Source organism: Mesorhizobium sp. CNPSo 4661 (genome assembly GCF_057784215.1).
Genome location: NZ_JBWGIO010000014.1, coordinates 1 through 54962 on the forward strand (window position 1 = coordinate 1; position 54962 = coordinate 54962).

The 54962-nt window shown below is 61.6% G+C and carries 56 protein-coding genes and 3 pseudogenes (1 of these 59 running past the window's edge); 21 read left to right on the plus strand and 38 right to left on the minus strand.

Annotated features, from left to right (window positions below; all coding sequences use genetic code 11):
• The 3 genes and pseudogenes from AC0YKC_RS21340 to AC0YKC_RS21350 all read right to left on the minus strand — a co-directional run.
• A pseudogene (locus AC0YKC_RS21340) lies at positions 1-148 on the minus strand (5-aminolevulinate synthase); the annotation flags it as partial.
• 463 nt (positions 149-611) lie between these two features.
• Positions 612-1223, minus strand: a complete 612-nt coding sequence (gene fixJ, locus AC0YKC_RS21345; RefSeq protein WP_320297234.1) for a response regulator FixJ — start codon at positions 1221-1223, stop codon at positions 612-614.
• Positions 1213-2700 carry a PAS domain S-box protein gene (locus AC0YKC_RS21350; RefSeq protein WP_488512598.1) on the minus strand — a complete coding sequence of 496 codons (1488 nt, stop codon included), beginning with the start codon at positions 2698-2700 and terminating at the stop codon, positions 1213-1215. The genes fixJ and AC0YKC_RS21350 overlap by 11 nt, the downstream gene beginning before the upstream one ends.
• A 266-nt stretch (positions 2701-2966) precedes the next feature.
• On the opposite strand from AC0YKC_RS21350, the gene AC0YKC_RS21355 reads away from it, so the two are divergent.
• A complete protein-coding gene (locus AC0YKC_RS21355; protein WP_488512446.1) occupies positions 2967-3776 on the plus strand; it encodes a universal stress protein in 810 nt (269 codons plus the stop codon).
• Positions 3777-3786: 10 nt separating this feature from the next.
• Complete coding sequence (gene mgtA / locus AC0YKC_RS21360; protein WP_488512447.1) at positions 3787-6462, plus strand: magnesium-translocating P-type ATPase; 2676 nt, start codon at positions 3787-3789, stop codon at positions 6460-6462.
• Positions 6463-6503: 41 nt separating this feature from the next.
• Here mgtA and AC0YKC_RS21365 read toward each other — a convergent pair whose 3' ends face one another.
• Both AC0YKC_RS21365 and AC0YKC_RS21370 read right to left on the minus strand, forming a co-directional pair.
• Positions 6504-6971: a DUF2231 domain-containing protein gene (locus AC0YKC_RS21365; RefSeq protein ID WP_488512448.1), complete on the minus strand. Its 468-nt coding sequence runs from the start codon at positions 6969-6971 to the stop codon at positions 6504-6506.
• A 48-nt stretch (positions 6972-7019) separates the two neighbouring features.
• Positions 7020-7283, minus strand: a complete 264-nt coding sequence (locus AC0YKC_RS21370) for a hypothetical protein (RefSeq protein ID WP_320297230.1) — start codon at positions 7281-7283, stop codon at positions 7020-7022.
• A 281-nt stretch (positions 7284-7564) separates the two neighbouring features.
• On the opposite strand from AC0YKC_RS21370, the gene AC0YKC_RS21375 reads away from it, so the two are divergent.
• From AC0YKC_RS21375 to AC0YKC_RS21385, 3 genes are read left to right on the plus strand one after another with little or no spacing between them, the layout of a single operon-like run.
• Positions 7565-7738: a PepSY domain-containing protein gene (locus tag AC0YKC_RS21375; RefSeq protein ID WP_347349924.1), complete on the plus strand. Its 174-nt coding sequence runs from the start codon at positions 7565-7567 to the stop codon at positions 7736-7738.
• The gene (locus AC0YKC_RS21380; RefSeq protein ID WP_320297228.1) at positions 7735-8400 is read left to right on the plus strand and encodes a response regulator transcription factor; all 666 of its coding nucleotides are present in this window, start codon (positions 7735-7737) and stop codon (positions 8398-8400) included. Before AC0YKC_RS21375 ends, AC0YKC_RS21380 begins: the two co-directional genes overlap by 4 nt.
• Positions 8400-9740 carry an ATP-binding protein gene (locus AC0YKC_RS21385; RefSeq protein ID WP_488512449.1) on the plus strand — a complete coding sequence of 447 codons (1341 nt, stop codon included), beginning with the start codon at positions 8400-8402 and terminating at the stop codon, positions 9738-9740. The genes AC0YKC_RS21380 and AC0YKC_RS21385 overlap by 1 nt, the downstream gene beginning before the upstream one ends.
• 4 nt (positions 9741-9744) lie before the next feature.
• On the opposite strand, the gene AC0YKC_RS21390 is transcribed toward AC0YKC_RS21385, so the two are convergent.
• Genes AC0YKC_RS21390 through AC0YKC_RS21400 form a run of 3 tightly spaced genes read right to left on the minus strand, consistent with a single transcriptional unit; the run spans position 9745 to position 12780 of the window.
• Positions 9745-11256 carry an RnfABCDGE type electron transport complex subunit D gene (locus AC0YKC_RS21390; RefSeq protein ID WP_488512450.1) on the minus strand — a complete coding sequence of 504 codons (1512 nt, stop codon included), beginning with the start codon at positions 11254-11256 and terminating at the stop codon, positions 9745-9747.
• On the minus strand, positions 11253-11966 hold the full coding sequence (locus tag AC0YKC_RS21395) for an FAD:protein FMN transferase (RefSeq protein WP_488512451.1): 714 nt from the start codon (positions 11964-11966) through the stop codon (positions 11253-11255). Before AC0YKC_RS21395 ends, AC0YKC_RS21390 begins: the two co-directional genes overlap by 4 nt.
• A gap of 31 nt (positions 11967-11997) precedes the next feature.
• Entirely contained in the window at positions 11998-12780 is a 783-nt protein-coding gene (locus tag AC0YKC_RS21400) for an FMN-binding protein (RefSeq protein WP_488512452.1), read from the minus strand.
• 262 nt (positions 12781-13042) lie between these two features.
• On the opposite strand from AC0YKC_RS21400, the gene AC0YKC_RS21405 reads away from it, so the two are divergent.
• The 5 genes and pseudogenes from AC0YKC_RS21405 (at position 13043) to AC0YKC_RS21425 (ending at position 15016) form a co-directional block, all read left to right on the plus strand.
• On the plus strand, positions 13043-13738 hold the full coding sequence (locus tag AC0YKC_RS21405) for a VIT1/CCC1 transporter family protein (protein ID WP_434725749.1): 696 nt from the start codon (positions 13043-13045) through the stop codon (positions 13736-13738).
• 126 nt (positions 13739-13864) lie between these two features.
• Positions 13865-14125 carry a DUF6455 family protein gene (locus AC0YKC_RS21410; protein WP_488512453.1) on the plus strand — a complete coding sequence of 87 codons (261 nt, stop codon included), beginning with the start codon at positions 13865-13867 and terminating at the stop codon, positions 14123-14125.
• 68 nt (positions 14126-14193) lie between these two features.
• A pseudogene (locus tag AC0YKC_RS21415) lies at positions 14194-14447 on the plus strand (cytochrome c maturation protein CcmE domain-containing protein); the annotation flags it as partial.
• A gap of 18 nt (positions 14448-14465) precedes the next feature.
• A complete protein-coding gene (locus AC0YKC_RS21420; RefSeq protein WP_488512454.1) occupies positions 14466-14639 on the plus strand; it encodes a hypothetical protein in 174 nt (57 codons plus the stop codon).
• A complete protein-coding gene (locus AC0YKC_RS21425) occupies positions 14639-15016 on the plus strand; it encodes a hypothetical protein (protein ID WP_488512455.1) in 378 nt (125 codons plus the stop codon). The genes AC0YKC_RS21420 and AC0YKC_RS21425 overlap by 1 nt, the downstream gene beginning before the upstream one ends.
• Before the next feature lie 116 nt (positions 15017-15132).
• Here AC0YKC_RS21425 and AC0YKC_RS21430 read toward each other — a convergent pair whose 3' ends face one another.
• From AC0YKC_RS21430 to AC0YKC_RS21475, 10 genes are all read right to left on the minus strand, one after another.
• Complete coding sequence (locus AC0YKC_RS21430; RefSeq protein WP_488512457.1) at positions 15133-15933, minus strand: CBS domain-containing protein; 801 nt, start codon at positions 15931-15933, stop codon at positions 15133-15135.
• Entirely contained in the window at positions 15899-16069 is a 171-nt protein-coding gene (ccoS, locus tag AC0YKC_RS21435) for a cbb3-type cytochrome oxidase assembly protein CcoS (RefSeq protein ID WP_320297221.1), read from the minus strand. Before ccoS ends, AC0YKC_RS21430 begins: the two co-directional genes overlap by 35 nt.
• Positions 16066-18351 carry a cation-translocating P-type ATPase gene (locus AC0YKC_RS21440; RefSeq protein WP_488512458.1) on the minus strand — a complete coding sequence of 762 codons (2286 nt, stop codon included), beginning with the start codon at positions 18349-18351 and terminating at the stop codon, positions 16066-16068. The genes ccoS and AC0YKC_RS21440 overlap by 4 nt, the downstream gene beginning before the upstream one ends.
• Positions 18348-18863 carry a FixH family protein gene (locus AC0YKC_RS21445; protein WP_488512459.1) on the minus strand — a complete coding sequence of 172 codons (516 nt, stop codon included), beginning with the start codon at positions 18861-18863 and terminating at the stop codon, positions 18348-18350. Before AC0YKC_RS21445 ends, AC0YKC_RS21440 begins: the two co-directional genes overlap by 4 nt.
• The gene (gene ccoG / locus AC0YKC_RS21450; RefSeq protein WP_434723552.1) at positions 18860-20419 is read right to left on the minus strand and encodes a cytochrome c oxidase accessory protein CcoG; all 1560 of its coding nucleotides are present in this window, start codon (positions 20417-20419) and stop codon (positions 18860-18862) included. Before ccoG ends, AC0YKC_RS21445 begins: the two co-directional genes overlap by 4 nt.
• Positions 20420-20592: 173 nt before the next feature.
• A complete protein-coding gene (ccoP, locus tag AC0YKC_RS21455) occupies positions 20593-21456 on the minus strand; it encodes a cytochrome-c oxidase, cbb3-type subunit III (RefSeq protein ID WP_434723551.1) in 864 nt (287 codons plus the stop codon).
• Positions 21457-21458: 2 nt separating this feature from the next.
• Positions 21459-21608: a cbb3-type cytochrome c oxidase subunit 3 gene (locus tag AC0YKC_RS21460; protein WP_278206792.1), complete on the minus strand. Its 150-nt coding sequence runs from the start codon at positions 21606-21608 to the stop codon at positions 21459-21461.
• Between the two features lie 14 nt (positions 21609-21622).
• Positions 21623-22354, minus strand: coding sequence for a cytochrome-c oxidase, cbb3-type subunit II (gene ccoO, locus AC0YKC_RS21465; RefSeq protein WP_320297216.1), 732 nt, complete (start codon positions 22352-22354; stop codon positions 21623-21625).
• A 10-nt stretch (positions 22355-22364) separates the two neighbouring features.
• Positions 22365-23975, minus strand: a complete 1611-nt coding sequence (gene ccoN / locus AC0YKC_RS21470; RefSeq protein WP_434723550.1) for a cytochrome-c oxidase, cbb3-type subunit I — start codon at positions 23973-23975, stop codon at positions 22365-22367.
• Positions 23976-24227: 252 nt separating this feature from the next.
• On the minus strand, positions 24228-24941 hold the full coding sequence (locus AC0YKC_RS21475) for a Crp/Fnr family transcriptional regulator (protein ID WP_488512599.1): 714 nt from the start codon (positions 24939-24941) through the stop codon (positions 24228-24230).
• Positions 24942-25048: 107 nt separating this feature from the next.
• On the opposite strand from AC0YKC_RS21475, the gene hemN reads away from it, so the two are divergent.
• A complete protein-coding gene (gene hemN, locus AC0YKC_RS21480; protein WP_488512460.1) occupies positions 25049-26428 on the plus strand; it encodes an oxygen-independent coproporphyrinogen III oxidase in 1380 nt (459 codons plus the stop codon).
• Positions 26429-26447: 19 nt separating this feature from the next.
• Here the strand turns inward: hemN and AC0YKC_RS21485 are convergent, their stop codons facing one another.
• From AC0YKC_RS21485 to AC0YKC_RS21510, 6 genes are all read right to left on the minus strand, one after another.
• Positions 26448-26879, minus strand: a complete 432-nt coding sequence (locus tag AC0YKC_RS21485; RefSeq protein ID WP_488512461.1) for a potassium channel family protein — start codon at positions 26877-26879, stop codon at positions 26448-26450.
• Positions 26880-27075: 196 nt separating this feature from the next.
• Positions 27076-27522, minus strand: a complete 447-nt coding sequence (locus tag AC0YKC_RS21490; RefSeq protein ID WP_488512462.1) for a group III truncated hemoglobin — start codon at positions 27520-27522, stop codon at positions 27076-27078.
• Positions 27523-27543: 21 nt separating this feature from the next.
• Positions 27544-28410, minus strand: coding sequence for an SUMF1/EgtB/PvdO family nonheme iron enzyme (locus AC0YKC_RS21495; protein WP_488512463.1), 867 nt, complete (start codon positions 28408-28410; stop codon positions 27544-27546).
• A 68-nt stretch (positions 28411-28478) separates the two neighbouring features.
• Positions 28479-29582 (minus strand): copper-containing nitrite reductase, encoded by a 1104-nt coding sequence (nirK, locus tag AC0YKC_RS21500; protein WP_488512464.1) that lies wholly within the window; start codon positions 29580-29582, stop codon positions 28479-28481.
• 251 nt (positions 29583-29833) lie between these two features.
• Positions 29834-30280: a pseudoazurin gene (locus AC0YKC_RS21505; RefSeq protein ID WP_320297209.1), complete on the minus strand. Its 447-nt coding sequence runs from the start codon at positions 30278-30280 to the stop codon at positions 29834-29836.
• A gap of 33 nt (positions 30281-30313) precedes the next feature.
• Positions 30314-30484 carry a hypothetical protein gene (locus AC0YKC_RS21510; RefSeq protein WP_320297251.1) on the minus strand — a complete coding sequence of 57 codons (171 nt, stop codon included), beginning with the start codon at positions 30482-30484 and terminating at the stop codon, positions 30314-30316.
• A gap of 205 nt (positions 30485-30689) precedes the next feature.
• Here AC0YKC_RS21510 and AC0YKC_RS21515 point away from each other — a divergent pair, with 205 nt between their 5' ends.
• A complete protein-coding gene (locus AC0YKC_RS21515; protein WP_488512465.1) occupies positions 30690-31394 on the plus strand; it encodes a Crp/Fnr family transcriptional regulator in 705 nt (234 codons plus the stop codon).
• Here the strand turns inward: AC0YKC_RS21515 and AC0YKC_RS21520 are convergent.
• Entirely contained in the window at positions 31391-31591 is a 201-nt protein-coding gene (locus tag AC0YKC_RS21520) for a DUF1858 domain-containing protein (protein WP_488512466.1), read from the minus strand. The two genes, AC0YKC_RS21515 and AC0YKC_RS21520, sit on opposite strands and share 4 nt — an antisense overlap.
• Positions 31592-31896: 305 nt before the next feature.
• Here AC0YKC_RS21520 and AC0YKC_RS21525 point away from each other — a divergent pair, with 305 nt between their 5' ends.
• Entirely contained in the window at positions 31897-34278 is a 2382-nt protein-coding gene (locus AC0YKC_RS21525) for a phosphoketolase family protein (protein ID WP_488512467.1), read from the plus strand.
• A gap of 62 nt (positions 34279-34340) precedes the next feature.
• Positions 34341-35519 carry an acetate/propionate family kinase gene (locus AC0YKC_RS21530; protein ID WP_488512468.1) on the plus strand — a complete coding sequence of 393 codons (1179 nt, stop codon included), beginning with the start codon at positions 34341-34343 and terminating at the stop codon, positions 35517-35519.
• Positions 35520-35675: 156 nt separating this feature from the next.
• Here AC0YKC_RS21530 and AC0YKC_RS21535 read toward each other — a convergent pair whose 3' ends face one another.
• Together AC0YKC_RS21535 and AC0YKC_RS21540 are read right to left on the minus strand one after the other, a co-directional pair.
• Complete coding sequence (locus AC0YKC_RS21535; RefSeq protein WP_430699277.1) at positions 35676-36191, minus strand: GNAT family N-acetyltransferase; 516 nt, start codon at positions 36189-36191, stop codon at positions 35676-35678.
• Positions 36192-36237: 46 nt separating this feature from the next.
• Positions 36238-36879 carry a helix-turn-helix domain-containing protein gene (locus AC0YKC_RS21540; RefSeq protein WP_488512469.1) on the minus strand — a complete coding sequence of 214 codons (642 nt, stop codon included), beginning with the start codon at positions 36877-36879 and terminating at the stop codon, positions 36238-36240.
• A gap of 489 nt (positions 36880-37368) precedes the next feature.
• Here AC0YKC_RS21540 and AC0YKC_RS21545 point away from each other — a divergent pair, with 489 nt between their 5' ends.
• The gene (locus AC0YKC_RS21545; protein ID WP_488512470.1) at positions 37369-38352 is read left to right on the plus strand and encodes a zinc-dependent alcohol dehydrogenase family protein; all 984 of its coding nucleotides are present in this window, start codon (positions 37369-37371) and stop codon (positions 38350-38352) included.
• Positions 38353-38469: 117 nt separating this feature from the next.
• A complete protein-coding gene (locus tag AC0YKC_RS21550; RefSeq protein ID WP_488512472.1) occupies positions 38470-38958 on the plus strand; it encodes a plastocyanin/azurin family copper-binding protein in 489 nt (162 codons plus the stop codon).
• Positions 38959-39042: 84 nt separating this feature from the next.
• On the opposite strand, the gene AC0YKC_RS21555 is transcribed toward AC0YKC_RS21550, so the two are convergent.
• The 5 genes from AC0YKC_RS21555 to AC0YKC_RS21575 form a co-directional block, all read right to left on the minus strand.
• Positions 39043-39633, minus strand: a complete 591-nt coding sequence (locus AC0YKC_RS21555; protein WP_488512600.1) for an NAD(P)H-dependent oxidoreductase — start codon at positions 39631-39633, stop codon at positions 39043-39045.
• Positions 39634-39661: 28 nt separating this feature from the next.
• Positions 39662-40048: a hypothetical protein gene (locus AC0YKC_RS21560; RefSeq protein WP_320297199.1), complete on the minus strand. Its 387-nt coding sequence runs from the start codon at positions 40046-40048 to the stop codon at positions 39662-39664.
• An 85-nt stretch (positions 40049-40133) separates the two neighbouring features.
• Positions 40134-40580, minus strand: coding sequence for a thioredoxin TrxC (trxC, locus tag AC0YKC_RS21565; RefSeq protein WP_320297198.1), 447 nt, complete (start codon positions 40578-40580; stop codon positions 40134-40136).
• Between the two features lie 15 nt (positions 40581-40595).
• Positions 40596-42455 (minus strand): heavy metal translocating P-type ATPase, encoded by a 1860-nt coding sequence (locus AC0YKC_RS21570; protein WP_434723536.1) that lies wholly within the window; start codon positions 42453-42455, stop codon positions 40596-40598.
• 8 nt (positions 42456-42463) lie between these two features.
• Complete coding sequence (locus AC0YKC_RS21575) at positions 42464-42850, minus strand: DUF302 domain-containing protein (RefSeq protein ID WP_320297196.1); 387 nt, start codon at positions 42848-42850, stop codon at positions 42464-42466.
• Between the two features lie 149 nt (positions 42851-42999).
• On the opposite strand from AC0YKC_RS21575, the pseudogene AC0YKC_RS21580 reads away from it, so the two are divergent.
• Positions 43000-45713 (plus strand): annotated as a pseudogene (locus AC0YKC_RS21580) (bifunctional acetate--CoA ligase family protein/GNAT family N-acetyltransferase).
• Here the strand turns inward: AC0YKC_RS21580 and AC0YKC_RS21585 are convergent.
• Together AC0YKC_RS21585 and AC0YKC_RS21590 are read right to left on the minus strand one after the other, a co-directional pair.
• Positions 45694-47253: a bifunctional aminoglycoside phosphotransferase/ATP-binding protein gene (locus AC0YKC_RS21585; RefSeq protein WP_488512473.1), complete on the minus strand. Its 1560-nt coding sequence runs from the start codon at positions 47251-47253 to the stop codon at positions 45694-45696. The pseudogene AC0YKC_RS21580 and the gene AC0YKC_RS21585 overlap by 20 nt on opposite strands.
• A 44-nt stretch (positions 47254-47297) precedes the next feature.
• A complete protein-coding gene (locus tag AC0YKC_RS21590) occupies positions 47298-47678 on the minus strand; it encodes a c-type cytochrome (RefSeq protein ID WP_320297246.1) in 381 nt (126 codons plus the stop codon).
• 185 nt (positions 47679-47863) lie between these two features.
• On the opposite strand from AC0YKC_RS21590, the gene AC0YKC_RS21595 reads away from it, so the two are divergent.
• Positions 47864-48700 (plus strand): universal stress protein, encoded by an 837-nt coding sequence (locus AC0YKC_RS21595; RefSeq protein WP_434723532.1) that lies wholly within the window; start codon positions 47864-47866, stop codon positions 48698-48700.
• A gap of 234 nt (positions 48701-48934) precedes the next feature.
• Here AC0YKC_RS21595 and AC0YKC_RS21600 read toward each other — a convergent pair whose 3' ends face one another.
• The 4 genes from AC0YKC_RS21600 to AC0YKC_RS21615 are packed head-to-tail and all read right to left on the minus strand — an operon-like array spanning position 48935 to position 51058.
• Positions 48935-49108: a hypothetical protein gene (locus AC0YKC_RS21600; protein WP_320297193.1), complete on the minus strand. Its 174-nt coding sequence runs from the start codon at positions 49106-49108 to the stop codon at positions 48935-48937.
• Positions 49109-49139: 31 nt separating this feature from the next.
• Complete coding sequence (locus AC0YKC_RS21605) at positions 49140-50267, minus strand: WD40 repeat domain-containing protein (protein WP_488512474.1); 1128 nt, start codon at positions 50265-50267, stop codon at positions 49140-49142.
• A gap of 12 nt (positions 50268-50279) precedes the next feature.
• On the minus strand, positions 50280-50603 hold the full coding sequence (locus AC0YKC_RS21610; RefSeq protein ID WP_488512475.1) for a hypothetical protein: 324 nt from the start codon (positions 50601-50603) through the stop codon (positions 50280-50282).
• Positions 50603-51058 (minus strand): hypothetical protein, encoded by a 456-nt coding sequence (locus AC0YKC_RS21615; protein WP_488512476.1) that lies wholly within the window; start codon positions 51056-51058, stop codon positions 50603-50605. The genes AC0YKC_RS21610 and AC0YKC_RS21615 overlap by 1 nt, the downstream gene beginning before the upstream one ends.
• A 580-nt stretch (positions 51059-51638) precedes the next feature.
• Between AC0YKC_RS21615 and AC0YKC_RS21620 the strand changes: the two genes are divergently transcribed.
• The 3 genes from AC0YKC_RS21620 to AC0YKC_RS21630 all read left to right on the plus strand — a co-directional run.
• Positions 51639-53312: an aromatic/alkene/methane monooxygenase hydroxylase/oxygenase subunit alpha gene (locus AC0YKC_RS21620; protein WP_320297189.1), complete on the plus strand. Its 1674-nt coding sequence runs from the start codon at positions 51639-51641 to the stop codon at positions 53310-53312.
• Positions 53313-53412: 100 nt separating this feature from the next.
• Positions 53413-54471 (plus strand): NADH:ubiquinone reductase (Na(+)-transporting) subunit F, encoded by a 1059-nt coding sequence (locus tag AC0YKC_RS21625; RefSeq protein WP_320297188.1) that lies wholly within the window; start codon positions 53413-53415, stop codon positions 54469-54471.
• Positions 54472-54523: 52 nt separating this feature from the next.
• Positions 54524-54962: the beginning of an aromatic/alkene monooxygenase hydroxylase subunit beta gene (locus AC0YKC_RS21630; RefSeq protein ID WP_488512477.1), read on the plus strand. It continues 620 nt past the right edge of the window; only the first 439 of its 1059 coding nucleotides appear in the window; the start codon lies at positions 54524-54526; the stop codon falls past the right edge of the window.

A 54962-nucleotide genomic window follows, 5' to 3' on the forward strand; every position in this document is an offset into this window, starting at 1 on the left:
AGACGGTGATTTCCTGGGCGCGGCCGTTGGAACGCCAGATGGCGCGCGGGAACTTGCCAACGATGCGCTCGAGGTCGGCGAAAACGCGGTAGCGACGCTCGGCGTGGAGCTGGTCGATCGCATCCTCGAAGAACCGCTGGTAATTCATGGTGAGCTCCTTGTGCCGGACACCCGCCACCGGTCGCGGCAGGTCTCGTCCCTCGAACGTCACCATACTCGGCTTGCAGGGCTCAGCTTTGAGCCACATCAATTTGCGCCTCGAACTCAGAACGAGCTGTGTTCGCCGCGAATATCCCTGCGAAAACTGATTCAAGTCAAAGCGTTCGTCGGCGTCTCGATCCACGATGACCGGATGTGGAATCCAATAGCAAGCGCCCCCTTTGGCCGAAGCCTCGAACTAGCCGTTCTGGATGAGGATGGCCTGCACGCGCTTGTTTTTCCTTGCGAAAGGGGTCGGGAAGGGTGGGTGGACGTCGCTACGCACGTTCGTGTCGACATCAGGCCGACCCACTGGCGAGACTGGAATCCAAGAGAGCGGCGGGCGAGCTTGCTGCGAGACCTGTCCTGACGGTTGCCTCAAAGCGCAACATCAACCACCAGTGCGACCTGCCTTAATGCTTGGGCTCGGCTATCAACGCCATGCGCACAAGGTGCGAGAGGCTGCCGGCACCCATCTTGCTCATGACATTGGCACGATGGATTTCAACCGTGCGCGGGCTGATCCCGAGATCGTAGGCAATCGTCTTGTTCGGTAATCCGGAAACAAGCCCGTCGAGCACCTGGCGCTCGCGCTCCGACAGAGTGGCAAGGTTCTTCCGGATCTCAGTTGATTGCGGGTGTGCCGCGACAGGCTGGCTGCGGTTGTCCAGGGCCGAACGCAGCGCATCGATGAGAACCTGATCGTCGAAGGGCTTTTCGATGAAGTCGGCGGCGCCCTCCTTCATCGCCTGGACGGCCAGCGCGACATCGGCGTGCCCCGTCATCACAATCACCGGCACGTTCAAACCGCGGGACTTCAGTTGCCGCAGGAACTCGATGCCGTCTATACCAGGCATGCGCACGTCGGTGACGATGCAGCCCTCGACCTCCTTCGGCTCTGTCGCCAGAAATGCGGTTGCCGACTCGTGGAGTCGCACGGCAAAGTCGGCTGTCGCGAGAAGAAAGCCCAGGGATTTGCGGACGTCGACATCGTCGTCGACAACATGCACGACATCACTGGCCACTGACGACCTCTTCCTTTTCCACCGCGCGCAAAGTGAAGCGGAAGGCGGTTCCGCCGCCTGGCATCGACTCTGCCCAGATATGACCACCGTGCGACTCGACGATAGTGCGACAAATAGACAGCCCCACGCCCATCCCCTGCTTTTTCGTGGTGACGAAGGGCTGGAAAAGCTGGGCCGAAACCTCCGGCGCCAGCCCCGGCCCGGTGTCGACCACGCCAACCTCCGCCATCCCGTCATGCCGAGCGGTGGTAGAGACGCGCAGTTCCCGGCGCGACGCGCCCTGCATGGCCTCCACGGCGTTTCTCATAAGGTTCAGCAAAACCTGCTCGATCTGGATTCGATCGGTCAGGACGAGTTCGGCCGCCGGATCGAGATCGTAAGTGACGCGGACATTGGCCTCCCTTGCGCCAACCAGAGCGAGCGATGAAGCGTCTTCGATAAGCGTTGGCAGGCGTTCGACCTGGCGCTCGCTTTCGCCCCTGGCGACGAAATCCCTGAGACGACGAATGACGTCGCCGGCACGCAAGGCCTGCTCTGCAGCCTTTTCGACAGCCTCTCGCAACATTGCGGCGTTCTCGTCGTTGCTCTTCTCGAGCAGACGGCGGCTGCCTTTGAGGTAGTTGGTGATGGCCGTCAGCGGCTGATTGATTTCATGCGCCAATGTCGAGGCCATTTCGCCGAGCGCCGTGAACCTTGCCATATGAAGCAGTTCCTGCTGTTGTTCCTGCATCCTCGCTTCCGTTCTATGGCGCTCGGTCAGGTCGCGACAGAAGCCCGTAAAGAAACGGCCCGTTCCCGGATGCATTTCGCCGACGGCTAGTTCCATCGGAAAGGTCGACCCGTCCTTGCGCAACCCAGTTACCGTACGGCCGAGTCCGATAATGCGGCGTTCTCCCGTCGTGAGGTAACGCTGCAGGTATGTGTCGTGCTCTTCCCGATATGGTGAGGGCATCAGCATCCTGACGTTTTGACCAATGACCTCGCCGGCCTTGTAGCCAAACAATGTCTCGGCCGCCGTACTGAAGGATTGGATGTTCGCGCTTTCGTCGATGACGATCATTGCATCCGGCACGGTCGCCAGGATCGAGCGCAAGTGGTCCTCACGCAATTGCAGCGAAGCATTGGCGAACGACAGGTCACTGACGTCGGTGCCTTGAACGAAGATAGCAGTGATCCTGCCATTCTCGGCTCTGATGGGTTGATAGACGAAGTCCAGTATGCGTTCTTCCGCGAGGCCAGTTTCAGCGTTGTGCAGGATGATTTTGGCGTTGCGGCCAACATAAGGCTCGCCGGTGTCGCTCACGCGATCGAGCAATTCGAAGTACCCCTGACCCTCAAGTTCCGGCAGGGCTTCCCGAACTGGCTTGCCGATAACCTGCCGGTGACCGATCAGGCGCTGGTAAGCGGCATTGGTCAATTGAAAAACATGGTCCGGCTCGCTGAGCAACGTCATGAAGCCCGGAGCCTGATCGAACATCAGCGCAAGAAGCTCATGCTCCGGCTGATTGTCGTGCTCCAGCGGTTTGCCGTCCGGCGGAGCGGGTTTGGCAGCGGTCTCGGGCGAAGCTTGCCTCTTGTTGCTCACGAAGCAGTCTCCGGATCGAGGAACAGCATCAGCCGCTGATCTAGCACTGATCCGCCGGCCCGCCAAACGATCGCGTGACGATTTGATCGGTATCAAGGCATTGCATCCCCGCAGAGTGCAAATGACGGGACATTACGCGTCTCCAGCGAGGTGCCCGCATGTCCTACAGAACGATCGTCGTCAACTTGGCCGTCGACACGAAACCCGCGCCAATTGTGAAGCTTGCGGCCGAACTGGCGAAGCGTTTCGATGCCCACCTCATCGGCCTGGCGGCTGCGGACGTCCCGCCTTTGGTGGCCACGGGTGAAGGCCTGGTCTACGAAGGCGAGGTCATGCAGATCCAGCGCACCGAGATCGAGAAGCGCCTTGCCCAATTGCGCGACATTTTCGAGGAGCTTGTTCCCTCCTCGATCAGCAACGAATGGACGCAACATATTTGCGGTCCGACCCGCGCCCTGGGCGTGGCGGCGCGTTCGGCCGATCTTATCGTGACTGCGAACGGCGGCGAGGATGTCTTCCGCGCCGTCGATATCGGTGGCCTCGTGCTCGGCGTCGGCCGCCCGGTGCTTATCGCCGCTGAGAATGCCGAACACCTCCTTGGAAAGACCGTGCTGGTCGCCTGGAAGGACGGTAGGGAAGCGCGAAGAGCCTTGTCGGACTCCTTGCCATTCCTGGCCACGGCCAATGAAGTGGTTGTCGCCAGCATGGAACCTCACTCGAGCGAGGATGTTCGAAACAGCCTGGCCGACGTCGCGGTATTTTTGGAGCAGCATGGCATCACCGCACGAACCGAGGTGATCGCAGGGGACGCGGACGGTGATAGGCTGGTCGCATTTGCACGCTCGATCCATGCCGATCTGATCGTTTCCGGCGCCTACGGGCACAGCCGATTGAGGGAATGGGCCTTCGGTGGCGTCACGCGCTCGCTGATCGGCCAAAGCGGCATTACTCGCCTGCTGTCGAATTGATGTGCCGGCGATGGCGACCCGTTCGGCAGAGGACAAGGACCGGCCGTCAGCCGGGGCAACCGGACAGCAATTGATCGATCGCTGGAGAGCTGGCGCTGTCGAGCACGCCTACTGGTCGTTCGGGACAGATCAGTTGGTCGAGCAGTTGGAGACCTCTACCTCTGGTCTTTTGAGCGTCGATGCAGCGACCCGGCTTGCCAAATTCGGGCGAAACGCGCTGACCCAGCGCTCAAGCGGATCTGCATTCACTGTCTTCGTTCGCCAGTTTCGCAGCCCACTGGTCCTTATCCTTGTCTTTGCCGCCGTGGTTTCGGTGTTCGTCGGCGAGGGTCACGAGGCTGCGATCATCGGCGCTATCGTGCTTGCCAGCTGTATTCTCAGCTTCACGCAGGAATATGGCGCTTCCCGCGCCATGGAGGTGCTGCAGCAGCGTATCTCCCGCAAGGCCACCGTGCTTCGGGATGGCTTCGAGCGAAGTGTGGATGTCGAGACTATCGTTCCCGGCGACGTCGTCTGCCTGTCAGCCGGCAATCTCATCCCCGTTGACGGTGTGATCCTGGAGTCGCGGGATTTCAATGTCAGCGAATCTGTTCTTACCGGCGAAACCTTTCCCGTTGTGAAGTCCGCTGGCCAGTCGGCGCCCGATGCCGGCATTGCGCAGCGGACAAATGCGGTCTTCACCGGCACATCGGTCCGCAGTGGAACGGCAAAGGTGCTTGCCGTTGCCACTGGAACCCAGACTGAGTTCGCATCGATCGCCGAAGCCCTGAAGCGACGCATCCCGGAGACCGAATTCGCGCGCGGCATCAGAATGTTCGGATATCTGATGACCGAGATCATGCTTGTGATCGTCGTCCTGGTGTTCTTCGCCAACGTGACGCTCGACCGGCCGTTGATAGAGTCGCTGCTGTTTTCGCTCGCCCTCGCGGTTGGCCTGACACCCGAACTGCTTCCCGCAATCATCAGCGTCACCCTGGCGAGGGGCGCACGGACCATGGCTGCCAGCGGTGTCATCGTGCGCCGTCTGGATGCGATCGAGAATCTCGGCAGCATGGACTTGCTGTGCACGGACAAGACCGGAACGCTGACGGAAGGCGTCATTCACCTCGACGGATCGTTCGACGTCGAGGGCAATCCTTCGAATGAAGTCCTGCTTTGGGCACGGCTCAACGCTACGCTGCAGACCGGATTGAAGAACCCTTTGGACGAAGCAATAACGACAGCGCAGCCTGGCCAGGAAGATCTGTCCCATTTCACCAAGATCGACGAGATCCCATACGATTTTGTTCGCAAGCGGTTGTCGGTGGCTGTTCGGGACGAGGCGCGCGAACAGACACTCATCACCAAGGGAGCCGTCCAGAACGTTCTCGATGCGTGTTCCTTCGTGCGGGGGCCGCACGGTTTGAAATCCCTGGACTTGTCGGAGCGCGAGGCTGTCGATGAGAAATTCCGACGCTGGAGTGCACAAGGATATCGAGTTCTTGGCCTTGCGATCCGACGCTTTCGCAACAAGGCTGGCTTCAGCCGCGACGACGAGACCGAAATGGCGTTCGCGGGGTTCCTGCTCTTTCTCGATCCGCCAAAGGAGGGAGTGCGGGAGACACTGTCGGCGCTCGTCGATCGAGGCATCGGGGTAAAAGTCATTTCCGGCGACAACCGCTACGTGGCGGCGCATCTGGCCGACGCTGTAGGCCTCCGATCCGACAGGATCATGACCGGCGAAGATCTCTCGAAGCTGACGAAGAACGGCCTTCTCGCCGGCGTGCGCAAGACCGATCTTTTCGTCGAGATCGATCCGAACCAGAAGGAGCGCATTGTCGAGGCGCTGCGCCGCAGCGGACACGTCGTCGGCTATCTCGGCGACGGCATCAACGACGCGCCGGCGCTTCATGAAGCCGACATTGGCATCTCGGTCGATACGGCTGTCGACGTGGCCCGCGAGGCCGCGGACATCATCCTGCTCAAACGCGACCTGGGCGTTCTGGTCAAGGGCGTTGACGACGGTCGCAGAACATTCGCCAACACGATGAAATACATCTCCATCACGACCAGCGCGAACTTCGGCAACATGATCAGCATGGCGGCCGCGTCCCTCTACCTGCCGTTTCTGCCGCTGCTGGCCAAGCAGATCCTGCTGAACAACTTTCTGGCGGATATCCCCGCGCTCGCGATCGCGAGTGACAACGTCGATCCGGATCAACTCCGACGCCCCCGTCATTGGGATATTCATTTCGTCAGACGGTTCATGATCAGCTTCGGGCTCGTCAGCTCGCTCTTTGACTTTTTGACGTTTGCCTTCCTCCTATACGTGGTGCACGCAGGGGCCTCGACATTTCAGACCGGCTGGTTTGTGGAATCCCTGCTGACGCAGCTCTTGATCCTGCTCGTCATTCGTACCCGGAAAACCTTCTGGACGAGCCGCCCCAGCCGGTTGCTCGCAGCGCTCGCATTAACGGTTGGCGGTATCGCTATAGCGATCCCCTACACGCCCGTCGCAAATTGGTTGGCCATGGTGCCTTTGCCCCTGCCTGTGCTTTTGGGATTGCTCGCGATCACGGCTACATATGTTCTTGTGTCTGAGTTGACCAAGCATTGGCTCTTCGACCGCGGAAACGGCAGCCGGCGCGGACGAGAGAATCCACACCGGGACCGGGCCACAAGCAAATCGGTCCGCTTGGCCGGCTGAACCAGGTGGGAAGCCGGCAAGCAAGGGAGAGCATTCCGGTGTCAGCCTCCGATGGCGGCCTTGGTGACGTTCACGCCGAGGTCATAGACAAGCTGGCCCCCATAGTAGCCAGTTATCGTGACCAGGGCCGCGCCGGCTATTTCAACGGCGGGAATGGCGAGAGCCAACGTTCCCAGTTCGCGATTTCGTGCCCACAACGCGAGCCGGATGACGCCCCAGGTCAGAAAGGTGAAGGCGCTGATCGTGCCCAAGCTCTCATGCATCTCCGCTATCTCGCTGCTGAAACCGGCAGCCTCGGCGTAATCGAGGGCCATGCCGCCGAAGAGCCAGGTGGCGATGGCGAACAATCCGGCGGCGACAGCGACAAAGGTGGATATCGTTCCTACGCCTGATCGCATCGTTATGGCATTTCTGCCGCCAAGCGCGGCAAGATCGATGATCACGAGCGTGTAGATGAGCACGATGGGGAAATGCACCAGAATGGGATGGACGTGCTGAATCGCGGGCATCCGAAATGTCTCCGGGGAATGAGGGCAGGTATGGAGCTCAAGTGTCGATCAATCGTCGCTGTCGCCGAATTCCTCGTCTTGGTGACCGGCACGAGCGCCGGACGCGGATTTGCCGCCGTCACACTCGTCATCGCCGACGCCTTCGACGGACTTAGGCCCGGTGGTGCTCATCATGGGGATGGCCTGGAGGTCGATGGTTGTCGCAGTGGTCGACGCGGCCGCGCATGATGTCTGGATGGATTCCGCGGCGGCAGGTAGGGAAAAAGCGGTGAGCCCCCCAAGGGAGACGAGCAGGACAGGGAGATTGCGCATGGTTTTTCGTATCCTTCTTCGCACACCCGTCATCGGGCGCGATGGCCTTGATAGAGGCCTTGTGCTTGCCGCCGGCTGACGATGACTGACAGCGTTTTGACAGCTTCGGCATGCGACAGCTCGCTTCCATGAAAACCGCTTTGATACGCCTGGCGGCTCTGGGGGTGGCCGCGCTCGTGTTGGCCTCGCCGCTGGTCGTCAGGGCACAGGATGACGATGATGACCACGATCGGGCGCGCGATCTCCATGAGCGCGGCGAGATCGAGGGCCTCGCCGACATCATGGCCATTGTCCGCGCCAAGGCCCCCGGTGAGATCGTCGCGGTCGACCTCATTCGCGCCGGGGACAAGTGGATCTACAGGTTCCAGGTGGTTGCGGCCGATGGCCGGCGCAGGATCGTTGACGTTGATGCCGGCGCCGGCGGCGTCTTGCGCAGTGAAGGTGACCATAAATGAAGATCCTCGTGGCGGAAGACGAACCGCGCATCGCGGCCGATATCGCGGCGGTCCTGAAGGCCTCGGGCATGGCCGTCGATATCGTCGGCGATGGCGAAGCGGCCTGGTTTGCAGGGGATGTCGAGAACTACGATGCCGCGATCCTCGATCTGGGATTGCCGAAGCTTGACGGCCTCACGGTGCTGAAGCGCTGGCGTGCCAATGGCCGGCGCTTTCCGGTCTTGATCCTGACGGCGCGGGGACTGTGGACCGAGCGGGTGGAAGGCATCAATGCCGGCGCCGACGATTACCTTCCGAAGCCCTTTGAAATGGAGGAACTGCTGGCGCGATTGCGCGCCATCCTGCGCCGTTCGAGCGGGCAGGCGGCTCCGGTGCTGAAATCGGGCCCCTTGCTGCTCGACACGCGCCAGATGCGCATCTTGCTCCGCGGCATCCCCGTGGCGCTTTCGCCGCTTGAGTATCGGCTCCTCGCGTTCCTGATGCATCATGCAGGCCGTGTCGTTGCGCCGACTGAACTGGCGGAACATCTTTACAGCTCCGAGCATGATCGCGACCCGAATACGATCGAAGTTATCGTTGCGCGGCTTCGGCGGAAACTCGGCAGCGATATCATCGAAACCCGGCGCGGCTTCGGATATTTCGTGCCGGACGGGCCCGGCTGATGCGCAATTCGATCCGCCTCAGGCTTTGGTCGGCCGCGGCCATATCGATCGTGGTTGCGCTTGCCATCGCTGGCGTCGGCCTGCGCTATCTGTTCGAGCTCAACGTCGAGCGGCGGGTCGTCAGCGAGCTGACCGTCGACCTCAACGAGCTGATCGGCGCGACGAGCTTCGCAGCCGATGGCCGCCTGTCGGTCGCTTCGACGCTGTCGGACCAGCGCTTCGCCAGCCCGCTATCCGGGCACTACTGGCAAGTGGAGGATCTGGCCACGCACAACCTCGTTCGATCGCGTTCGCTATGGGATGCCACGCTTGCCTTGCCTGACCTGGCAGCTGGCGGCGAGCTGCGCAAGGAAGAGCTCAACGGGCCGGGGGGCGAGCTCACCGTTGCCGTTGTGCGCACGATCACCGATGCCGACGGGCGGGCGTTTCGTGCCGTCGTGGCGGAAGACCATCGCAATGTGGAAGTCTCCGTAGGCGAATATGTCCGTGACCTCGCGCCGGCACTCATGGTGCTCGCGCTTGCCCTGATGGGCGCGTTCTTCATCCAGATCACCGTCGGTCTGGCGCCATTGGAAGGCCTGCGGGTCGCCCTCAGAGACGTGATCGCGCTGCGCAAGGCTCGGCTCGACGTGGCCGCGCCAAGCGAAGTGCAGCCACTCGCCGACGAAATCAATCGCTTGCTCGCCGCCCAGGAGAAAGCCCTCTCTCGCGCGCGCTCGCGCGCCACTGACCTGGCGCACGGCCTCAAGACGCCCCTGCAGGTGCTGTCCGCCGATATCCGGGCGCTGCGCAAGAAAGGCGAGACCGAGCTTGCCGACGAGATCGAGAAAAGCGCCGGCGCGATTCGCCGCCACGTCGAGCGGGAATTGGCGCGCGCCCGGTTGGCGCCTGGCGTTTCGGGCGATGCCGCGTGCCTTGTCCGAGAAGTGGCGAAGGGCGTCGTTGCCGTTGTCAAACGTACGCCAAGGGGCAGGCAGCTGTCATTCGGGATCGATGCCGCCGAGGATTTCATGGCGCCGGTCGAAGAGGGCGATCTATCTGAGATTCTCGGCAACCTGGTGGAAAACGCGACGCGCTTCGCGAAATCCCTGGTTCACGTAAGCGCATCCGCGAGCGCTGGCGAGACGATCATCAAGGTCGTCGATGATGGGCCGGGCATTCCCGAGGCCGCCAGGCATGCGGCGTTGTTGCGTGGCGTTCAGCTCGATAGCAAGGGCGGCGGCAGCGGTCTCGGCCTGGCGATCGTCTCGGATATCGTCGAAGCCTATGGCGGCCGCCTCGAAATGGCGAATGCCAGCCCTGGTCTGGCGGTAACGATCTACCTGCCTCGGCATGGTTGAGACCTCAGGCAAAACCGGGAAAATAGTCGACCTTTATCTTCGAACGGCTGACGCCCATGGCCAGGAGCTTCTGGCGCAATGCCTTGACCATCGCCTGTGGGCCGGAAATGTAGAAGGTGCGTTCGAGATAATCGGGCATTGTCAGCCGCACCAGGCGGGCATCGATATAGCCGGGATATTGGCCGCGCTCAGCACCTTTGGCCACGGCATGAAACGTCCTTATCCCCAGTTCGCGTCTCGCCAAGCCAAGCACGTCGCGATAGGCGATGTCGTCATGTCCCTCTGTTCCGTAGAGGACGACGATCGGCCGCACTTCCTTGCGATCGACAAGATACTGCAACATCGAACGGAACGGCGTGATGCCGATGCCGCCCGCCAGGAACGCGATCTTGGTTTTCGGGTCGGACGGCAACGTGAAATCGCCGGCAAGTTGTGAAGCGTGGATCGTGGCACCGGGCTTCATGCTGCCAAGCGCCTGCTTGAAGGCGCTCGATTGTGGATAGAACTTGACGCCCAGCCGTACCGATTGCTCGGTAGGCGATGAGGCGACGGTGAAGTAGCGGCGGTTACCGCGATTGTCGGAACGGTCGAGGCCAAGCGTCCATTCAAGGTACTGGCCTGCCTGGAAGGCAAGCTTTCGCGGTGACCTGAAGATGAAGTCGTAGCTGTCGGCGGCGGTTTGCTCGATACGGTCCAACGTCAGCACGAAGCGACCTTTCGGACCGACCGCATAGGCGAAAAGATTGCCTGCTAGAAGCGCAAGCTCGGGCGTGAAATAAAGCGAGCCGACATGAATGTTGGGCGCGAAAAGGAAGCCGACGATGGCCGCAAAGGCGACCCGCGGCCAGCGCTGTGCGGGCGCCGTCAGCGGCTCGGTCAGCATCACGAAAGCGAAGAACAATAGCGGTGACGAGCTCAACGTTTCCTTGAAGGCAGTGCCATACTGCGCTGGCTGGGTTGTTGCCAGGACGGTAACCAGGGCCACGACCAGAAATGTCGCGACAAGATCCAGGCGGCGCAGCTTTCGGACGATAAGAATGCCGCCGATCACCACCAGGGGAAGCAGCCAGGGGTTGCCACCGACCCACCATGTGGCGGGCTGTTTCAGCAGCAATGCCGACAGTGCCACGCCGACGGCCGCTGGATTGAAAAGGTGTTTTCGACCAACGGCCAGGATGTATTTCGATGAGATTGCCCAAACAGAGGCGAAAGCAACTGCCGCGATACCCTTCAGGTCCGTGACGGCGACCGGATCGAGGATGAGGGCCAGAATGAGCCCGGTGATATAGACGGATTCGCTGTTTGCCGGGACCTCGAAGACCAGCGCGAAAGCCTTGTTGGTGACCCAGCAGGCGCCGACTGCCAGGGCAGTGGTGAAAGCGAGTGCGAGCGGATCGTGCGGAACGAGCCGGACGAAGCAGAAGGCGAAGGCCGTGCCCAGAAGCACCACCAAATAGTTGAGCACCAGCCGGTACATGGTCAGGTGATCGAGGAACCGGTCGACTGCCTTGATCATGGTTCGCAAAGGTCTCCGAATCCGCTTGTCGGCGTGGCGCGGCCGTTGATGTCGACGAGATATCCCTCCAGCCCCGGAGTCTGCTCGATGAACAGGATGCCGTCCGGGCCCATGGCGAAGGCAGCGGTGGCAAAGCGATCGGCTTCAAGCACGTCGGATCCGACGACCGTCAGGCTGACGATGTCGGAGATGGCGTCGGAAGGCTCATGGGGGTTGTAGATATGTTGGCCGCGCGCATAGGTGCCGGATGTGGCGACGCCGCGACCGCGCGGATATACGACCTTGATGATCTCATCCGTCTTGAAGGGGTTGCGGATGCCGACACTCCAGTCTCCGCCGGACGCATTCCTGCCTAAAGACTGAATATCGCCACCTGCCTCGATGAAGAAATCACCGGCCCCGGCCTTGCGAACGATATCGGCGGCATTGCGGATGGCCCAGCCCTTGACGATCCCGGAAGGATCAAGCGAACCGTCGGCTTTGCGAATGTCGAAATATCCGCCTGTCTCGTTCCTGGTCCGCTCGGCCAGCGCCAGCACTTCCATCATCTCGCCGCTCCAATCCTTGACCGGAACGTCGCCCCGGTTGATGGCGGAAATCTCGCTGTCGGTCCTGTATGTGCTGAAGCGCCGATCGATTTGCTCGAAATAGTCGAAGACGGAATCGACCAGGGTGGCACGCGTGCCACCAATGTCGACCGTGATCGGCATTCCCATCAGGATCCGCGTTTCACGCATGGCGTCAGGTGGAAGCCTTTTTCAGGGCGCCGCCGAGCGACTGGATGAAGGCTTTGCTGGTCAGCGTGGCCCCCGAAATGATGTCCACATCGGCGCTTTGCGCGCTGATCGCTTCGTCACGCAGCATGGGCAACGCCTGCCGGTTGATGTTGACGGAGGTACGACGATCATTGGGGTATTTCAGCACTTTGAGTGCCGTGACACGGCCGCCCTGAACAAGTGCCTGGATCTGAATGATGCCGTAGTAGGCGTCGGCCGAAGGGCCGGTGTAGACTCCGTCGGTATAGCCGTGTGTCGCGAGCTTCATGCCCGTATGGATGGCGCGTACTTGAGGATAGTCCGGCCGCGGCTTCGGGATGGGAATGTAGACGGCAGGCGTGATGGCGAATGACGGTGTCTGAAGCGGCGCGGCGTTTGCTCTCGGGAGCTCCACTTTTGGCTCCGGCGGCGAAGGCGGTGGCTGTGTGACTTCCGGCTGGCTATCGGCAACGATGGCCTGCGGTACCGCGGCCGCAATCGCCGCGGGGGTATCCTTCCAGGCTTCGACGGTTGTGCGTGGCGCCGGCGCCTTTGGTACATCCGACTGGGGAATTACCGGCTGGGTCGCCACCGGCGCCAGGACCGGATCGGCAGTGGGAAGCGGAGTGACCCGCGGCAACGCAGTCTGCTCCGCCGCGTTGGCCCCTTGTGTGTCGATCAGATCGCTGTCGGGAAGCTTGCCCGTCTGATCCCAGACATAAGCCCCGGACGAGGCGATCACGAAGAGAGACAAGGCGATCTGTTTCATAAGCATTGTTCCAGTTTCGAGCGCGCTGCGGCCGAGCCGTTGCGTGCATGTTGGGAACAATATCTCATGGGCTAGCTGACAACTGGCTGTCAGCGCGCCTTGGCTTGCGAGAAATGTCCGATCGGCGAACTGGGGGGTCGCTATTTGACTTTGATCAAGGCATTTGCTCGGGTCCAGGGGCAGTGAACGGTTGGACTGCCTTTCTGTGCTTGCCGATATGGACGCCAACCATGACCGAACCGACAATTGCTGCTTTGCTCAGATGAGTCGTCTTCATACCGAAAATCACCTGGTTTCACGCATCGGCTGGTTACGCGCCGCGGTGCTCGGCGCAAACGACGGCATCGTCTCGACCGCCAGCTTGATCATTGGGGTCGCAAGCGCCAATGCCACCACCGCCAGCGTGCTGGTAGCTGGCGTTGCGGGCCTGGTGGCAGGCGCCATGTCGATGGCCGCCGGCGAATATGTATCCGTCAGTTCCCAAGCCGACACCGAGCACGCGGATCTCGCGCGTGAACGGAAGGAACTGGCGAGCCAACCCGAGTTCGAGAGGCAGGAGCTTGCCCAGATCTACATCGATCGCGGCGTGGAACCTCAGTTGGCGTTGCAGGTGGCTGACCAGTTGATGGCCAAGGACGCGCTCGGCGCCCACGCCCGCGACGAACTTGGTATTTCCGAGACAACCGCGGCACGACCGATTCTGGCCGCGCTGGCGTCGGCGGCGGCGTTTTCAATCGGCGCGATCATGCCGCTGGCGATGGTGCTGCTTTCACCGCCCTCCCGACTTGTTGCCGTCGTTTCGATCGCATCGCTGTTGTTCCTGGCCGTGCTCGGCGCAATCGGCGCGAGGGCTGGCGGCGCCAATGTACTGAAAGCCACTGCTCGCGTCACTTTTTGGGGAGCGCTGGCAATGGCATTGACCGCAGGCATTGGAGCAATATTCGGTACCGTCAGCTAGGCTCCTGGGCGAGAAATTCGGCCCGTCTGGCGAAGCAATTCCACGAAATGAATAGCGCTCCTTGATCGAGATCAACGTCGCATGCCGCCTGAGATGGCAAAATTGTCATTTGAGGAGTGTGACGACATGAGCTTTCTCGAATATCTGATCGGGGTTGACGCCAGAACTGCCTTGATGGGACGGATGATGCAGAAGCTGGGCGTCGGCAGGCAGCTGAAAGTTGTGGCGGATCACGCCGCCGTTACCAGCCGCGCCGTGGATCGGTGTCGGTCTTGCGGGCACCAGGACGAATGCGCGATTTGGCTCGACGAAACCCCGCATGTGGATCATCCGCCGGCCTATTGCCGCAACAGCGACTTGATCGCTCGGCTGCAGTCTGTCCGCTGATCGAGCATCGGCGCTGAGCGCAATCGGGAGCGTGGCGAAGCGCCTGACCGCGCTCTTGCCGTCGCGCCGTCGTGCGCGGGCAGGGCGCCACCGTCGCCTTCTCGGTCACGACACGCAACGATCGGTCAAGGTCACCTATACCGGCATCCTTCCCGATCTGTTTCGCGAAGAGCAGGGCGTCATAACCGAGGGTGCTTTCGGTCAGGACGAAGTCTTCATTGCCGACAGCGTGCTTGCCAAGCATGACGAGCGCTGTATGCCAAAGGATGTCGCCGACGGGCTGAAAGCCAAGGGCGTCTGGAACGAAAGTGCCAGCAAATAGTAACACGGCGGCCGACCGATGTTGAACAGCCTGTTTATTCTCGAAGCGTTCCTGCTTTTCGCGGCCCCAGGGCCGACCAACGCCCTCCTGATGGCGGGCGCCGTCAAGCGTGAGAAGGCGACCAAGCTCTTGGTGGCGCAGGCGTGCGGCTATGGGATTGCGGCGGGGTTCTGGTTTTTTTGCGTCGCTTGATGCCGCTCGATGCCATCCAGATACTCAGGCTGGTCGCGGTTGGATGGCTTTCGGTTCTGGGCCTGCGCCTGATGGGCAGGAACCCCATGAAGATATCCGAGCGCGGTGACGGCCTTTCCGTGCTGACAACCACCGCCCTCAATCCGAAGGCTTTCATCTATTGCTTGGCGATGGTGCCAATGGGTGCCGGGCCCGGCGTTCTGTGGATCTCCTGGATAGTACTTGTCGGGATTACCGCCGCCACGGGGTCGCTTTGGATTCTGCTGGGCAAGCGGCTTCTCGGAGGCAGGAGGATCGCCGATAGGGTGGCGGGCGCGGCGCTTCTTGGATTTGCCCTGCTCCTGCTTCGACCACTGTTAGCCGCGGCCGCGCTCTAACGCCCGACGGGAAAATCCCGGCCATATCTATCTCTGCGCGATGATCGCAGCGGAGCAATAGCCCGAAGGGCAAGGCGCATGGCAGACATCGAGCGATCAGCCTGCTGCCACGCTCGTCAGGAGACGAGCACGACCGAGAACGGTCCGGCGTAGAAGAGCTTGTCCGTGACTTTCTTGACCCCGGCGACGTTCTCCGCGGCAACGACGGCGGCCTGTCGCTGGCGCTCGTCGAAAATGGCGCCGTTCAGTTCGACCTCTCCTTTCTTGACGGTGACGCCGATAAGGTCGCCGGCGACGCTCCAGGATTGCTCCCGCAACTCGGCAAGAATGTTCCTGCGGATGACCTCGTCATCGACCGTCGCCGCGCCTGATTTTGGCAATGTGCGAAGGAGGGTGCGCATCAGATCGGAGCGGCTGACGATGCCGACGATCTTCCCCGCGTCAAGGATAGGGACGTTCTTGATGTCGTGGGTCGCCATGAGGTCTACGATCTCGGTGAGCGGAGCACTAGGCGCTGCTGAAACAACGCCAGTGGTCATAACCTCGGCCACTCTGCGGCTGCTCGAACGGACATACTCGTCGGCGAGCTTGCCTGGACCGACAAGAAATTCGAGCCAGCGAGGCCGCGTGCGTCGGGTGCCGAGTTCCCCACGGCGCAGAAAATCGCCTTCGCTGATGACGCCGACCAGCGATCCATCGTCTCCCACGACCGGGAGGCAGCGGATATTCCTGGCCAGCATCAGATCGGCCGCTTCGGCGACCGAGGCAGAGGTGGCGATCGTGACCACCGGCGTCGCCATAATGTCCTGAACTTGCATGGAAATCTCCCGCCTTTCGTCAGTCCTTTTTCCGACGTCGAGGGCATCGGCGCTTTGATCCACATCAGTTTGACGGCCGGCCTTCGCTGTCTCGCCCATCGGGCTCGATCAATATCCGCTCAGCGGCTCCATCGAGATCCTCGTACTGGCCGCTGCGCAAGGCCCACAGGAAGCCAGACAGACCGAGCGCCCCCAGGAACAAGGCTACCGGAATGAGATAGACGAGCGTGGTCACGGATGGGCCGCTCCAATGAGGTCGGTGCGGCGCCTGGCTGGGACCGCTTCAGGTGCCGTCTTCGCCGTTGCCTGAAGCCGCATCGCATTGGCGATCACGATCAGCGAGGAAGCGCTCATTGCGATCGCCGCGATGAGCGGCGTCACGTGGCCCAGAACCGCGATCGGAACGGCGAAGGCGTTGTACACGATCGCAATGGCGATGTTCTGGCGAATGAGCCGGCCGGCCCTGCGCGAGACGTCCATCGCCAAGGGGACCGCAAGGAGGCTTTCGCGCAGGAAGACGAAATCCGCGGCCTGGCGGCCAATGTCGGCCGCGGTTGCCGGAGCCATCGAAACATGCGCCGCTCGCAGCGCCGGTGTGTCGTTTAGGCCGTCGCCCACCATCAGTACCTTGTGTCCGGCGCCGGTCAACGACCCGATCCACTCGACCTTCCCGGAGGGCAATAGAGCCGGGACGAAACTCTCGATCCCCAGCGACTTGGCAACCTCGCCGCAGGCCTTGGCGGTATCTCCGGACAACATGTCGACCGACACCCCGGCGTCCTTCAACTCCCGGATCGTTGCCTTGGCGTCTTGCCGAAGGGCGTCCTCGAATGCGAAGCACGCGACGATATTTCCATTCTTGGAGAGCACGGTGCCGCCGTAACCGCCGAGTTTGCCTTCGCCGCCGGTGCGAGCCTTCCAGCCTGCCCACCCACGCCTTCCGAGGCGCCACGTATTTCCCTCCGTTATGGCTTCGACGCCGAAGCCCGGATGCTCGGTAACGGATTCGACGCTGGGCTGGCCCGAATACCCCGCGTAGCTGGCGATGGCCCTCGAGAACGGGTGGTGGGAATGAACCGCCATGTCTGCCGCGATCGCAAGCATGGTCGGATCGATCGAGGATGCATTCACAAGTTTTGGGCGCCCGAGCGTCAGCGTCCCGGTCTTGTCGAATACCGCCGTGTCGATAGCGGCGAGACGCTCCATCGCCGATCCATCCTTGACCATGACGCCGGCCTCGAAAAGGCGTCTTGCTGCCACGACCTGGACGATCGGCACTGCAAGGCCGAGCGCGCAGGGGCAGGTGATGATCAGCACCGCGATGGCGATGGTGAGAGCCCGGTGCCAGTCGCCGGACGCGACCATCCAGCCAAGGAATGTTACAAAGGCCGCCAGATGGACGACTGGCGCGTAGAGCGCCGATACGCGATCTGCAATGCGACGGTAACGCGAGCGGCCGCCCTCGGCGGCCTCCATCAGCCGAACCATCTCCGCCAGAAAGGAGTCCTTCGCCGCTGCGGTCGCCAGCATCGTCAGCGGACCTGTCAGGTTGAGCGTGCCGGCCTGTACATGGGCGCCGGCACCGACTGCCTTGGGCGCGCTCTCGCCGGAGACGATCGAGCAATCGAGGTCGGAGTTTCCGCTGAGTATGTCGCCGTCGACCGGTATGCGTTCTCCGGCCACGATGAGCAGGCGCAGTCCGGGTGTGAGCTCGGCGACGGGCACATATTCGCGCTTGCCGTCATCGCGCACGACGAGCGATCCCCGCGACGCCAGCCTCGAGAGGCCATTGACGGCCATTCGCGCCCGCTCCCGCATGACATGGTCGAGCGTGCGGCCGATCAGCAGGAAGAAAAGCAGCGAAACCGAGGCGTCGAAATAGGCGTGTTCACCATGATTGATGGTCTCATAGAGGCTCATCGCGTAAGCGAGCGACACGCCCACCACGATCGGCACGTCCATGTTCATGCGGCCATGGCGCAGCGCGTTCGCGGCTGAGCGGAAGTAGATGCCGCCGGCGAAGGCGAGGGCCGGAATGGCGATCAGCGCCGACAGCCAGTGAAAGAGATCGCGCGTCGCGCCCTCGGCGCCAGACCAGACCGACACCGACAGCAGCATGATGTTGCCGGCCGCAAAACCGGCGACGGCGACGGCCCGGATCAACTCCGACAGGGTCCTGTCCTTCTCCTGGATTTCCGGGTCGAACAGATGCGCCTGATAGCCAAGCCTTGAAAGCGCTGCGAAAAACGGCGGGACCTGTTCCCCGCGCCAGCGAACGGATACTCGCTTGGTTGAGAGATTGACGCGGGCGGAATCTATGTTTTCGAGCTTCGTCAGCGCTGCCTCGATCGCCTGGATGCAGCCCGCGCAATGAACAGACGGAACCGACAGGTCCGTCTGGCGACAGCCGCCGTCCAGCGCGCGGCTGGCCAGTTTTATTTCGTCGCTGGACGGCACGGCGGATGCCGCCTCCACGATATCCAGAGCCATCTCGGCCCCTGGCGCGCAACAGCTCATTGCAGGGCTCCGTTCGCGATCATGACGCGGCGGACATCGCGAAATGGAGTGGCAAGGCCCGCGTCGGCATCGATCTCGACGATCCAGACGCCGTCCTTTGGCGTGTGCCGCACGGCAAACTCTTGTGCATCTCCCGGAGCAACACCCGCCGGTGCGGCAAGTGTCAGAGCTTCGTCTTCTGCTTCGTAAGCTGGGTGCCGGAACAATATTCTGACGCCACGCAGCGGCAGCGCTTTGCCGTGTGCATCGACGAGGCTGTAGTGGACTTCTCCAGAGGCGACTGTCAGCTTGCCTGTCCAGCCTAGTGCTGCCTGTGCTCTTCCTTTCTTGGCCTCCTCGTTGAACTGCTGGCTCGCAACATAGGTGTTCTCGACCACAAGTCCGGTCCAGCTCGTCTGGGCGAGCGTGGCCATGGTGACGTTCACTCCAATCACCACCGCGAAAAAGGTGACGATCACGATCAACATGTGCCTGCCGGTGAACTCGTTCGGCTTGTGTATGTTGGTGCTCATTTGCCGTTCTCCGGAGCATTGAAACTGGCAGTGTATTCGGCGGATTCGGAGCTTGCCTGGTCCTGGATATGAAATCCGAAACTTTGCGCCGGGCCCTTGATCAGGTTCGCGGGTTGACGAACGAAAACCTTGAGGACCTTCAGCCGGTCGGGTTCGACCGCAACGGAGAATGAGCGGCTCGGGGGCTGGTCGACACCGACGATGCTCATCTCGCCGCCGTCCAGACCCTGCAGCATGACCTCGATCGTCCGCGGCTCAGGTATCATGTTGAGCAGCTTGACGGTGTAGCCGTTGCGGATCGAGCCGTCCGACAGCGTCACGAACTGAGGATTGCGGTCATGCAGGACATTCAGTTCCAGCCGCTCGCGCGTCAGCAGCGAATAGACGAGGACCAACCCGATAGCCGACCATGCGCCGAGATAGATGTAGGTGCGCAACCGGAAGATCTTGCCAAGATGGAAATGCGCCAGGCCGTCGACGAAAGCGCCGCTCGTTGTTCTTACCAGCGACGGATTGACTGAACTTGTGCCCTCCGCGGTTGCCACCGCCATGTTGGCATTGTAGTCGGCCAGCGTCGCATAGGAAATCAGTCCGCGCTCGCGACCGAGCTTGTCCATGACACCGTCGCAGGCATCGATGCAGAGCGCACAGGTGATGCATTCGAGCTGCTGTCCGTCGCGGATGTCGATCCCCATCGGGCAGACGGCAACGCAGGCGTTGCAGTCGACACAATCGCCAGCCGGCAAACCAGCGGCGAGAGCCTTCTTGGCATGGCGCGAACGCGGTTCGCCGCGCCAGTCGTTGTAGGTCACCGTCAGCGAATTTTCGTCGAGCATGGCGGCCTGGATTCGCGGCCAGGGGCACATGTAGGTGCAGACCTGTTCGCGCATCAGTCCGCCGAACACATAGGTCGTGCCGGTCAGGACGGCGATCGTGACATAGGCGACGGGCGCCGCCGTGCCGGTGACGACTTCGCCGAGCAGCTTCGGCGCGTCGGCGAAGTAGAAGATCCAGGCGCCTCCGGTGGCAACCGCGATGACGAGCCAGATGGCATGCTTGGATACGCGCAAGAACAGCTTGCGGGCGCTCCAAGGGGCGGCTTCCAGCTTGATGCGGGCGTTGCGGTCGCCTTCGATCGCGCGTTCCACGACAAGGAACAGATCTACCCAAACGGTCTGTGGGCAGGCATAGCCGCACCAGGCTCGCCCGACCGTCGATGTGATCAGGAAAAGGCCAACGCCCGCCATCATGAGAAGACCGGCGACGTAGTAGAATTCCTGCGGCCAGATCTCGATGAAGAAGAAATAAAACCGGCGATTGGCCAGGTCGAGGAGAACGGCCTGATCGGGTGCAAACGGGCCACGGTCCCATCGCAGCCACGGAGTCAGGTAGTAGATGCCAAGGGTGATCGCCATCACCAGCCATTTGAACTGGCGGAAGCGGCCTGAGGCCCGCTTCGGAAAAATCTTCCTACGCGCCGCGTAAAGCGGCTGTCGCGTCTTTGCGGAGTTGACCGCTTCGGCCTCGAGCCGTTCTACCTGCGTCTGATCGAGCACGGCGACCTCCAATCGGCGAAAACATTGCCGCCTCTAACGGCCAGTCTTGCAATCGTTCGCGTTGCGTCGCGTTGATGCAGGTCAAATTCAGTTGTCGAAACGAGTCGAGGCCCAGCCACCGCCGGGCCGGGCCTCGTCGCTTGGCGGCCGAGGGCAGAGAACAGCCCCCGCTCCTATTCTCCGCCACCAAGCGAATGGACGTAGACGGCCAGTTCCTTGACTGTCGTCTCGCCGAGTCGGCCGACCCATGCGGGCATCACGCCGTTCTTCGGCGTACGCACCTGCGAAGCGATTGCGGCCTCGCCGGAGCCATGGAGCCAGATCGCATCCGTCAGGTCAGGCGCCCCGAGGTCCCGATTACCTTTTGCGTTGCCGCCGTGGCAGGCGGCACAATTGTCGGCGAAGACCTTCGCGCCCGGCTCGATGAGGCTCTTGTCCCGCACCGGTCCCGAAAGGCTGGCCACGAAGGCGCTGACCTGAGCGATCTGGTCCGGCTTGAGCGCATCGACGAAGGCTGGCATCTCTGACTGGCGGGTATCGGCATCAGCCGCGAACCGGATGCCGTGAGTAATCGTCTGCTGGATCTGTTCCGCCTTGCCGCCCCAAAGCCAATCGTCGTCGTTGAGGTTCGGAAAGTCTGTCGATCCTTGGGCGCCGGAGCCGTGGCACTGGACGCAGTTGACCTTGAATGCAGCACCGCCCGCCGCAACGGCAAATTCGCGCAATGCGTCATCCGCAGCGATCTCCGAGACAGTCTTGGATTGTATTGCCGCGACATACTTGGACTTGGCTGCCTCCGCTGCGGCCAGTTCATTCTTGACGTCGTTGCGGCTGGAGAAACCCAGAACGCCCCTGGTGGCGGAACTCAGCATCGGCCATGCGGGGTAGGCAATCGTGTAGGCGATCGCCCAGGCGATCGTGATGTAGAAGGTTATCACCCACCAGCGCGGCAGGGGATTGTTCAGCTCCTTGATCCCGTCCCACTCGTGACCGGTGGTCGTGACGCCCGAGATTTCGTCGATATGCTCGTTGCTCATGATCAGTCGTCCTGGAGAGGGATCTTGGCGGCGTGATCGGCATGCGCCTTGCCGCCTGGGCGAAGCGCAAAAGCAATGCAGCCGACAAAGAACAGGGCCATGGCAAGCAAGCCCCAGCTATCGGCGAACTCCCGCATCAAATTGTAGTCCATCGGTTGTTTCTCCTTCAGCGGTAGCCGGCGGCTTCGTCATAGTTCTTGAAATCGACCAGTGTGCCGAGCATCTGGAGGTAAGCCACAAGGGCGTCCATCTCGGTGACCTGCTGAGGGTTGCCGTCGAAGTCGCCGGTCTTGGCCTTCGGGTATCTCTTCTCCAGGCCCGACGTGTCCGCGTTGGGATCGGCCTGCGTCATCAGATCCGCATTGGCGTTGGCGATCATCTCGTCGGAGTAGGGGACGCCGACGCGCCGGTTGGCGACGAGATGCGTCGAGAAATCCTTCACCTCGATCGGTTTGTCTTTCAGGAAGGCATAGCTCGGCATGATCGACTCCGGCACGACGGAGCGCGGATCGCTGAGATGCTGGACGTGCCAGCTGTTGGAGTAGCGGTCGCCGACACGAGCGAGATCGGGTCCGGTCCGCTTGGATCCCCACTGGAACGGGTGGTCGTACATCGATTCAGCCGCCAGGCTGTAGTGGCCATAGCGTTCCACCTCGTCCCGGAATGGCCTGATCATCTGGCTGTGGCAGAGATAGCAGCCTTCGCGCACATAGATGTTGCGACCGGCGAGCTCGAGCGGCGAGTAGGGCCGCATGCCGTCGACCTTCTCGATCGTGTTGTCGAGGTAGAATAGCGGCGCGATCTCGACGATGCCGCCGACTGTCACGACCAGCAGGGATCCGACGAGAAGAAGCGTTGCATTCTTCTCGATCAGAGCGTGTCTATCTATCAGGCCCATGTCAGGCTCCTCATTCGGCAGGCTGGAGAGCGGGCGCGGAGCCCGGCAGGGGTTGTTCCTCGCGCTGGTAGCCGCGGATGGTCATGGTGATGTTCCAGGCCATGATCAGGGCACCGGCGAGATACATGGCGCCGCCGGCGGCGCGCATGATGTAGTAGGGATGCATGGCGGCGACGGTCTCGGCGAAGGAATAGACGAGGAAGCCCTGTTCGTCGTACTCGCGCCACATCAGGCCCTGCATGATGCCGGAAACCCACATGACCGCCGCGTAGACGACGATTCCGAGCGTCGCCAGCCAGAAGTGCCACGTCACAAGACGCATCGAGTAGAGCCGCGGACGGTTCCACAGTTTCGGCACCATGTAGTAGATGGCGCCGAACGAGATCAGGCCGACCCAGCCGAGCGCGCCCGAATGGACGTGGCCGATTGTCCAATCCGTGTAGTGGGACAGCGAGTTCACGGTCTTGATCGACATCATCGGACCTTCGAAGGTCGACATGCCGTAGAAGGCGATGGCCGCGACCATCATGCGGACGATCGGGTCCGTGCGGATCTTGTCCCAGGCTCCGGAGAGGGTCATGAGGCCGTTGATCATGCCGCCCCAGGAGGGCATCCACAGCATGATCGAGAACACCATGCCCAGCGTCTGCGCCCAATCGGGCAGGGCGGTGTAGTGGAGGTGGTGCGGGCCGGCCCAGATGTACAGGAAGATCAGAGCCCAGAAGTGGATGATCGAAAGGCGGTAGGAATAAACCGGCCGGTTCACCTGCTTGGGCACGAAGTAATACATCATGCCCAGAAAGCCTGCGGTCAGGAAGAAGCCGACCGCATTGTGCCCGTACCACCACTGGGTGAGCGCATCCTGGACACCTGAGAAGGCCGAGTAGCTCTTGGATCCCAGGAATGATGCCGGCATCGACAGGTTGTTGACGACGTGCAGCATCGCGATGGTGACGATGAAGGACAGGTAGAACCAGTTGGCGACGTAGATGTGCGGTTCCTTGCGCTTCAGGATCGTACCGAGGAAGAGCACAAGGTAGGCGACCCAGACGATGGTCAGCCAGATGTCGACATACCATTCCGGCTCGGCGTACTCGCGGCTTTCGGTGATCCCGAGCAGATAGCCGGTAGCGGCCATGACGATGAAGAGCTGGTAGCCCCAGAAGACGAACCAGGCGAGATTGCCGCCGAAAAGCCGCGCCCGGCAGGTGCGCTGGACGACATAAAGCGAGGTGCAAAGCAGCGCGTTGCCGCCAAAGGCAAAGACCACGCCGGAGGTGTGAACAGGCCGAAGCCGGCCGAAATTGAACCAGGGTTGGATGTTGAGGTCAGGGAAAGCAAGCTGAAGCGCGATAATGACGCCGACCAGCATGCCGACGACGCCCCAGAACATGGTGGCTATGGCACCGTAGCGGATCGGACCATCCATGTAGGCTTCCGGATCGATCGGCGGCGCCGGCTTGAAATCCGAATTGCGCAACAGGATCGCCGTGAAGCCAGCCACGGCGAAGAACAGAACCCACATATGCTGGCGAAAGGGTTCATCCACGCCGAAGCCGGCGGCCACAACAGCGCCAAACGCAAACAGGCCTAGAAGGACCATCTCCGTGCCATATCTCATCGCAAGTCCCCGTCTCGAAAGTTCTGGCGGAAATGCCCGCTCGCGGCACCATTTCGGGATTTCCCATCCGTTAGCCTTGATTCAAGTCAAACGCGGATGACTTTTGTTTTGGGGATCGTTTGCTGTGACCGCTGAAGCATGGCGCCGGCCGTGACGTAACCAAGCAAGGTGCGTCTAGGAAACGACCCGCGGGCCGAAGTCAGGGGGCGTTGGAGCGTCAAAGCTGAAAGACGATTTGATAGGAGGCGCTGATCAGTCGCCGCAGCGCTCTTCGAGTCGAGCTATGCTTGCGAGGCTGATATGCCGCTTGTTCGCGATCCGGATTGCGCCGTCCGATCGCAGCCTGGAGAATTCCCGGCTTACCGTCTCGATGGTCAGCCCAAGAAAATCGGCGATATCCGCACGTGTCAGCGGCAGGTCGAAACTTATCGAGCTTTGCGGATGGTGAGCGGGATCCATGTTCCTGGCGACCATGAGAAGGAAGCTTGCCACCTTCTCGGAGGCGGTCTTGCGCCCCAGTGCCGCCATCCAGTCGCGTGCGTCATCGAGCTCGCTCAGCGCATGTTTCAGCAGTCGACGCCCAAGCTCCGGCGTCTCGTTGATCATTCGATCGATGACCGTCCCTGGAAATGAGCACAGTGTCACATTCGTCAGGGCTTGCGCCTTGATCGATTTTTTTGCCTTGAACGGTCGGCCCAGAAAATCAGGCGCGAAATGGAACCCGAGAATCTGCTGACGACCGTCGGAAAGATTTCTGGTGAGCTTCACCACGCCCGACAACAGGTTCGAATAGGTCCCATCGTCGGACAGTTCCGTGCCCGCCAAGATCTCATGCCTGGATGACGCTTTGGCCAGCTCCGCGAGTTGGCGGGCGTTGAACGCACTGCATAATCCGCCCTGCCGCGCTTCGCAGGGTTTGCAAATCGCGGGAACGTCGGCTTCTTGAGCATCCCGTCTGGCGGCCATTGCATCGCCCATGGTCAAATAGGGATGGCAATTTGCGCTGGTTGTGGCCTGGGCCGCCTTGATCGAAATCAAGGTTTAACCGGCGTCATTCGGGCAGTTTGATCGTCATGACCGCTCCCGCCGCTGCCATCCATTCCCCGCGCCCAACTCAGACCGTGAGCCTCGGCGACAACGTACCGCGTTACACGAGCTATCCCACGGCACCGCACTTTCATCCCGGTGTTGACGCAGTGACGGTTCGCGGGTGGCTGGATGCGCTTGAGGGCGATGACGAGATATCGCTCTATCTGCACATCCCCTATTGCGACCGGTTGTGCTGGTTCTGCGCCTGCCACACCAAGCAGACACGTCACTATGCGCCCGTTGCCACCTTCCTGCGCTCGCTCCACAGGGAGATCGAAACTGTCGGTGGCCTTGTGAACGGCAGGGGCAAGGTCCGCGCTGTTCATTTCGGTGGCGGCTCCCCGACGATGCTGAAGCCCGACGACATCCTCATGCTTGGAAGGGCGTTGCGGGATCGGTTCGACTTCCTCGACGATGCCAGCCTCAGCGTCGAGATCGATCCGAACGACATGGACGAGGGGCGGCTCGATGCCTTCGCAGCGATCGGCATGACGCGAGCGAGCCTTGGTGTCCAGGACTTCGATCCCAAGGTGCAGAAGGCGATCAACCGCGAGCAGAGCTTCGAGCTGACGAAGAGCATCGTCGATGCGGTGCGCGCGCGAGGCGCTCTATCCGTCAACCTGGATCTTTTGTACGGGCTGCCACACCAGACTTGCGAAAGCGTTGCGGCGACGGTCTCCCAGGCGCTTACGCTGGCGCCTGACAGGCTGGCCCTGTTCGGCTATGCGCACGTGCCCTGGTTCAAGAAGCATCAAACGATGATCGATGAGGCGTGGCTGCCCGATTCCGCCGCTCGCCTGGCACAGTCACGGCTTGCCGCCCAAATGATTGTCGATGCCGGCTACGAAGCCTTGGGGCTGGACCACTTCGCCAAGCCGCAGGACGCGTTGGCGATCGCCGCTCGCGCCGGCAAGATCCGGCGCAATTTCCAAGGCTATACCGAAGATCAATGCGAAACCCTTGTCGGTCTTGGCCCGTCCTCGATCAGCCGGTTTCGCCAGGGCTATGCACAAAATATCGTTGCGACCGGTGAGTACGAAAAGGCCGTGGATTCCGGACAACTGGCAATAGCGCGAGGTGTCGAGTTCAGTCTGGATGATCTGGCGCGGGGCTGGATCATCGAGCGTCTGATGTGCAGCTTCGCCTTCTCGGCCGTGGACCTCGTGGAACGATTCGGGGCGGTCGGCCAGACACTGCTCTGTGAGGCGAGCCGCTTGGCCATCAGCGGCGCCGGTCAACTTCTTCGGCTCGATGGTGAAAACTTCGTCGTGCCGGAGGAAAGCCGTCCTCTGGTCAGGACGGTGGCGGCGAAATTCGACAAATATCTTGGCAATGGAATCGGCAGGCATTCGATAGCGGTCTGAGCATGGCTCGGGTCGCAGATCAAAAATGCTCGCCTACCCTGAAAGGGCCGACACGGGTGCCGGCCGCGATCAGATAGGCGGTCGACCAACCAATCAGCAAAAAGCCGTTGATGCCCTCCAGCGCCGCCAACACGCGCCAGCCATGAGCGGGCACCACATCTCCATAGCCGACCGTCGAAAAGGTTATGGTCGAGAAGTAAAGCGCCGTCTCGAAATCGCTCAGGATTCCGAGCAACCGGTAGACTCCGGCCCATAGCCAGACTTCCGCCGTCATCACCGCGAAAAGCCCCATGACCACGGTGATCATGGCCAGAACCCGGCTGCGCCGCCCATGCATGCGGAAGAACGCCACGAGGCGTGCCATCACGTGGGTGATGGCGATCAGGCCGAAAGTGTGGATCAGGACCGTCAGGCTGATGACGATCGTGCCGGTGCAAAGATTGAGGATCATCGGCTGAAACTACGAAGCCGGACCGCCGCGGTCCTTGCGCAAAATCAAGCCCTGCTGCCAACTCGACAAATTCCCTCGCGCCGGCGGGATTGCAGCTGGTGCGTTTCACCGTTTCACGGAACCGGTGAAACGCCCTATCTCTTTGTTTTTACGCAATTCCGGACGGAAAACCGCTTACACTTTTCCTGGAATTGCTCTAGCCGCCAGCTGCGGCGGCGGAGCCGAGGCGGAAGAGCATCGCGAGCTTCAGGCTTGTCGCTATCCGTTCGGCCCGCTCAACGAACACTGCCGCGATGTCGGGGGTGAAGAGCTCGGACGCCGTCTTGCTGAAGAGAGCCAGCCAGATATCGAAGTCTTCTTCAGTGACATCCCTGAGCTTCAAGTGAGCCGGCACCGGCCGTCCATGATAGTCGCCGCTCTTCAGTATCACGGAGCACCAGAAGTCCGTCATCTTCTCCAAATGAGGCTCCCAATCGCCAGTGATTTCTCGAGCGAAGATGGGTCCAAGTCGCTCATCTTTTCGCACGCTGGAATAGAATTCGCGGACCAGCACTCCTATCGAGGCTCGGTCGACGCCGGGGCGGGCCAGGGACTGTTCGGCGGCAGGGCGAACCCTGTCCAGAAAGACCGGCTTTGAAGTCATTCTCGTTCCTTTTTCGAGCAGTCAGGTGAGGCCAAGGCGGCGAAGGACCGCCTGCAGGGGGCTACCGCGATCATGGACAAGGCGAAATCCGAGATTGTCCGGCGGGGTGCCGACCGCGCAGCCGCCGCTTTTGCCGTCGCGGATGAAGTTCGACATGTAAGTGCGGTGGAAACCCTCCACAACATGCACGCCGCAATTGCTGAGCGAACCGGCAACACCATCGCTGGACATCGTCACATGGGCATAACAGGTCGATGTCCATTCCCAGACGTTGCCGGCGATGTCCGCAACATCTTTTGAATTGGTTCCAAATGCCCCGGAAGGCCTTGGTTCGGGATCTGCCTTGCGGCCGAGCGCCGACTCGTTGCGATATTGGGCGAGCCATCGCCTTGCCGGATCGGCCGGGTCGCCTTCACCAGCTTCTATATCGGCCCGAAACCGCTCGGCCGCGGCATAGGCCCACTCGACATCGGTCGGCAGGCGCCACGTCTCACCTGTCTTTGCCGATAGCCACTTCGCATAAGCCGCCGCGTCGAGGAAGCTGACGCCCGTCGCCGGAACGTTGCCGACAATGCTCGAATCGGAAGGCTTGCAGGCGCCGTCCGAAACGCAGCGGTCATAGTCGGATGCGGTCACCTGGAACTTCATGATTTCCAGAGGCGTGTCGATGGTTTCCTTCGCCACGGGCGCAGGCACGGGATGGTTGTCCCTGAGGAACTCGCCTGGCTGCGGGTGTTCGAATGATCCGGGCGTCAGGACTACCAGTTCTACCGTAGCAGCTGGAACCCGGGGCAGAGAGGACGTCCCGTCGATCGCGTTGCTGACACCGAGACCGACGAGGGCGGCGGCAGCAATGGTTCCAAATGTGAAGACAGGATCGAAGGACATGTTCAAAGTCCGCCTGCGGGTGCGACCCGCCGGTCGCGCCGGCAGGTCGCGGGAGGTCTCTTTCCGATTTACGAGGCAATCGCCTTGGGAGCTTCGATCTGCATCATCAGATCGTCGTCCCAGGTTCCATCGACGGTGAAGTGGGCGGTCGCGCCGAGCTCGACAGCCTCGATCAGGTTGTGATTGACATAGGCATAGACGCCAGGCTGCCGGAAGGTATAGAGCGCCGCGCCTGCCGAACCGCCGCGAATGAACCAGGTTTCCATATCCTTGGCGGGCGGGTTCGCGAACTTGCCGCCTTCCCAGACGAAGTCGCCGTGGCCACCGATCAGGTGCGGACGAGTGTCGCGATTTGCCTGAGAGTGGACGATCAGAACCGTTTCCCCGACTTTGGCCTTCATGGCGTTTTCACCGGTCAGCGATCCGGCCTTGCCGTTGAACACGACATGCGTCGGGATCAGGCCGCGCATCACCTTCACTGTGTCGTCATAGTTGTCGCCGGCCGAGTCGTACTTCTTGAATTTCCCCTGCTCGTCGCGCGGAATGTAGAAGTCGTTCTCGCCGATATAGTAGATGCGGTCGTAGCGGACGGGCTTGCCCTTTTCGTCCTTCAGGCCGTCGCGCGGCAGGACCATCACCGCGCCACTCATCCCCGACACGACATGCCACGGGATCATCGCCCCGCCGGGGGCGCAATGGTAGACGAATGTGCCGGAGCGGGTCGCCTTGAAGCGCAACGTCACCTGCTCGCCCGGGTTGATCAGCGTCAGAGCGCCGCCGCCGAGCCCGCCGGTCGCCGCATGGAAATCGATGTTGTGGGCGAGCGTGTTGGTGTCGGGATTGATCAGCGTGAGTTCGAGGTAGTCGCCCTCGTGCACGACCATCAGAGGGCCTGGTATGGAGCCGTTGTAGGTCATGGCGTTGAGCTGCGTGCCGCCAGCATCGATAACCAGCGGCTTTTCCTCGATCTTCATAGTGAACTCGACGACCTTGGGGCCGCCCTTGGCCACCTGATCATGAGCGTGCACGAACGGCGGCGCGACAAGGGTCACCTTCTCGCGCGGCAGCCCGGCCACATCCTTCGCGGCGGCCATTACCGGCGTCGAGCCGATGGTGGCGACGGCGGCGGCGGTTAGAACAGAACCCAGCAAAGCTTCGCGTCTCGTAAGCATGCTTCATCTCCTCGACTTCAATGGTTTCGATGAAGCCAGGATAGTATCTTTGCGCCACACGTCTTTGCGTTTGCGCAAATCTGAAACAAATGAATTTTCACTTTGGAGGCAATTGCCGACAGCGGTCGTTGCGGCTGCAGCGGCGTGCCAGATCGTAAAATGAAAATGGCCGGGTCAGACCTCTCCCCCAGGTCTGCCCGGCCAGTGCTTCCGGCTCGCCACCGCCGGAGGCAGTCCCCTGTGCTGTCGGATCAGTTCGAAGCGGCTTTGGTCGCCTCGGCGAACAGCTCGGCGAAGGCCGGCTTTGCCTTGCCGACCTGCTTGACGGCCTCCGCCGCGTCCAGGTTGACCGGCTTGCCGACGACGATCAGCGCCACCATGCCCATGCCATAGTGGGGAGCGCACTTCACGCCATAGACACCTTCCTTGGTGAGGGTGACCGCGATCTCCTCGCTCGGCTTGCCTTTGAAGGCTTCCGCGCCGTCCGGGATCATGCCCTTGATGATCTCGGCGTTGTGGGTCTTGTCGGTTGGCACGAACTTGATGGTGTCGCCGGGAGCGGCACGGACGAAGTCGGGCTGGAAGACCATCGAGCCCTTGTCACCCTTGTTCAGCATCTGGACGACATGTTCTTCGGCATTTGCAGCGCCGGCAATTGAGAGCAACGCGATCGCCGCGGCAATGAGGGGCAGTTTCATTGGAATAGTCCTTTCTTTTGGTTCACCACGGCATCAACCGTTGCGCCCTTGTAGATCGCCGGACGACTTGGCGATTTGCGCTGGCGCAAATTGCTCGACGAAAATGGGTGGCGCGGCTTGCAGCGACGCCAATAGGAAGAAGGGCCGGAAGCCGTAGGAGAGTATCGCCGGATAGGCGCTTGGCCGCGTGCGCGGAATTGCCATGACATGCCTCGTTGAAATCCGGGCAAAGCGCCCAAGCGGATCTTCTATCCCGGTTCCAGGGAGAGACATTTGCCTCAGCGCAAACAAGAGAGCGACTGGCTGGCGGCAGCGGGACGAGGCTTCCCTTGCCGATAGCCTATCGGTCGTGACACAGTCTGGTCCGCAACTCGGGGGGCTGCGCAGTTGAGTTGGGGAGGGAAGGCAGTTGGCAAGCCTTGATCGGTCATTGATTGCCGGGCTGTCGGTCTTCGAGGGGATCGCTGCGGCGGATCTCGATCGCATAATCGGCCAGGCGAGGTCCATTCGCATCGCCAGGGATCAACCGGTGTTCGAGCAGGAACAGGAGGCGCATTCATTCTTCCTGCTGCTCGACGGCCATGTGCGCGTGGTGAAATCGACTCCAGATGGGCACGAGGTGACCGTGCGCTACATAAGCCCAGGCGAATTGATGGGGATCGCCAGCGCTTTAGGCCGGACGACTTATCCGGCAAATGCCGTAGCGGCCGTCGATTGCGTGGCGCTTGCCTGGCCAAGCCAGCTCTGGCCCGCATTCGCGACCAGCTTCCCGAACTTTAGCGCCAATACCTACAAGGCGGTGGGTGCCAGGCTGCAGGATGCCCACGCACGCGTCATCGAGATGTCCACGGAGCAGGTGGAACAGCGCGTCGCGCATGCGTTGCTCAAGCTGATCAAGCAGTCGGGGAAAAAGACCGAGGAAGGAATTCTGATCGACTTTCCGATTTCACGCCAGGACGTCGCGGAAATGACGGGCACCACGCTCCACACGGTGAGCCGGTTGCTTTCTGCCTGGGAAGACCAAGGGCTCGTCAAGAGTGGGCGACAGAGAGTAGTCGTGATTGAGCCGCATCGGCTCCTCGTCATCGCTGAAGGCCGCGCGGCCAAAACCTAGTCCACATCACTTTGGATCGCTGCCTGCAGGTCGCGGCGAAGCTGATCCTCGTCGAGATCATGCTCGCGCGCCGCATCGGAAACGGTGTGGAAGGAAGCGATCGGGCAGCCGACGCACAGCATTCCGTGCTGGAGAACGACGCGGATTGCCGCCGGCGTCTCGCGCATGATCCCGTCCATCGTCGCATCGTCGTTCAACTTGCGTTTCATGCCGATTATCTGCATTTGCACGCAAACCATCCTGACTGAGTTTTATGGCGCGTTCGTTGCTCTGAAACAAACATAGCGCTGTCTTGCCTTGCGCGACGAAACCGCAGCTCGACGTGAGATTTGAAGCTGCAGCCAGCCTGCCTTGGCATTTTGCGATGGATCAAAGCTCGACGTTTCTTCGCCGTATAGATCGAGGACGTCCGGTCTTGACACCGACCGGTCATGAACCGGTGGCAGCGTCGATGCGTTGTGCTTTCAGCCGGATCGGTTTCAAACCAGCGAAGGAGTCGGAAATGAACGAGCGTTCCAGCACCAACCGCTTGTCCGCCCAGGAACTGCATGACATCGATGCCTATTGGCGTGCAGCCAACTACCTGACCATCGGACAGATTTACCTGCTCGACAATCCGCTGCTTCGTGAGCCGCTTCGGCTGGAGCATGTCAAGTCAAGGCTGCTTGGGCATTGGGGAACGTCCCCGGGGCTCAGCTTCATCTACGCGCATCTCAACCGCGCAATCAGACAGCGCGATGCCAATGTCATCTATGTCTGCGGTCCTGGTCATGGGGGCCCGGCGATGGTCGCCAATACCTACCTCGAGGGCACTTACAGCGAGATCAATCCGGACGTCGCGCCGGGCGATGCCGGAATGAAGAAGCTCTTCCGGCAGTTCTCGTTTCCGGGCGGAATCCCAAGCCATGCCGCGCCCGATGTGCCCGGCTCGATCCATGAAGGCGGCGAGCTCGGTTACGCGCTGTCGCATGCCTATGGCGCGGCCTTCGACAACCCGGACCTTATCGTCGCCTGCGTCGTCGGCGACGGCGAGGCGGAGACCGGGCCGCTCGCCACGTCCTGGCATTCCAACAAGTTCCTCAACCCGGCGCTTGACGGCGCGGTGCTGCCGATCCTCCACCTCAACGGCTACAAGATCGCCAATCCCACAATTCTGGCTCGCATCCCCGAGGAAGAGCTGCGCGCGCTGTTCGTCGGCTACGGCTACGAGCCGCTGTTCGTCGAAGGTGATGATCCGGCCCTGATGCATGAGCAGATGGCGGTCGTGCTCGACGACGCGCTCGACCGCATCAAGGGGATTCAGGATGCGGCTCGCAGCGGCCTGAAGACCGCGCAGCCGCGGCCGAAATGGCCGATGATCGTGCTGCGAAGCCCGAAGGGCTGGACCGGGCCCAAGGAGGTCGACGGGCTGAAGACCGAGGGCTTCTGGCGCGCCCACCAGGTTCCGCTCTCCGGCCTTGCCGAAAACCCTGCGCATCTGAGGATGCTCGAGGAGTGGATGAGAAGTTACCGGCCCGAAGAGCTTTTCGATGCCTCAGGCGCGCCTGTGGCTTCGATCCGCGCCACCGTGCCGCAAGGTGATCGGCGCATGAGCGCCAATCCGCATGCCAATGGCGGCCTGCTGCGCCGGTCTCTCGAGTTGCCCGGCCTGCACGAGCACGCCGTCCCGGTCGAGCGGCCCGGCGGCGTCAAGGCGGAGTCTACCCGGGTGATGGGCAGCTTCCTGCGCGACGTCATAACGTTGAACCGGGCCAGCAGGAACTTCCGCATCGTCGGGCCCGACGAGACGGCTTCGAACCGGTGGCAGGATGTCTTCGAGGTGACGGAGCGCGCCTGGATGGAGGAAGTCCTTCCGGAGGACGTCCACCTGGCGCGGGAAGGCAGGGTTCTGGAAATTCTATCCGAGCATACGTGCCAGGGTTGGCTGGAAGGTTACCTGCTTACCGGGCGCCACGGCTTCTTCTCCTGCTACGAGGCCTTCACGCACATTGTCGATTCCATGTTCAACCAGCATGCGAAATGGTTGGACGCCTGCCGCAAGCTCGCCTGGCGGCGACCGATCGCTTCGCTGAACTATCTGTTGTCCAGCCATGTCTGGCAGCAGGAGCACAATGGCTTCAGCCATCAGGATCCAGGCTTCATCGACGTCGCGCTGAACAAGAAAGCGGATGTCGTGCGCGTCTATCTGCCGGCGGATGCCAACAGCCTGCTTTGCGTGACCGATCATGTGCTTAAGACATGGAACCGCATCAACGTCATCGTCGCCGGCAAAGCCAATTCCTGGCAGTGGCTCTCCATGGAAGAGGCGAAAGTCCACTGCAACGCCGGCATCGGCATATGGGAGTGGGCGTCGACCGACGGTGGGGCCGAACCGGATGTGGTGATGGCCTGCGCCGGCGACGTGCCGACGCTCGAGACGCTGGCCGCCGTCCAGATTCTGAAACACCACATTCCCGAGCTCAAGATTCGCTTGGTGAACGTCGTCGACCTGATGACCCTTCAGCCAAAGGAACACCATCCGCACGGCCTGTCGGATCGCGAGTTCGATGCGTTGTTCACCAGCAACAAGCCCGTCATCTTCGCCTACCACGGCTATCCATGGACCATCCATCGCCTGACCTACCGGCGGACCAATCACGACAACATCCATGTACGCGGTTACAATGAGGAAGGGACGACGACGACGCCGTTCGACATGACCGTTCTGAATGGGCTCGATCGCTACCATCTCGTGCTCGGCGTGCTCGACCGCATCCCCGAGCCGGCCGGCGCGCACATCCACCTGAGACAGGCCATGGAAGGCAAGCTGATCGAGCACGGAGCCTATATCCGCAAGCATGGGCAGGACATGCCCGAGATTCTCGGTTGGAAGTGGGAGCAGTAGTCGATGACGAAGTGCCGGGCTGAGAGGATCGGGCTTGCAAAAAAGGCTGGGACCGGCCTGCCATGACCGATGCAATTCTCGTCCTCAATGGCGGCTCATCAAGCCTGAAGTTCGCCGTCTTCCAATGGCGCGACGAGCTCCATCTGCTGGTGCGTGGCAGCGTCTCGTCAATCGGCGAGCGGCCCCGGCTTCACGTCGCGCCCACGGCAATGACGCCGCCGTTCGACAGGAGCCTTGGCGAACAGCCGATCTCCATCGGCAAGGCGTTCGAAGCCGTTGCGTCCTATCTTGCGGACCGCGACCTCCTGCGCCGGGTGCGTCGGGTCGGGCATCGCATCGTGCATGGCGGCCGGGAGTTTGCCCGCGCAACGCTGCTCGACCAGCGCACGCTCGGTGCCTTACGCAGGCTCGAGCCGCTCGCCCCGATTCATCAAGCGATCAACCTGGAGCTCGTCGACCTGGCCAGCCGCCTCTTGCCCGGCACCACGCAGCTCGGCTGCTTCGACACCGCCTTTCACGCGACGCAGCCGGAACTCGCAAGACTTTATGGCTTGCCGCATGAGATGTCGGAGCAGGGCATCGTGTCCTATGGGTTCCATGGGCTCTCCTACAGTCATATCGCCAGCGAGCTCCGCAACCGTTACGGTTCCGCCGCCGGCGGCCGAGCGATCGTTGCGCATCTCGGCAGCGGGGCGAGCCTTTGTGCGATGAAGGCAGGAGCAAGCCATGCTACCACCATGGGTTTCTCGACGCTTGACGGCCTCGTCATGAGCACGCGTTGCGGGGCGATCGATCCCGGGGTCCTCCTGCACCTTCTGCAGGACCGGAAGGTGTCCTCGGACGAACTTGCCGACTTGCTCTATCAGCGATCCGGTCTGCTGGGGGTATCCGGCATCTCGGGAAACATGCAGACACTGCTTGCATCGGAAGACCCGGCGGCGATGCGCGCCGTCGATCTCTTCGTCTATCGTGTTGGGCGCGAGATCGGATCGCTTGCCGCGGCGATAGGCGGGCTCGACACCCTCGTGTTCACGGCGGGCATCGGCGAGCATGCGCCCGCGGTCCGGCAGAGCATCTGCCAAGCCACGGGATGGCTGGGCGTCGCGCTCGACAAGGAGTTGAACGCGCATGGCGAAGAACTGATCAGCGCCCCCGACTCCCTGGTCGACGTGCTTGTCATTCCCGCCGACGAGGAACGTGCGGTGGCCGCTGAGTTGCTCGGCTTCGAAGGCAAAGACTAAAATGATATCGCCCGGAAATGCGCGTCGCTCCCGGGCGATATCATCAAAACGCGTTGGAGCAGTTCAGCGTTTGATAGAACCGCTGAACTTCTCTAACTCTTTGTTTTTACGCAATTCCGGTCGGAAAACCGCCGCGCCCTTTTTCTGGAATTTGCTCTAGCCTGGCAACTTGGCGCCGAGCTTCCGCTGAACCAGGACGAGGGTCGGGTCATCGGGATCCGTCGTGACGATGAAGCCCATCTCGCGCTCGAGTTCGATCGCTGCGCGGTTTTCGCGGCTCTCGATCGATTCGATGGTCTCGATGCCATGATCGTCGGCATAACGCGCGACATAACCGAGAAATTCCCAGCTGACGCCGAGATGCTTGCGATCCTCGCGGATGCAGATGGCGACTTCGCCACGCCGGTCGGCCGGGTCCGCGGCGAGGGTCGCCACCGCAATCAGCATTCCATCGGTGGAGAAGGCGAGAAAATTATGGACGTGCGGATCGTCGGAGCGGGTCATTGCGACAAGCCGCTCATGCGAGACTTCCTTCACGGCCCCGAGGAAGCGGAAGCGCAGGTCCTCGGGCGTCACGTGCGTGAAGAATTCGGCGACGATCGGCTCATCATCGAGGCGTGCACGACGAACTTCAAAGCGAAATCCAGTGTGGGTAGTAAGCGTGGTTTTCATTGTCGCCCCTTTCAGGATTGATGCGCGGGAATCGGCTCGAATGGCCTCATTCCCCCATTGCCAGCAGCGTATCGCGCTTGAGAATTTCGATGCTGCGCAGGCTGAGCAGGCGAATTACGCCTTTCTCCTTCAGGCGGGTGAGGACACGGGACACGGTTTCGATGGTGAGGCCGAGATAGTCGCCGATGTCGTTTCGCGACATCGGCAATTCCACCTGCTGCAGCCCGCCCTGACGCTCCGACATTTCGACGAGGAATGCCGCGACGCGCTCGATGGCGTTCTGGCGGCCAAGCACCAGAAGATGTTCCTGCGCTCGGGTCAGGCCCTTGAGCGCGAGAGGCAGGAGCTGGCGCGACATGTCCGTGCCCGATGGAGTGCGAAAGACCCGGACACCGGTTGCGTTGATGGCTTCGGCGAAGAAGTGGTGAGTGGCGTCGGACTCGAAACCGAACGTTTCTCCCGCCAAATGGAATGCGCTGATCTGCCGGCGGCCGTCGGCGAGCAACCGGTAGATGCGGACCGCGCCGAATTCGACCTGGTAGAGGGCGCCCGCCTTCTCGCCCTGGGCGTAAATTTCGGCGCCTGCCGGGAAGAAGCTAACCGGCGTTGCCGGTCCTTCGAAGAAGGGCGCAGGGTTCTGGGGAAGATAGGACGGCAGTTCGATCTTGGCGGAGGCTTGAGCGTACATGGCTGTGGTCCCGGTGAATTCGTGACAACAGAAATCGCGCAAATCCCGCCACGCCGAAATTCGGTTATGTCCCTACGGGAAACTACCTAGAGCCGAACCCGAAAGCATCCGATCGATCCAGGCCTCGTCGTGCGTGTCGCGCACTATGCGATTGACCGCGATCAAGGTCGGCGCGAATTGGCTGGGCGATTATCCGGTCGGAACCATCCATCCAAGGGAATATGGTCATGACCTCCGATGCCGTCGAAATCTGGGCTGGGATACTCGGCCTCGCCTATCTTGCCGCCTTAGGCCTTTATTTCGAAATGCTTTCCGCTCGGAAGCGCAGTCACGTTGCGGCGAGCCATGGCTTCGGTCGCCACGCGCGGTCGCAGGCGGTGAAGAGCAGGCAACAGCAATAGAACCGTTCCACGTCAGGCAGTGTATTTCCGAGTTTGTGGCCGGGCGCGGCAAGACTCCGTCCCAATCATTTCCGGGCCGAGGTGTATCATGAAGGCAATGGTGCTGGAGAGGCTCGGCACTCCTTTGAAGGCTATCGATCGCCCCGACCCTACGCCGAGACCGGGCGAAATAAGGCTCAGGGTCGAAGCCTGCGCCGTCTGCCGGACCGACCTGCATGTCGTCGACGGCGATCTCCCGCGGCAGAAGTTGCCGCTTGTCCCCGGCCACGAAATCGTCGGTATCGTGGACCTGGTTGGCGAGGGCGTGTCACAGTCTCGGCTTAGCAAGAGAGTAGGCGTTCCTTGGCTGGGGCATAGCTGCGGGCATTGCCCTTATTGCGTCGCCGGCGCAGAGAACCTTTGCGATCTCCCTCTGTTCACCGGCTACACGCGAGATGGCGGCTTCGCCAGTCATGTGGTTGCCGACGAGCGCTTCGCCTTTGAGCTCGATGCCGCCGCGGATCCGGTGTCGCTGGCGCCACTCCTATGTGCAGGGCTGATCGGCTGGCGCTGCCTCAAGAAGGCTGGCGACGGCCGCCGACTGGGCATCTACGGCTTCGGCGCCGCGGCGCATATCATCACGCAGGTAGCGGTCTGGCAGGGGTGTCAGATCTTCGCCTTCACCCGACCTGGCGATGTTCAGGCACAGGAATTCGCACGCTCGTTGGGGGTTGCCTGGGCCGGAGCGTCCCATGAACTGCCTGCCGCCGAGCTTGACGCGGCGATCATTTTCGCCCCTGTGGGCGACCTGGTGCCAGCGGCGTTGCGGGCTGTACGCAAAGGCGGTCGCGTGGTCTGCGGCGGCATCCATATGAGCGACATCCCGTCGATGCCCTACCGACTTCTCTGGGAAGAAAGAGAGTTGGTTTCAGTCGCCAATCTTACTCGCCGTGACGCGGAGGAGTTCATTCCGATAGCAAAGCGCGCTCAGGTGCGCACGCACACAAAGGTCTATCCGCTGGAGCAGGCCAACCAGGCGCTGGACGATTTGCGCAGGGGCAGGCTGAGCGGCGCCGCGGTTCTGGTGCCGTGACACCGTCGATGAGTTGTCGTCTGCCAGTTTGATTTGGCGCAAGGACATAGGGCGGCCGCGCGAGCAATATTCATGGGAAATGTAACGCTTGCGCTGTCACACTGATGGAGGATCACTATGAATACCATTTCCAAGCTGGGAATTGGCACCGCCATGCTCATCGCCGCTAGTACCGGTTCGGTCTGGGCGGCTTCGCTTGTCCAGGTCTCCCTTTGGGACAAAGGGGCGAGTACGGAGATGCCGATGGGCCTTGCCTATGCAGCGCCAGGACTGGACATGACAAAAGCCACCATGGGCATGAAGGTTTCCCCTGGTGCGGTGAAAGCCGGAAAGGTCACCTTCAAGGTGAAGAACGATTCCAAGGATACCGTTCACGAAATGATCGTGATGTTTCTTGCCGATCCGAAGAAGCTCCTTCCTTACATCGATGCAGAGAACCGGGTCGACGAAGACAAGGCTGGCGACAAGGGCGAGGTTTCTGAGCTGGATCCTGGCAAATCTGGTTCGTTGACCGTTGATCTGAAGGCAGGCAAATACCTGCTGATCTGTAACGTGCCAGGCCACTACGGCGCCGGCATGTGGGCCGAATTTACAGTCAAACCATAGGCTCGTGGCTCTCGGTTGGCTCCGGCGTTTGTCAGCCGGAGCCAGCACTCCTGATTGCCCTCACGATTGTTCCGGTTAACGGCCTCAAAGCCCCCGCTCACCGAGCACACGCATCTGCCCGATCCACTTCGCCCGTTTCGCCTCGCTGGCGTTCGCGACCGCGCCGAACAAGGTTTCCCTCACCGGCCTAATCCCGACAAAGTTGAGAATGCCGCGGCGAACGCCAGCTATTCCGTGGCTGAGGAACCAGATCCTGTAGACGGTCGCGGGCATCCCCATCGTCACCACGAGCCGAGCTGAGCGGCCGCGCAGCAGAGATTTGGCGAAACCTTCGCCCTTGGCAGCGTAGGCGAACGCCGTTCCCGGTCGCATCACCTGCTCGAGGAACGCTTTGAGCAGAGCTGGCACAGTGCCCAGCCAAAGCGGGAAGACAAAGACGAAATGCTCCGCCCATGCGACCGCCTCGGTGGCTTCCTTGAGACTGTCGGGGATCGCTCCGTGCTCGAATTCCTGCATTGTCCGAAGGAGCGGAATGTCCAGCAAAGCCAGATCGATCTTGCGCACGATATGGCCAGCGCGTTCAGCGCCGTCGGTGTATGCGGAGGCCAAGGCGCGGCCGAGCCGCTCCGGAGACGGATCGGGGTGGCCGACGATAATGAGGACACGGCGTGATATCACTTCGCTCCCACCAACCGAAGGACTGCTAAGGCCGTTCCACGCGGGCGACCTGGTAAGTGTGCATGGAACCGTTGCGAGCGATCGAGACGTACTCTCCGGTCACGAAGCGTTCCTCGCCGAGGTGAAAGCCGACCTCGTCGTCGCGGTCGCCCTCGGCATAGTCAAAATACCATTGCCCGCCAGGTTTGCGGCGCAAGCGGCCGATGAGATCGTCTTCACCCGTACGGAACCGACGGACACGACAGAAACCCTTGTGCGATTTCCATTCGTCGGCATTCAACCGTCCCTCATCGGTAAGCGGGGCCAGTACGTCGTAGCCTTCCTCGCGCTCGCCCTCCGGATGGCCCTTTTCGCGAGCCAGAAGCAAGCGAATGGTCCTGAAGTTCGGGGTAAGATCCTGCAAAGTGGTCATGGCATCTCCTTTACGCAATTCCTATCGCAGCGCCCGGACGCCACCTTGACTAGGATCAAACGGGCCTCGGTTGTCGGTTAAGAGCTCAGTTGCCAGCCGGAATGTGGTTGCGGACCCAATTGACAATCTGGCTGGTGCCCATCGCGCCCGAGATACGGGCGACCTCATGCTGATGGTGAAAAAGGATCAGGGTGGGGATGCCGCGAATACCCAGCCTCGCCGCGATGGCTTGCTCCTTGTCGGAATTCAGCTTGATCAGCCGCATATGAGGCTCCAGAGCCTTTGCGGCGGCTTCATAGGCGGGCGCCATCATCTTGCAGGGGCCGCACCATGGAGCCCAGACGTCGACGACGACAGGCAGACTGCCGCGACCGATCTGACGATCGAAGTTTGCCGCGTCGACATCCTGCGGTAGTCCGGAAAACAGCAAGGCGCCGCACTTTCCGCATTTGGCGTCGGCACCGTTGCGGCTGAACGGCAGGCGATTGACCACGCCGCATTTGGTGCAAACCACCAGGTTCTCCTGCGTCATGACCTTTCAGTGCTCCTATTTTCGACTGTGATCCAAACGTCCCTCGCCAAGCGCACGCAGCGCATTGAGGATCACAGCGACGTCGATACCCTCTTGAAGCAATGCGCCTGCCACGGGCGTCAAATGCCCCATGGCGGCCGCGATCATCGCCGCGCCTGAGAGCGCCAGTCCGACGATGATGCTCTGCAGGGCGATCGCGCGCGTGCGCGTGGCGATCCGCAGTGCCTCCACAACTGGCCGCAGGCTATCCGTCAGCACGACAACATCGGCGGCTTCCGATGAAGCCGTACCGCCTCGGGCTCCCAACGCGATGCCAACGGTCGCCGCGGCGAGCGCAGGAGCATCGTTGATGCCGTCGCCGACCATCATGGTCGGCGCCGTCGCTTTCTCGGCCTCGACCGTTCCGACCTTGTCTGCAGGCGTGGCATCGGCAAATACGGCGTCGAGTTTGAGCGAAGCGGAAACCTTTTCGGCGGCCCTGCCATCGTCGCCGGTGAGCATGACTATCCGTGTGATGCCTGCCGAACGCAAAGCGCGAACTGTGTCGACAGCATCCTGGCGTACGGCGTCTCCGAATGTAAGAATACCTGCTAGCCGGTCATCGATAGTCAGAAACACCCTCAGCACTTGTGCGTCAAGATACCGGTTCTCTCCACTTTCCGCCCATCTAGGCAGTGGCTCGTTCCCAAGAACGAGCTGCCTTGATCCGGCCGCGACCGACATGTGATCAACCTGACCCTTGAGACCTTCTCCACGATGTTCGCGGACATCACGAGGCTGGGAGAGCATCAGCGTTTTATGGCGGGCGATGCGGACAATCGAATCCGCAAGAACATGATGCGAAGCCAGTTCGAGCGAGGCCAGCAGCCGCAGCAACTCATCGGCTTGCCTGCCCGGAGCGACCTCGATCTCGAGCAGTTCGGCGCCGCCGAGCGTCAAGGTCCCGGTCTTGTCGAAGATTGCGGTGCGTATCTGGGCCAGCGCCTCCAGTGCCGCGCTGCCCTTCATGAGGATGCCGGCGCGCGCAGCGCGTGATACGCCGCCGATGAATGCGACGGGAGCCGCGAGGATCAGCGGACAGGGCGTCGCGACCACCAAAACCGCCAGGGCGCGGATCGGATCTTCAGAAAGATACCAGGCGATGCCAGCGAGCAGCAGCGTGATCGGAAGCAGCAGCAGCGCGAAGCGATCAGCAATGCGGATGAACGGGGCTTTGGCCGTTTGCGCGGCCGCGACCATGCGCACGATCGCGGCATAGGTGCTGTTGTCGGCGATAGCCGAGGCCCGCATGACAAAGGCCTCGCCGGCGTTGACTGTGCCGCTGCGCAAAGCGTCGCCGGCGCCGCGACGCTTCGGCAGGGGCTCGCCGGTGACGGTCGATTCATCCAACACGGCTGAAGCGTCGATCAGGATCCCGTCGACCGGCAGCAATTCGCCGGCGCGGACCAGAAGCTCGTCGCCGACCGCCACTTGCTCGATCGGAACCGTCTCGGTGCTCTGGGCGGATGTACGATGCGCCACGCGCGGCGCCCTGTCGGTCAGCGCTCTGAGATTGCGTTCCGCCCTGCCGCGCGCAAAGTCTTCCAGCACCGTGCCGCCGGCATACATGATCGCGACAACCACGGCCGCCAAAGCCTGCCCAAGCAGCAGTGCCGCCGACATCGAAACCAGCGCGATCGCATCGACGCCGATCCGGCCGATCCAGAAATCCCGCAGGATGGAGATGGCAAGCGTCGCTACGACAGGCAAGGTTGCCGCCGTCCAGATTGCATCAGGCGAGGCGATGTCGATACCATTTCGCCAAACACCCAGCCCAAGTGCCAAGCCGAGGACGGCTATGATCATCAACGCACGCCGCAGCACGGATTCGTTCATGGCGGTCGTCAAAGTTCGCCGATCATTTCGTGTAGCAACAGCCCGACGTCCTTTGCCATGGCGGCAAGTTGCGGGTTGTCGATCGCTCCCATCGCTGCTATCGGATCGACAGCCGCTACCTCGACCTGTCCGGGGGCGATCTCGGTCACAATGACATTGCAAGGCAGCATGGCGCCGATCTTGTCCTCGGCTTGTAGCGCTCGCCATGCAAAATGCGGATTGCAGGCGCCGAGGATCATGTATGGCTTGAAGTCCACGCCCAGCTTGACCTTCATGGTTTGCTGGACATCGATCCTCGTCAGGATGCCGAAGCCCTTGCCGGCAAGCTTCTTGGTGACATGTTCGATCGCCGCGTCGAACGGCATGTCGAGGCTTTTGCTGAAATAGTAGCTCATCTGCTTCTCCTTCGACTGCGATCCTCGTCAGCAGAGACGGTTTGGGACAGCGTCGCCGTAGCTAACCGCCAGGGGCCGGATGACGCTTTGATCCAGCGCAATGATTGCCCGGCGCCTTCGGTGAATGTGGCGGCAGGGAGTTTTCCAGAATGACAATCCGAAATCTTGAGTACGCGGTCTCACCGAAATCCGTCGCTGTCGTCGGCGCCAGCGAGCGCGTTGGCTCGGTCGGTCGCGTTATCTTCGACAACATCGTCAGCGGCGGATTCGAGGGGGAAATCTGGCCGGTTAATCCCAAATACTCGCAGGTGGTCGGCCATCAATGCTATGGGAGGATTGCCGATTTGCCGGGCGTTCCCGATCTGGCCGTGATCGTGACACCTCCAGAAACCGTTCCCGGCATCGTGCGAGACTTGGCTGGGAAGGGGACCCGCGCCGCGGTCGTCATCACCGCGGGGCTCAATCACAAAAACGGTCTGCGCAAGGCGATGCTCGAAGCGGCCAAACCCTCGCTCATGCGCATCATCGGACCGAATACGGTCGGGCTGATGATCCCTCCAGCCAAACTCAACGCGAGTTTTGCCCACATGGCGGCTCGACCCGGGAACATTGCCCTGATTTCGCAGTCAGGTGCGATTGCTACGTCCCTGATTGATTGGGCGGCTGAAAACGATGTCGGCTTTTCGAGGATCATGTCCCTGGGCGACATGGCCGATGTCGACGTCGGCGACTGCCTCGACATGTTGGCAGGCGATTTTCACACACGAGCCATCGTGATGTATCTCGAAACCATACCTAATCCGCGCAAGTTCATGTCGGCGGCTCGGGCGGCGGCGCGGCTCAAGCCGGTCATCGCGATCAAGCCTGGCCGCCACGAACAAGCAGCCAGGGCGGCGGCGACCCATACCGGCGCGCTTTCGGGCGCGGACAGGGTGGTGGACGCCGCCTTGCGCAGGGCAGGGGTGCTGCGTGTGGATGACCTGGCCGAATTGTTCGATGCCGCTGAAACGATCGCACGGTATTCTCCGCTCGAGCGAGCGCGCGTCGGCATCGTCACCAATGGCGGCGGCGCAGGCGTCCTCGCGGTCGACAAGCTGATCGATCTTGGAGGTGAGTTGGCCGCGCTTGCGCCATCGACGATAGAGCAGCTCAACCGCGTGCTGCCGTCGACCTGGTCGCATGCAAACCCCGTCGACATTGTGGGTGACGCCGCCCCGGCACGATATGGGAAAGCGCTCGAGGCCATCGCGGCAGATCCGGAAACGGATGTCATCCTTGTCATGAATTGCCCGACGGGGCTCGGTTCCTCGTCCGACGCCGCCAGGAAGGTGGCAGAGCTTGGGGATGGAGGCGAGATCGGAAGCAAACCCCTCCTGGCGTGCTGGCTCGGCGAGCGCACCGCGAACGAAGGCAGGCGCATCCTCACGGAAGCCGGCATTGCGAGCTTCGAAACGCCGGAGGATGCGGCGATCGCCGCATCCTATCTCAGCGAATGGTCGCGAGCCCAGCGGGCGCTCCTGCGTACGCCCGCGAGCCGGGCTGAAGACCAGGCTGCCGGCAAGGCATCGGCGCTTGCCATCTTCCGGCAGGTGGCCAGCGAAGGGCGGCGCATGCTGACGGAGCCGGAAGCAAAAGCGGCAATTGCCGCTTACGGCATCGCTGTGCCGAGAACCATTGTTGCAGAATCTGTCTCTGAAGTGGCGCAGGCAGCCGGCCAGCTTCTCGAAAACTCCGAAAGGGTGGTCGTCAAATTGCTGTCGAAGGTGGTCTCACACAAGTCGGACGTCGGCGGCGTAGTCCTCGACATTGCGACCGCCGACCAGGCCGCAGAGGCCGCCCTGTCGATCGCCAGACGCCTGCGCACGCAGTCGCCAGGGACGAAGGTGGACGGCTACACCGTGCAAGCCATGGTCGTGCGCAAGCATGCACAGGAACTCATCTTGGGCGTGAACCTGGACCCGATGTTTGGCCCGGTCATTCTGTTCGGCGCCGGCGGCACAGCGGTCGAGATTGTGAACGATACCGCGATCGCCCTGCCGCCGCTTGACGACGTGCTGGCCGGAGACGTGATCGACGCGACCAGAATAAGCCGCCTGCTTATCGGCTATCGCGATCGCAGGCCAGCCAATCGAGGCGCGATTGTCGCCGCGCTGAACGGCCTGTCGCAAATGATCGTCGACTTCCCTTGCCTGGTTTCCCTCGACATTAACCCGCTGCTGGCCGACGCCGAAGGCGCGATTGCGCTCGATGCCCGCATCGAAATCGACCCCCGACGGGTGGATGAACCGGCGCCGAACCCGGCGCTCGCCATAAGGCCCTGTCCGTCGGGATGGAGCCGCGATCTTCTGGCGGATGGTATGACCTTTCACATCCGGCCAATCATCCCGGCGGATGTAGCGCTTTACCCTGCTTTCCTGGCAAAGATTTCACCCGACGACCTGAGGTTGCGGTTCCTGTCACTGCGGAAGAACTTCCCGGACCAGATGCTGAAGCGGCTCACCCAGCTGGACTACGATCGCGACATCGCCTTTGTCGCGCTTGAAAAGGACACGGGAGCGCTGGCAGGAATCGGCCGGCTTTCCTGCGATCCCGATCACAGAAGCGGCGAATATGCGCTGCTGGTACGATCGGACCTGCAGGGCCATGGCCTGGGATGGGGTCTGCTGAAGCAGGTCATCGACTATGCAGAGCTGAGCGCGTCGATCGCATCGAGGGCACAATCCTCAACGAAAACCGCAAGATGCTCACAATGTGCCGGGAGTTTGGATTCTCGATCGCCCACCACCCCGACGAGCCGGGTCTGTCCGTAGCAACCCTGGAGATCAGTTATGTTCCGGTCAGCTCTAAGATCCCGTCTTCCTGAGGCTGGCTACGGAAGAGGCGGTGCCCTCAACCAAGGCCATCATCTCCGCGGTGATTTGGCCCACCTTACGGTCCGCCTCGATCTTGTGCCAGGTCAACGGACCGGCATTACGCTGTAATTGGCGCGACAGGATATCGACCGTGGCATCGGAGGGGCCGCCCTTGCGCTCGCTGACCCGGCGCCAAAGTACCGACGGATCGGCAACCAGCCAAAATCCCGCAAACGGGACATTCGCCTCACTCGCGGCGCGCTCGATCCTGTCGCGGTCCTCCGGTTTGTCGAATACGGCGTCGGCGACGGCGGAGCCGCCTTCGGCAAGGATCAACTGCGCGAGCCAGGCGATCTGGCGATAGACGCGTTCGGACACGCCGGGACGGTAGGCCTTGTCCGGCAGCTTGGTCTCGGCAGGGACGCCATGCATGGCCTTGCGGATGCGATCGCTCTCGACGATCCGCGCACCGGGCGGCGCTCCGATTTGGGTAGCGATCGCTTCGGCTATCGTCGTCTTGCCCGAGCCGCTCAAACCGCCGATTGCAACGAGCCGAGGCGGCGTTTCGGTCAGCAGGGCTTGCGCGAGTTGGAAATAGGATCGCGCTTCGGCAATCAGCTTTGCAGAGTCCTGGCTGCCCTCCTCGACCTGCGTCGCTGTCACGTGAGCGCGCACCGCCGCCCGCACCGCCATGAAGAACGGCAGCAGGATGAAGCCGTCTTCGTCATCGGCGTCGTCGAGATAGCGATTCATCATCAGGTTGGCGAATTGTGGAAAACCGCGATGCCATAGATCCATCAGCAGGAATGCGAGATCGTAGAGGACATCGACGGTAGCGATCTGATCATTGAACTCGATGCAATCGAACAGGCGAGGCTCGCCATCGAAGACGCAGATGTTGCGCAGATGCAAGTCGCCATGGCAGCGGCGGACCCGGCCTGACGCCTCGCGCCGGTCAAGCAGGCTGGCATGGCGGGCGAGGGCGTCGCGAAACGCCGCGGTGAGCGTTTCGATTTCCTGTCCATCGAACACGTGGCTTGTCGCAAAGCCGGCAGAATTGATTTCAAGCACGCCGCCGATATTCGCCGACCCGCTGCCGGCATGGATCACGTCGGCACTGCGGTGGTATTGCGCAATCATGCGCGCCACGCCCGTCATCAGTGCGGCTGTCAACTTCCCCGCGGCAGCCATGCGATCGAGGAGGTTCGATTGATCGAAGCGAACCATCTCAATAACGGCGTCAACCAGTTCGCCCGATCCATTCAAGGCAAGCCTGTCTCCTGCGCGTGTGATGCGGTGGACATCGAGATAGAGACCGGGCGCCGTTCTGGAGTTCAACTCCACTTCCTTTTCGCACGCCATGAGCCGCAACTCCGGCGTCGAAAAGTCGACATAGGGCAGCTTGACCGCCCGCTTCATCTTGAATGCGCGTTGGCCGACAAGGAATATCCGGGAAATGTGGGTTTCGATCGCCTCGACAGGACCAGCCTCGCCATAGGTGGCGGGGTCCTTCAGCATGTCGATCACGACGTCTTGGTTCTGAACGATCATCGCATGCGCCTTGACTTTGGTTGCATCGTCCTTCGGCTTGCCAGCTAGCGCTGAAGCGTCTGGACGTAACCTGCGAGGTTTTGAATGCGTTCCGTGGTTACGGCCTCCCCGCCATAGGGCCCGTACTTCTTCACATCGTCAGGCAGGAACTGATTGCCCCAGACCGGCATGTCGCGCTCGCCATGCTCGGGCACTAGGCCGCGGCCGTCGATCGTCGCGTAGACCCGCCAGTAGGGAAATTCACCGCCATTGCGCGTTGTCAGCGTCGTCAAATTCGCCGGGCGCTTCCGCAATACGTCGGCCATTGGTCCGTCGCCCCTGCCGTCCACGCCGTGGCACACGGCGCAGGAGTTCAGATATTCCTGCTCTCCATTGCTCATCTGCTGTGCCGCCGCGGCGCTCAGCGTCAGCGCCAAGAAACCCATCGTCGTCCCGAATCTCATTTGATCCGCCTCCAACCATCAGGTCAGGCTAAGGCCTGTCGCGCGCGCATACGTTGACCGGGATCAAACTTGAGAAGCGATCGGTTTGATTCAGCGCAAGGACGGTTTCCGACCACCTGGCTACGGCTACGTCCTCCATCAAGCTTCCCGGACAAGGAGACGCCGCTATGCCATTCAAGACATTGCTCACGGTTACAGGGGCCAATCAGGGAGATGATGATCTGAAGCTCGCCACGGGCCTGTGCGAAGAAATCAATGCCCATCTCTCGGTGCTTGTCCTGGTGATCGCGGCGCCTCCCTCTGGCGGAGCATATGCCGAGGTGGTTTCGCCGGTCTGGCTCGCGGAGCGAGAAGCCGAAATGGAAATGCTTCAGAAGCGGAATTCGGCTGTCTCCAAAATGCTGTCGGCTAGCCCGGTATCGACGGACCTGAGTGATGACTACCCGGACCATGCCTGGGCAGATGAGGTCGTTGGCCGGCGCGCGCGTTACGCCGATATAACCGTCCTTGGCCCAGACTTGCTAGCGAGCCAGACGCTCAAGGAGAAAGTCATCGAAGGCGCGCTGTTTTCGTCTGGGAAGCCAATTCTGCTCGTCCCCAAAGGGGCGTCCGCGACGTTGAAACCCAAACGCGTCCTCGTCGCATGGGACGCCAGCCTGGAAGCGTCGCGCGCCGTGCGAGAAGCGCTCGACATCCTTTCAGGTGCCGAGGAGGTGCGGGTCGTCATGGTCGACCCGATCGAGGACGAACGGCACCATGGCGCGGAACCCGGGGCGGACGTGGCAACCTACCTGTCCCGCCATGCCGTGAAAGTCGCGGTGGATCGTCTGCCAAGCTCGAACCGTTCCATCGCCGAGGTTCTTCGCCAGCACGCCGTTGACACTGGCGCCGAGCTCATGGTCATGGGCGCCTACGGCCATTCCCGGCTGCGGGAGAGGATTTTCGGCGGCGTGACCAGGTCTGTGATCGAGGGCCCAAGGCTTCCGGTTCTTATGGCTCGTTGAAAAGATTCTTCACCAGAACCGGTGAGTTCTCCCGGGCGGATTCGTCGTTCGAAAACCGCCTCGGGTGTTGAGCCGACGACCCTGGTGTGTATCCCCGGGTCAGTTGCCCCTTCGCATCCGAGCAGCAGGACCCGGCTCGACGTGTCGAGCCCTCGCGGCCAGGCCCAGCAGCATGCCAACAGCTCTGCCAGGATGTGCCTTGAGGGCGCGCCGGGTCAAGGGCGCATCGGCAATTCAATTGGTCTTCAGCGGACCCGCCCGGTTTTCGGCGATCCACCTTGCAGCCAGCACCAGCGCTCCCATGCTGAAATCCTTGCCATGCTTGGCCACCATCTCTTGCGACAACTTGGCAAGGCGTTCGAAAAATTCATCCTTGCTCTTTTCCTCTGCAGTGAGCTCGGTTTGCATTCCATCCTCCTGTTGTCGGGTTTCGCCCTGGCTATTTGAACAGCATTGCCGGGAAGGTGACGATCGCGGCCGTTCCATCCACCATGCCCACAGCCAGGTGCTGTCCATCGCCGGACCAGGCCAGCGCCGTGATCGCGCTGCCTGAAAATTTCACGACGAGCTCGTCACGCGAGCCGATCTGGGCGACCGTGATCCGGCCGTTGGCGTAGCCGGCGGCGATAAGGTTCCTCACCGGATGCGCCGCCATTGTCTCAACAGGAACAGCTGCCGCACGACCCGTTTCCAGCGCGCCGGAAGCTGCATGCTCAAATGGCGGGGCAGCCATTGACCAGCCGGCAATACGGAAGGCGCCCGATGCAAACAGCGTGTTCTCTTGCGCGCTCCAGCACACCGTGCGCACGGGCTCGGGAAAGCCGCCGACCACGCCCGATCGGCCATCTGCCAGGCGCACAAGGCCAAAGCCTCCTGTCTCAAGTCCGCAGGCCAGCCATGAGCCGTCGTGGCTCCAGCGGATGGAAGCTGGGCGTGAGGGCGTGGAAAATTCGTTTGTCAGCTCGGGACCGCCGTCGACCGCCCAGATCGACAGGCCATTGCCGGAATCGAACGCGAGCCGTTTCGCGTCCGGCGAGAACGCGATTGCGTGTGTCGATGAGGGCACAGCCTGGCGCAGCCTTACCACTTCATCATTGGCGCGCGATAGGAACACATCATGTCCATCGCTGACGGCTGTCATGGCTTTCGGGGCACTATGGGCGATGGCGAGGATCGGCCCGTCGATCTTGATCGGCGTTGGCGCAATCTCGCCGTCGGATGCCAAATGCGAGGCTTGCCCGGCACTCGTACCGACGAGGAAGCCGGAACCGTGACAAACGACGATGGGGACATCGCCGTCCCCAAGCGCTGCGGAGGCGATCAAAGGTGCCGGCGGCTTCTCGCGGGGCCGGATCGTCGTCTGTCCGAGATCGCCGCTGACCCGGATCCTCGACTCCGGCGGTTCCTGATCCGCCACCTGGCCGATTGCGACGGATCCGTCCACGGAGGTGAATGCAACGGCGGAGCCATCGACGCTGAAGCACACATCGGCAACCGCGGCCGGGCGCCGCCAGCTTCGCGCCAGCAGGTCGAACAGCGCCAGGTTCTGCGTCGTTTGCTGGTTCACGGCTTGCCTCCCCTAATCGCTCGTTGCCTCGGCGAGCGCGCAGTCGACATCCGCGACCTTGCCCTCGATTGCCACGATGCGTTCCTCGCTTTCGATGCATGCCTGCCTCATGGCCTCGGCACTCTCTTCAGCGTCATGCAAATCCCGCACCAGTTCAGCGCTGCCGCCGTGCCTGCCGATTTCGAGCTCCAGGCGCAGCACCTCCATCTGGATGCCGGAGAGCTTTTGATTGAGCCGCTGTGCTTCGGCGGTGAGCTCCGAGATTTCGGCGACGAGAGCCAATCGTCGAGCGACCAGCGTGGCCAGTCCAGCATCGTGTCTCGTGCCGCCGCTCATCACTTTTTCTCGGCTGGTTTTTCGAAAGCGGACAGCAATACCGGCAGACCGCCTACCTGTGTCTGGAACTGCTTTTCGGCGGTTTCGATATGGCTCTTCAGTTGATCCCATATGTCGACGCGGATCATGGACGTGGTGTCGCCGGTAAGATGCTCGATCTCGGCGATGCGAAACTGGCGCGATAGCGATACCCCGGAAAACACGAAGTCGCGCAACAGGATCGCGTGGCTTTCAATGAACAGATGGATCATTGGATGCGTCTCCGTGGTGACGCCGCTGGCGGCAAGCTCGGCCCGGATGAAATCCTGGAAATGGCATTGCAGACGGTGCTGGCTCTCACCCATGAATCGCATGACGAAAACGAGGTCGCTCGGCATCAGTCTCACGAGCTCGGCGGTCACGTCGTCCGGTTGGCTTGGCCGGGGAAGGCCTGGGCTGTCATTGTCGCTTGGCATCGTCTTTCCCGGCATTGCCTCCCGTCCGAGATCGGTCATCAAATCGAGATCGGTATCAAATAGTGTATGAAATAGTCGAAATGAATAGACGCAGATTATTTTATTTATACCGCGTTTGCTAAGAGTATATATTGCAACGCACAATGCCGTACAAATATTACATATGTAATATACAACTGTAAAATATCGTTACAGTCATCCGGATGTTTGCTGGGGAGGGCCAGGGCGGTCTCCGCCCAGGCGCTGCTCATAGGCCCGATTTTCAAACTGGCACGGCGTTTGCTTTACCCATTTGCATAAGAAGCCCATCGCGTTCCGACGCGGTGCCAAAAGAACGAAGGACCGGAGGAAGCCGCAGCACACGCGCTTCGACACGCCCATCGCAAGATGCGACTGGGGTGTCGCAGCGCCTCCGCAGCCCACCTCGAGAACCTTTGCCGCGATCCACTTGAATGGCTGGACCCTGTGTCGCGCCTGAAGGCGCAACCCTTTGTCATGCCGTTCGCAAACTCACTGGCGGCGTTGTGTGCCGTCTCATGCCCTGGATCGAGGGATCCATGGCTCAACCTGGTGGAGGCTTATGACGATGTCGTCGTTGACACTTAACAAGATTACCTCGCAGCGCGGTATTTCCGTGGGCGAGGCGACCAAGAAGATTTCCGACCTCGGTTGGAACCCGACCTATGTCCAGGAAGCGATGACGTTTCCGACCGACTACAAGATCGCCAAAGCGCCGCGCGATCCGATGAAGCAGGTGCTGCGCTCCTATTTCCCCATGCAGGAGGAAAAGGACAATCGCGTCTACGGCGCGCTCGACGCCGCGCTTCGCGGCGACATGTTCCGCAATGTCGAGCCGCGCTGGGTGGAGTGGATGAAGCTCTTCCTCGCCATCATTCCCTTCCCGGAAATTTCCGCCGCCCGCTCGATGGCGATGGTGGCGCGGCTGGCGCCCGGCGAGGACCTCAGAACCGGCTTCACCATGCAGATGGTCGACGAGTTCCGCCACTCCACCATCCAGATGAATCTGAAGAAGTGGTACATGGAGAACTACATCGATCCGGCGGGGTTCGATATCACCGAGGAAGCCTTCGGCAAGTGCTACGCGACCACGATCGGCCGCCAGTTCGGTGAAGGCTTCATCACCGGCGACACCATGACGGCCGCGTGCATGTACCTGACCGTCGTCGCCGAGACGGCGTTCACCAACACGCTCTTCGTCGCCATGCCTTCGGAAGCCGCGCGCAACGGCGACTATGCGCTGCCGACCGTGTTCCTGTCGGTGCAGTCCGACGAGAGCCGCCACATCGGCAACGGCCACTCGCTGCTGATGGCCGCGCTGAAGGAGCCGGAGAACCACCTGCTGCTGGAGCGCGACATGCGCTACGCCTTCTGGCAGAACCACGCCATCGTCGACGCCGCGATCGGCACCTTCATCGAATACGGCACCACCAACCGCGACAAGAACAAGGAGTCCTACGCGGAGATGTGGCACCGCTGGATCTACGAGGACTACTACCGCACCTACATGCTGCCGCTCGAGAAATACGGCATCAAGATCCATCACGACGATGTCCAGGCGGCCTGGGAGCGCATCACCAAGAAGAACTACGTCCACAAGGTCGGACAGTTCTTCGCTGTCGGCTGGCCGGTCAACTTCTGGCGCATCGAGGCGCAGACCGACAAGGACTTCGAGTGGTTCGAGCACAAATACCCAGGCTGGTATGCCGAGTTCGGCGACTTCTGGAAATGGTACGCCAAGCTCAGCCACAAGGGCGAGAAGGTGCTGCTGTTCAACAGCGACGTCGGCTACGTCTATCCGCATCGCTGCTGGTCCTGCCTGGTGCCTTGCCTGATCCGCGAGGACATGGTGGTCGACGAGATCGACGGGCAGTTGCACACCTTCGCCCACGAGCTCGACCGCTGGACCGCCGTCGAAGCCTTCGCCGACGAGTATCAGGGCCGTCCGACGCCCGCGATGGGCCGCTTCAGCGGCAAGCGCGAATGGGAGACGCTCTATGACGGCTGGGATCTCGCCGACGCGATCAAGGATCTCAACTTCGTCCGTTCCGACGGCAAGACGCTGATCCCGCAACCGCACCTGCGCTTCGGCGCCGACGAGCAGTGGACCCTCGACGACGTGCGCGGCAACATCCTCGGCTCGCCGCTCAAGGCACTCCGCGGCATGTCGCCGGCAGACCGCGAGAAGCATCTGGCCGAATATCGGGCGGGCTTCACCATCACGCCCATCAACTGACCATCCGAGCGCGGGGGCCGGGTTCCGGCTCCCGCGACATTCCAGAAGAAGGCCATCTCCTGTCCTGCGGACGGGCCGGAGAGGAATTGGGAGGTTATCGATGACTGGTGCTCACACGGTGCGCCTGGAGCCGGTCGGCGTCGAGTTCGAGGTCGAAAACGGCGAAACGGTCCTGAACGCGGCTTTCCGCCAGGGCATCGCGCTGCCGCATGGCTGCAAGGAAGGGCAATGCTCGGCCTGCAAATGCGTCCTGCTCGAAGGCGAAGTCGACATGCTGAAATACTCGACCTTCGCGCTCAACGACACGGAGAAGGAGAGCGGCCACGTCCTGCTGTGCCGGTCGATCGCCTATTCCGACATGCAGGTCGAGCTCCTCAACTACGACGAGGAGGTTCTGGCGAAATCAATCGCGGTGAAGACGTTCAAGGGCCGGATCTCGAAGTTCGAGCATCTGACCCACGACATCCGAGGCATCGAGATCGAGCTCGCGTCGCCGATAAAATTCTGGGCTGGCCAATATGTCGACATCACGGTCACCACGCAAAAAGGGGAGACGATTACGCGCTCGTTCTCCATGGCAAATACGCCGGACGAAACCCAAAAGCTCTCCTTCATCATCAAGAAATATCCCGAAGGAAAGTTCTCCGGAGAGCTCGATTCCGGAGGCATCCGCGTCGGAGCCGAGGTCACCGTCGTCGGACCCTATGGCACCTGTTTCCGGCGGGAAGAACGGCAAGGTCCCCTGATCCTGGTCGGCGCCGGCTCCGGCATGTCGCCGGTATGGTCGATCCTCAACGATCACCTGAAGAGCGGCGAGAAGCGGGACGTCTATTTCTTCTATGGCGCGCGGACGCCCGGCGACCTGTTCTATCTCGACAGGATCGCCGAGCTTGCCGGCCGCCACCCGGAGCTGAACTTCATTCCCGTTCTCTCGCACGTCAACGGCGAGGCCTGGGACGGTGAGCGCGGCTTCGTCCACCAGAGCGTCGACGCCAAGCTCAAGCAGCTGGCGGTCGACGGGCAGGGCGACGTCTATGCCTGTGGTCCGCCGCCCATGATCGATGCGCTGCAGCCCGTGCTGTTCATGAACGGCTTCGAGACCGAACGGATCTTCTTCGACCGGTTCACCACATCGTCCAACGCCGCCCCGGCCCATTGAGGCGGGCCGGAGCGACAACATCAGAGTAACTGCAACAAAGGGAGTGAAGACAATGGTAGCAACGTCGAGTTCAGTAGGATCGGGAGCCGCGGGAGCCGCGATCTTCGCCGATTCGGACAGCCGCAAATATCGGTACTTCGATCCGAAAGGTCAGCGTGCCACCCACTACGAGGACGTCACGGTCGACGTGCAGCCCGACCCCGAGCGCTACCTGATCCAGGACTGGATCATCTCGTTCTCGAACGGCAAGGGCGCCTACATCAAGGACAACACTGCCGCCAAGAGTTCGAACTGGCATGCCTTCCGGGCTCCCGACCAGGAGTGGGAACGCACGCACTACCAGCGCCAGTCGAAGATCGAGACGATGGTGCAGAGCGTCATCACCAATGCCCGCCGTGCTGGCGCGCCGAAGACCTTCGACAAGGTCTGGGCCAAGCTTCTGCAGGCGCATCTCGGGGCATGGAAGCACGCCGAGTTCGGCCTGGGCACGT

Excerpts from the sequence above, each read along its gene's own strand:
- AC0YKC_RS21535 (WP_430699277.1), bottom strand. The coding sequence starts at position 36,191 with ATGAAAACCACGCTTACTACCCACACTGGATTTCGCTTTGAAGTTCGT.
- AC0YKC_RS21625 (WP_320297188.1), top strand. The coding sequence starts at position 53,413 with ATGACTGGTGCTCACACGGTGCGCCTGGAGCCGGTCGGCGTCGAGTTC.
- AC0YKC_RS21585 (WP_488512473.1), bottom strand. The coding sequence starts at position 47,253 with ATGATCGTTCAGAACCAAGACGTCGTGATCGACATGCTGAAGGACCCC.
- trxC (WP_320297198.1), bottom strand. The coding sequence starts at position 40,580 with ATGACGCAGGAGAACCTGGTGGTTTGCACCAAATGCGGCGTGGTCAAT.
- AC0YKC_RS21390 (WP_488512450.1), bottom strand. The coding sequence starts at position 11,256 with ATGATCAAGGCAGTCGACCGGTTCCTCGATCACCTGACCATGTACCGG.
- ccoO (WP_320297216.1), bottom strand. The coding sequence starts at position 22,354 with ATGGGCCTGATAGATAGACACGCTCTGATCGAGAAGAATGCAACGCTT.
- AC0YKC_RS21425 (WP_488512455.1), top strand. The coding sequence starts at position 14,639 with ATGCCGCTCGATGCCATCCAGATACTCAGGCTGGTCGCGGTTGGATGG.
- AC0YKC_RS21505 (WP_320297209.1), bottom strand. The coding sequence starts at position 30,280 with ATGAAACTGCCCCTCATTGCCGCGGCGATCGCGTTGCTCTCAATTGCC.
- AC0YKC_RS21410 (WP_488512453.1), top strand. The coding sequence starts at position 13,865 with ATGAGCTTTCTCGAATATCTGATCGGGGTTGACGCCAGAACTGCCTTG.
- AC0YKC_RS21575 (WP_320297196.1), bottom strand. The coding sequence starts at position 42,850 with ATGAGCTACTATTTCAGCAAAAGCCTCGACATGCCGTTCGACGCGGCG.
- AC0YKC_RS21380 (WP_320297228.1), top strand. The coding sequence starts at position 7,735 with ATGAAGATCCTCGTGGCGGAAGACGAACCGCGCATCGCGGCCGATATC.
- AC0YKC_RS21445 (WP_488512459.1), bottom strand. The coding sequence starts at position 18,863 with ATGAGCACCAACATACACAAGCCGAACGAGTTCACCGGCAGGCACATG.
- AC0YKC_RS21405 (WP_434725749.1), top strand. The coding sequence starts at position 13,043 with ATGAGTCGTCTTCATACCGAAAATCACCTGGTTTCACGCATCGGCTGG.
- AC0YKC_RS21600 (WP_320297193.1), bottom strand. The coding sequence starts at position 49,108 with ATGCAAACCGAGCTCACTGCAGAGGAAAAGAGCAAGGATGAATTTTTC.
- AC0YKC_RS21545 (WP_488512470.1), top strand. The coding sequence starts at position 37,369 with ATGAAGGCAATGGTGCTGGAGAGGCTCGGCACTCCTTTGAAGGCTATC.
- AC0YKC_RS21550 (WP_488512472.1), top strand. The coding sequence starts at position 38,470 with ATGAATACCATTTCCAAGCTGGGAATTGGCACCGCCATGCTCATCGCC.
- AC0YKC_RS21490 (WP_488512462.1), bottom strand. The coding sequence starts at position 27,522 with ATGACTTCAAAGCCGGTCTTTCTGGACAGGGTTCGCCCTGCCGCCGAA.
- AC0YKC_RS21475 (WP_488512599.1), bottom strand. The coding sequence starts at position 24,941 with ATGGCCGCCAGACGGGATGCTCAAGAAGCCGACGTTCCCGCGATTTGC.
- nirK (WP_488512464.1), bottom strand. The coding sequence starts at position 29,582 with ATGCTTACGAGACGCGAAGCTTTGCTGGGTTCTGTTCTAACCGCCGCC.
- hemN (WP_488512460.1), top strand. The coding sequence starts at position 25,049 with ATGACCGCTCCCGCCGCTGCCATCCATTCCCCGCGCCCAACTCAGACC.
- AC0YKC_RS21375 (WP_347349924.1), top strand. The coding sequence starts at position 7,565 with ATGGCCATTGTCCGCGCCAAGGCCCCCGGTGAGATCGTCGCGGTCGAC.
- AC0YKC_RS21595 (WP_434723532.1), top strand. The coding sequence starts at position 47,864 with ATGCCATTCAAGACATTGCTCACGGTTACAGGGGCCAATCAGGGAGAT.
- ccoP (WP_434723551.1), bottom strand. The coding sequence starts at position 21,456 with ATGAGCAACGAGCATATCGACGAAATCTCGGGCGTCACGACCACCGGT.
- AC0YKC_RS21355 (WP_488512446.1), top strand. The coding sequence starts at position 2,967 with ATGTCCTACAGAACGATCGTCGTCAACTTGGCCGTCGACACGAAACCC.
- AC0YKC_RS21560 (WP_320297199.1), bottom strand. The coding sequence starts at position 40,048 with ATGACCACTTTGCAGGATCTTACCCCGAACTTCAGGACCATTCGCTTG.
- AC0YKC_RS21570 (WP_434723536.1), bottom strand. The coding sequence starts at position 42,455 with ATGAACGAATCCGTGCTGCGGCGTGCGTTGATGATCATAGCCGTCCTC.
- AC0YKC_RS21460 (WP_278206792.1), bottom strand. The coding sequence starts at position 21,608 with ATGGACTACAATTTGATGCGGGAGTTCGCCGATAGCTGGGGCTTGCTT.
- AC0YKC_RS21385 (WP_488512449.1), top strand. The coding sequence starts at position 8,400 with ATGCGCAATTCGATCCGCCTCAGGCTTTGGTCGGCCGCGGCCATATCG.
- AC0YKC_RS21510 (WP_320297251.1), bottom strand. The coding sequence starts at position 30,484 with ATGGCAATTCCGCGCACGCGGCCAAGCGCCTATCCGGCGATACTCTCC.
- AC0YKC_RS21620 (WP_320297189.1), top strand. The coding sequence starts at position 51,639 with ATGACGATGTCGTCGTTGACACTTAACAAGATTACCTCGCAGCGCGGT.
- mgtA (WP_488512447.1), top strand. The coding sequence starts at position 3,787 with ATGGCGACCCGTTCGGCAGAGGACAAGGACCGGCCGTCAGCCGGGGCA.
- AC0YKC_RS21540 (WP_488512469.1), bottom strand. The coding sequence starts at position 36,879 with ATGTACGCTCAAGCCTCCGCCAAGATCGAACTGCCGTCCTATCTTCCC.
- AC0YKC_RS21590 (WP_320297246.1), bottom strand. The coding sequence starts at position 47,678 with ATGGGTTTCTTGGCGCTGACGCTGAGCGCCGCGGCGGCACAGCAGATG.
- AC0YKC_RS21430 (WP_488512457.1), bottom strand. The coding sequence starts at position 15,933 with ATGGGCGAGACAGCGAAGGCCGGCCGTCAAACTGATGTGGATCAAAGC.
- AC0YKC_RS21615 (WP_488512476.1), bottom strand. The coding sequence starts at position 51,058 with ATGCCAAGCGACAATGACAGCCCAGGCCTTCCCCGGCCAAGCCAACCG.
- AC0YKC_RS21365 (WP_488512448.1), bottom strand. The coding sequence starts at position 6,971 with ATGCCCGCGATTCAGCACGTCCATCCCATTCTGGTGCATTTCCCCATC.
- AC0YKC_RS21370 (WP_320297230.1), bottom strand. The coding sequence starts at position 7,283 with ATGCGCAATCTCCCTGTCCTGCTCGTCTCCCTTGGGGGGCTCACCGCT.
- AC0YKC_RS21400 (WP_488512452.1), bottom strand. The coding sequence starts at position 12,780 with ATGAAACAGATCGCCTTGTCTCTCTTCGTGATCGCCTCGTCCGGGGCT.
- AC0YKC_RS21610 (WP_488512475.1), bottom strand. The coding sequence starts at position 50,603 with ATGAGCGGCGGCACGAGACACGATGCTGGACTGGCCACGCTGGTCGCT.
- AC0YKC_RS21525 (WP_488512467.1), top strand. The coding sequence starts at position 31,897 with ATGAACGAGCGTTCCAGCACCAACCGCTTGTCCGCCCAGGAACTGCAT.
- AC0YKC_RS21485 (WP_488512461.1), bottom strand. The coding sequence starts at position 26,879 with ATGATCCTCAATCTTTGCACCGGCACGATCGTCATCAGCCTGACGGTC.
- AC0YKC_RS21420 (WP_488512454.1), top strand. The coding sequence starts at position 14,466 with ATGTTGAACAGCCTGTTTATTCTCGAAGCGTTCCTGCTTTTCGCGGCC.
- AC0YKC_RS21395 (WP_488512451.1), bottom strand. The coding sequence starts at position 11,966 with ATGCCGATCACGGTCGACATTGGTGGCACGCGTGCCACCCTGGTCGAT.
- AC0YKC_RS21495 (WP_488512463.1), bottom strand. The coding sequence starts at position 28,410 with ATGTCCTTCGATCCTGTCTTCACATTTGGAACCATTGCTGCCGCCGCC.
- AC0YKC_RS21350 (WP_488512598.1), bottom strand. The coding sequence starts at position 2,700 with ATGTTCGATCAGGCTCCGGGCTTCATGACGTTGCTCAGCGAGCCGGAC.
- AC0YKC_RS21440 (WP_488512458.1), bottom strand. The coding sequence starts at position 18,351 with ATGAGCTGTTGCGCGCCAGGGGCCGAGATGGCTCTGGATATCGTGGAG.
- ccoN (WP_434723550.1), bottom strand. The coding sequence starts at position 23,975 with ATGAGATATGGCACGGAGATGGTCCTTCTAGGCCTGTTTGCGTTTGGC.
- AC0YKC_RS21530 (WP_488512468.1), top strand. The coding sequence starts at position 34,341 with ATGACCGATGCAATTCTCGTCCTCAATGGCGGCTCATCAAGCCTGAAG.